This is a genomic window from Dactylosporangium sp. NPDC000244 (genome assembly GCF_040300725.1).
Taxonomy (GTDB): domain Bacteria; phylum Actinomycetota; class Actinomycetes; order Mycobacteriales; family Micromonosporaceae; genus Dactylosporangium.
This window is the reverse complement of sequence record NZ_JBEPEH010000058.1, coordinates 1-57,259: the sequence shown is the minus strand read 5'-3', so window position 1 is coordinate 57,259 and position 57,259 is coordinate 1. Positions and strand designations below refer to the sequence as shown.

The following is a 57,259-nucleotide window of genomic DNA, read 5'->3' as shown; positions in this document are numbered from 1 at the left end:
CCAGCGGCGGCGCCGGGGTTCGCCTGCCCCGCCCGGTTACGAGCCGGCGCCCTGGCCCGCTTCGAACGAGCGCCGCTTGCGCTTGCGCCGCTCGACGCCGCCGCCCGGCAGCGAGGACGACCGACGGCTCCACGTCGCGCGGGTTACGAGCCGGCGCCCTGGCCCTCTTCGAGGGAGCGCCGCTTGCGCTTGCGCCGCTCGACGCCCACGCCGCCCCACATCGCGAACCCGGTGACGGTGATCCGCGGGGCGCCGTGGCGCCCCGGGCCGGACGCGTCGTGCCCGAAGCCGCCCATGAACCCGCTGCCGGTCACGTGCACCTCGGCGTCCTGCGGCACGATGACGTTCACGCCGCCCATGAGGGCGAACGCGCGGATCTTCACCTCGCCGTGGAGCATGCGGGCCTCGCGTAGGTCGACCGTACCGCCGCCCCAGAACGCGAAGCACGTGAACACCTTCGGCACCACCCAGGCGCCGCGGCGGGTGAAGCCGCTCATGACCGCCACGGCCGAACCGGTCGCGGGCACCTCGCCGGGGCGGGGCGGCACGCCGTCCATCATCGGCAGCGGGGCGGACCCGGCGGTGGGCAGGTCGCGGACGACGGGCTCGAGATCGGCGTACGTGCGGGCCGCGTACACCGCATGCAACCGCTCATCGACCTCGTCCAGGTCGAGCCGCCCCTCGGCGGCCGCGGTGCGCAGCACCTCGGCGACACGCTCGCGGTCGGCGTCCGAGGCTCGCAGTTGCCGCGGGTCGATGCGCTCGGGCAGATCGGCCATGGCGAACAGCGTAGGCCGTACGCACACCATCGCGGGACCCGGATCGCGCCGCCTCGGCCACGCCACGCGCCCACGCCCCGACTCGATCGGCCCGAACCCGGCCACGACCCGCACTGCCGCACGACTCCGCTCCGCACGACTCCGCTCCGCGGTCGCGTGCGTCCGTGCGCGCGTGTCGTGAGGTCGTGTCGCGCACGTCCACTGCGCGTCTTTGCGCGCCGGGTGCTCGGTTGTGCGCGGGTCGTGGGTGGCGTGATCGGCCGGTCGGCCATCACGTGCGTCGGCCGAGTGGACGCGTGGTGGGTGCCGAACAGGCGAGCGGGTGCCGATGCCGCGTCGCCCAACGGCCATCACGCGTGTCCCCCGGTGGGCCCGGTCGCGGCGACGAGCGGGCGGCCGCGGGTCGACGTGCGGTCACGATTCGGGTGTCACGCGAGCCGGCCGTGCGGGTGTGAGTATCGGCCGTGCGGGTGTGAGTTGGGCGTCAGGCGGGCGAGTCCGGGTCGGCGGGAGCGACGTTCGGTGCCGTATGAGTGACCGATTGTCCACTGTGGTCGCGACACGTCCGGAAAATTCGGGATAAAACGGTCTCGACGCGTATCCTGCCCGAAACAACCTCTTCGCAAACCGAAGACTTGCGCAAGGGGCTCGGTAGCGTTTTGGATGTGCTGGCGGGCCGTGTGCCACCGTCCGTGAGCGGCGGCGTCAAGCTTCCCGATCGTATGGAGGATCGATTCATGACCCATGGCGGGGATCTGTTGACGCAGCGCGAGGGCGACGCGGCGCGGCCCAATTTCACGCAACAGGTCCGGGGCTACGACAAGCGCCAGGTCGACCAGTACCTCAACCAGCTCGACCGGCAGATCGCGAGCCTCACGAACGACCGCAAGCGCGCGGCCGGGCAGGCCCAGGATCTGAGCAACCAGGTGCAGGACCTGACCGCACAGCTCAAGCAGCTGCAGGCGGAGCTGGTCGAGGTGAAGCAGCGGCCGGCCCGGGTCGACCGCGCCTCCTTCCGCCACCTCGGCCCGATGGTCGACCAGATCCTCGCGCTGGCCGAGAAGCAGGCCGGCGTGATCATCGACAACACCGAGCAGAAGGCCGCCGAGCACCAGGCGAACGCCGAGAAGGCGCTCGCCGAGGCCAAGGAGCGCGCCGAGAAGCTCATCGCCGACGGTGAGGGCGCGCGCGAGCGCTCCGAGGCCGAGGCCAAGCGCATCCACGAGCAGAGCGTCGAGCACATGGAGAAGACGCGCTCCGAGGCCGACGCCCTGGCCGAGGCCGCGCGGCAGCAGGTGCTCGCCGAGGTCAAGGCCGGCCGGGCGCAGGCCCAGCAGGAGCTGGCGCAGTGGAAGGCCGCGGCGCAGCGCGAGATCGAGGAGCTCAAGGCCGCCTGCGACCGCGAGCTCACCGAGCAGCGCCAGAGCACCGAGCGTGACCTGACCCAGCAGCGCCAGGCCTCGGACCAGAAGAACGCGGCCCTGCACGCGGACGCGCAGAAGTTCGCCGCGGACCTGCGCAAGCGCTCCGAGGAGGAGAACGCTCGCCATCAGCAGCAGCTGGCGGCGGTACAGCAGGACATCCAGGCTCGCCAGAAGGCCCTCACGCAGCTGCAGACCGAGCTGGAGTCGACCCAGACCAAGCTGGCCGACGCCCGCCGTGAGTCGACGGAGCTCGGCCGCGAGGTGACGACGCTCCAGCAGCGCCTGGGCGAGACCAAGCAGAGCCTCACCAGCGAGCTGACCCGCCTCGAGCACGCCCGCCAGGCCGCGGACTCGGCCGAGCGGCACGCCAAGGAGGTCCGGGCGCGCGTCCAGCGCGAGGCGAAGCGCGTGGCCGACCTCGCCGCGGCGGCGGTCATGGCCGCGGCGGCCGGCGGTGGCGGCGACACCGGCGAATACCCGAAGGTGCCGGCCCGCCAGATCCCCGAGCAGCTCCCGACGCAGCCGGACAGCGCCTCGGCTCAGGACGCCCGCCGCGAGGAGACGGCCCCCGAGCAGGCCTGACAACGCTGTTCCGCACTTCCCGAACGGCCGCCGCGACACATCGCGGCGGCCGTTCGCCGCTCACGGCGGAGTCGCCGCGCGATCCCCCGGTCGGGTGCTGCGCACCCGAAATATCCGTATTTTTCGCCTGACGGAGCATCAGCTCAGTTCGTCCCGTGGCCGGGCACAGCGCGGCGAGCTGGGCCGGGAACGGCGCGGGCCGGGAACGGCGCGGGCCGGGAACGGCGCGGGCCGGGAACGGCGCGGGCCGGGAACGGCGCGGGCCGGGAACGGCGCGGCGCGGCGCGGCGCGGCAGGAGCCGGAATGCATCGGCTTCATGGCTCGCGCGGGGGCGTCGAACGGCCGCCGCGAACGCGTACGCGCGCCGGTGCCGATGGCGCGGCGATTCCTCTACCGTCCAGCGTGGTGTGGGACTCGCGGAGGTGGTGGGCGTGAGGATCGTGGCCGTCGTCAACAACAAGGGCGGCGTGGGCAAGACGACGATTACCGCCAATCTCGGCGCCGGACTCGCCGCGCGCGGTCTCAAGGTTCTCATGATCGACCTCGACCCGCAGGCGAGCCTCACCAAGTCGTTCTTCACCGTCGACGAGTCGCAGCTGTTCCTGTCGAAGCTGCAGACCGTCGGCGCGTGGTTCCGCGCGCCGGACAAGGGCCGCGCGCAGGTGCTCGCCGATCTCGTGTTCAGCCCGCCGCGGTGCAACGCGCTGATCGGCAAGCAGGGCGGCTGGCTCGAGCTCGTACCGTCGGATCCCCTCATCATCAACTCCGAGAGCCTCATTCCGGGCTCCGTGGACAACTCCGGTCAGATCAAGCCGTCGAAGTTTGTCGCCCTGCACCGGCGGCTCGCGGAGGATCTGAGCGATCCGGCGTTCTCGAAGTACGACGTCGTGCTCGTCGACTGCGCGCCCGCGTTCTCGCTCACCACGAAGATGGCGACGGTCGCCGCCGACATGCTGCTCATGCCCGCCCGGCCCGATTTCCTGTCCACCGAGGCGATCCAGGTCATGGGCCAGCGGCTCCTGGAGCTGACCAAGGCGTTCAACCAGCACCGCGAGGCCGCGCCGGCGGAGGCGCCGCCGATGCGCATGCCGCGCGTGGCCGTGCTGTTCACGATGGTGCAGTGGTACAACGGCAGCCCCATCGACGTGCAGGCCCAGTTCATCAACGAGGTGAAGGCGCTCGGCGTGCCGGTGTTCGACACGCTCATCCGGGACCGCAGCAACGCGTACGCGGCGTCGGGCCGGCACGGGGTGCCCACGATCATGGCGGGCGGCGTGGCACCCGAGGTGCGCACGAACCTGCACGACTGCGTCGACGAGCTGCTCAAGATGTTCGAGAGGTTGTGACGTGACCCAATCCCCCAAGCTGGCCGCCCTCGCGCTCAACGAGATCGGCCGGCTCCTCGGCGCCCTGACCGAGGAGCAGCTGGCGGCCCTGGCCGAGGGCCGCGCCCACGTCGAGTTCCGCGACACCGACGGCACCGTGGCCGCCCTGCGCACGGCACCCGTCCGTGCGAACGCGGAGGGTGAGCGGGCGGGCGGCGAAACGGCGGCGCCCGCGCGCGCGACGGCGAAGCCGGCCCGCTCCGCCGTCGACCTCGACGCGATCATCGCGGACATCAAGGCGCTCACCGAGGAGGACGCCGTCGAGCGGTACCTCATCGGCCGCGACAAGGAGCTCTCGCTCCCCCTGATGCGCGAGCTCGCCGACCGCATCGGCCCGCCGGTGACGTCGAAGGGCGCCAAGTCCAAGGCCCAGCTGCGCAAGAACATCGCCGCGGGCACGGCGGGCCTGCTCAACCGCCCCGCGTCGGTCTTCTCCGGCAGCTGGGACCGCTAAAGCTAGTCGGTGCTGCTGGCCGGCAGCGCGATCCGCTCGCCGGCCCACGGCTTCTCGTCGACCGCCGGCAGGTGCGCCACCGAGCGCATGGACGCCCGCTCCCGCTCGATGATGTCCGTCCACTCCTGCGCGGTACCGGAGACGACGAACGGCCCGATCGGCACCTCGATCGCGTCCTCGAGCACCTGCACCGGCACCGACTCGCCGTTGATCTCCACGTCGCCGTCCCGGCCCTCGGTGCAGGCCGCCTCGATCGCGGCCGCGAAGTCCTCCATCTCGGTCGTGCCCGACCACTGCACGCCGGCGCCGGAGGCGCGGAAGAGCAGCCGGCCGGGAATCCAGGCGCTGCCGTACAGCACCATGGTGAGCTTGTAGCCGTCGCTCGTCGTGGCCGGCCCGCTCGGCAGGGCCTGGTCGAGCCATTTCGGGCGGAACGACGCGAGCAGGTCGGTCATCGCCTCGGCCAGCAGCCGCCGCCGCTGCGCGAGGAACCGGGGGAACGCCGCCGCGGCGCGCAGGTCCTCGTCCAGCGGGATGTAGTGGGCCTGGAGCGTGTCCGCCTCGACGCTCGGGAAGTAGTCGACGGGCGAGCGGTCACTGATCTTCAGGTTGGCCTTGCGGGAGATGAAGGCGAGGTTGGCCAGGTCGTTGATCTCGCCCTTGTCGTAGCGGTCGAGCGTGGCCACGGGGTGGACGTGGTGGTACTGCAGCTGGAAGTCGTCGCTCTCCCCCGGCATGATCGAGGTCGCGTACCACCAGTCGCGGGCGCCGTTGCGCTGGGCGACGAGGAGGCTCAGGAAGAAGTACGGGCTCTCCTTCGACCGGCCGGCCAGGGACTCCGCGGTGATGCTGGGCACGGCCTGCAGCACGCCGAGGTTGCGCAGCAGCTCCCGGGCCGGCTCGGGCTTGCGGGCGGCCTGGATGTCGCGGGCCAGATTGGTGTCGGAGGACGTCGAGTAGCGGGCCCGGATCGTCGCGATGAGCAGCCAGTAGAGCAGCGCGTCGGCGGTCTGCCGCTCCATCGGCCCGTCGGGGCGCTCGCCGAGCAGGACGATGAGCGGGATCAGCGCCACGAGCGAGGGCAGCGGGCCGGACCGGGCGAGCCTGAGGTTCGCCTTCAGCAGCGGGACCAGGTGCCGCAGGCCGCGCTGCACCGTCTCCCACGCCTTGGCCAGGTCCGCCTCGCCGACCCGGCTGAGATCGTTCACCGACCAGGAGGACATGCCGCCGCCGAACAGTACGCCCGCGAAGGCCCGGGCCAGGAACTCCACGTCGAGGTCGCCGTAGCCCGCGCGCTGCCAGTGACCCGCCTCCTTCTGGAACTTGTCCAGCACGCCGGGCCACTTGGCCGAGAGCGTGGACATCGCCAGGTCGGCCCGGCTGAGGTGCCGGCCCGCGCTGTTGACCCGCACGAAGATCTCGGAGACCTCCTGGTACCCGCACTCGCGCAGCGTCTCGACGTGGAAGGTCCGGTCCCCGAGCGAGCGGACCGCGCCCACGCGCGTCTCGATCTCCAGTTCGTCGAGCTGGCAGCCCGCGGCCCGCAGACGTTTGATCAACGAGACGAGCGACTCGTCGCGCCGCAGCAGCGAGTACACCTTGATCCAGCTCGGATCCGCCTGCGTTGCGGCGCTCTGGTTCTGGAACCGCTCCTTCTCGACGTGGAAGACGATCTGGGCCTCGGGGTGGTCGTGGAAGACCCGGTGCAGGGAGGTCAGCCGCTGCTGGCCGTCGAGGAGGTAGAGCGGCGGCTGGACCGGCTGCTCCGCGACCCCGGTGACCGCGAGCTCCCGCGTGGCCGGGGCCTCGTCGGACTGCCAGAACAGCAGCGAGCCGAACGGGAAGCCGTGATACAGCGAGTCGACCAGCTTGGCGACCTGCGTCGGGCGCCAGACGTAGCTGCGCTGCAGCTCCGGCAGCCGGATCTCGGTGCGCGAGATCTGCCGCATCAGCTCACTGACATGCAGGGTCGCCCGGTCGATATGCATGGCAGCGATCCTTCCCGCGGGGCGGCGGGCACGGTAGCGCCCGGTCGCGCTTGTCGGGACGGATGGTCCGGCACGGATTTCGGGCCGAACGACGTTGCATTCCGCGTCCGTTGCCAGGATCACCAGATGCCGCCCGGCAGGCGAAAAATCCGACATGTCGGATCGCGGAGCGTCCGACATGTCGCCGCCCGGCCTCAGCGCGAGAAGAGCTCCCTCAGGTCGGGCAGCTCGGCGAGCTCGGCCGGGACTCGGGCCACCATCAGGTCGTACGCCCGCTCGGCCACGGTCAGCAGCTCCGGGTAGTGCGGGTACGGCCGCCGGCCCGCGGCGAAGGCGATGATGTCCGGGATCCCGGCGACGGCGTCGGGGTCGCGCAGCACGCCGGTGAAGGTCTCGCGGCCCTGGCCGATCAGCCAGAGGCGGAAGTGCAGCCAGGAGTCGTCGGAGAAGCCGCCGCTGTGCACCACGACGCAGGCGGCCAGCAGGTCGCTGGTGTTGCTGGAGCGCACGAGCGCGTGCAGGGACCGCTCGAAGTCGGCGATGCCCTCGGCCGGGCGCTGGGCCAGCCGCGCGGCCAGGGCGTCCGCGTCGCAGAAGGGGATGCCGTCGAACAGGTCCCAGAAGTGCGGGTCCGGCAGCGTCACCGGATGCGGGCCACGGCACCGTGGCAGGCGACCTCCTCGGCCGGCGGGCGCGGGCCGGGGACGTCGGCGGCGTGCCAGTAGGCGACCGACTCGATGCCCGGCTCGACCAGCTCGAAGGCCGACAGCAGCTCGGCGAAGCGCGCGCCGGTGCGGGCCTGGAAGCGGCCGTCGGCGTTGTTGGCGCTCAGCGTCGCGATGGCCTCGTCGGGCAGGAACTCCCAGGTGGCGTGGGACGCGACCAGGTAGCTGCCGGGGGCGAGGGCGGCGGTGAGCTTGTCGACGATCTCCTGCGGGTGCTCGTCCTCGCGGATGAAGTGCAGGACCGCGACGAGCAGCAGGCCGACCGGCTTGGACAGGTCCAGGGTGCCGGTCAGGTCGGGGTGCTTCAGGATCGCGTCGGGCTCGCGCAGGTCGCCGTCGATGTAGGCGTTCGTGCCGCCCGGCGCGCTGGTCAGCAGCGCCCGCGCGTGGGTGAGCACGATGGGGTCGTTGTCCACGTAGACCACGCGGCTGGACGGGTCGACGGCCTGCGCGATCTCGTGGGTGTTGTTCGGCGCCGGGATGCCGGTGCCGACGTCGAGGAACTGCCGGATGCCCTGCTCGGCGAGGTATCGCACGGCGCGGCCCATGAAGGCGCGGTTCTCCACCGCCATGAGCTTGACGCCGGGCATGGCGGCCGCGATCGCGTCGCCGGAGGCCCGATCGGCGGCGAAGTGGTCCTTGCCGCCCAACCAGTAGTTGTATCGCCTGGCCGGGTGCGCGACGGTGGTGTCGATGCGCGTCCGGGCGTCGTCCGTGGTGTCCATCAGGCCACCATCGTAGCCATCGGTGAGCACGATTGGTCAATGTCGCCGATGGGTACGTTCGCGGCGTGACGATCGTGGTGGTGGCACACCGGAAGAAGACGCTCGGGGGCGGGCTCGACGAGCTGCGGCGCGAGCTCGACCGGGCCGGGGCCGGCAAGGTCGGCTGGCATACGGTACCGAAGAGCAAGAAGGCCCCCAAAAAGGTCCGCAAGGCCGTCGACGCCGGTGCGGACCTGGTGTTCGTGTGGGGCGGCGACGGCATGGTGCAGCACTGCGTCGACGCGGTGGCGGGCACCGGCGTCACGGTCGCCATCATCCCGGCCGGCACCGCGAACCTGTTCGCCTCGGCTTTGCGCATCCCCCGCGACATCCGCGAGGCCGTGGAGATCGGGCTGCACGGCGAGCGCAGGCGGTACGACCTGGGCCGCATCGACGGCGAGCACTTCGCGGTGATGGCGGGGGCCGGCTTCGACGCCGCGATGATCGAGGACGCCGACCGCCGGCTCAAGCGCCAGGCCGGCCGCTTCGCCTATGTGCGCACCGCGCTGCGCCACGTGCGCGACGCCCCGGTGCACACGATCGTGCACCTCGACGACGAGCCGTGGTTCGAGGGCCCCTCGACGTGCCTGCTCATGGGCAACATCGGCACGATCTCGGGCGGGATCAAGGCGTTCGACGACGCGAGCCCGTTCGACGGCCGGCTGGAGGTCGGCGTGACCACCGCGCGCGGGGCGCTGCAGTGGGCGCGCACGGTCGGGGTCATGGCGACCGGGCGCACGGACCGGTCGAAGTTCGTGCGGATGGGCAGCGCGCGGAAGGTGTACGCCGAGTTCGCCGAGCCCGTCCTCCTGGAGCTCGACGGCGGGGCCCGCAAGCGGGTCAAGCGCGTGGAGGCCGAGGCGGTGCCCGGCGCCGTCACCCTCGCGGTGCCCGCGGAACAAAGGTGAACAGCCGCCGCGGGCCGGTGTGCGGGCGCGGCGGCACCGCCAGCTCGTGCACGCCGACCCCGATCTCGAGCTCGCCCGGCGAGTCGAAGGCGACCTCGCGGAACCCGGCCTCGGCGAACCATCGCCGGATGCCGGCGGTGACGTCGGGCGCGCGGCGGTGCCGGGTCCAGATCACCCGCGCGCCCGCCGCGCACAGCTCGGGCAGCGCCGCGATCGTGGCGCGGATGTCGTCGTCGGTGATGTTGCCGAACACCCCGCAGACGAGCACGACGTCGGCGGGCACGGCCCCCGCATAGGCCGCACTGTCCCCGGCGTCGCCCCGCACGACCTCGAGCGCCGTCCCGGCGAGCAGGTCCCGCGCGACGGCGGCGTTGTCGGCGTCGAGCTCGACGAGCCGCCCGGTGACGTCGGCGCGGCGCGGGTGCCCGTCGAGCGCCCCGGCAACGTCCCGCCCCTGGCCGGCGCACATGCTGACCAGCCGCACCGGCCCGGGGGCCCGCCCGTCGAGGGCCTCCGCCACGCGCCGGATGACGATCCCGAGCCGCACGGCGAGCGCCGAGCCGGGAACGTCGTACGCCTCGTGCCACCGCGTCCACTCGCTCATCCGACCACTCTCGCACAGCGCGGCCCCGGATCGGCGTCCACAGTGGACCGCACGAACGGCCCGCGGTGCGTTGCGGCGGATTTCCGCTCGGGCCCGCGTCAGCTGCGGACCGTCGCTCCCGCCAGAAATCCCGGCCTCCGTGGGGAGCAAGGACGACGCTAACGCGGAAGCTGCTGCAGCACGATCCGCGCCATCTCGGCGACCAGCGCCCCGTCCTCCGTGTGCGCGAACTCCATCGCCGAGTGCGAGCCCCGGCCACAGACGGCCGCGGTGTAGCGGGGCGCGACGACGATGAGCGCGCACTCCTCGACGGCGGCCCCCGGCCCCTGCGCGAACCGCACCCCGGGCCCGACGGCGGCCGGGTGCAGCGGCGCGACCAGCCCGACGAACGCGGCCCGCTCGGCGAGCCCGGTCAGCGACGGCAGCCACGACCGCGCGGTGTCCGCGTCGGTGCACGTGGCCAGGACGACGGCGCCGTTGCCGGCCCGCCGCAGCACGTGGTCGAGCCGCGCCGCGAACGCGTCGGGCGTGGCGGCGCGGGTCTTGCCCCGGGCCGCGGCCGCCTCGAACGGCGTCCCGGCGGGCAGGTGCACGTCCGGCCGCGACTTGCGCAGGCGGGGCGCCGGCACGAACCGCCCGGCGTGCTCGGGCAGCGGGGCCGGCTCGCCGAACAGCAGCCCCTGGCCCCAGTGCGCGCCGAGGGCCCGCGCGTTGGCGAGGTCCTGCGGCGTCTCGATCCCCTCGGCCACGATGAGCGCCCCGGTCTGCTCGGCGACCGCGTTCACCGCGGCCACCACCTCGACGGTGCGCGGCGCGTGCGGCGCGCGCAGCAGCTGCAGGTCGAGCTTGACGACCTCCGGCTCCAGCAGCGGCAGGAAGGCCAGGGACATCGGGTCGGCGCCGACGTCGTCGAGCGCGAGGCAGTGCCCGTGGGCCTGCACGGTCGCGGCGAGCTGGAGCAGCGCGGCGGGGTGGGCCGAGAGCGCGCGCTCGGTGTATTCGAGGACCATCCGGAACGGCGCGTCCGTCATGAGCTCCCGCACCCGCGCGGACAGCGGCTGGTTGATGACGGCGGGCTCGGCGTTGACGAAGACGAGCGGCGGGGGCGCGTCGGCGGCGCGGGCGGTCTCGAGGGCCCGCTCCGCGCACAGCGCGTCGAGCTCGGCCAGCCGCCCGGCCGCGACGGCCGCGGCGAAGAGGTCCCGGGCCCGCCAGAGCCCCGACCCGGCCGGGCCGCGCGAGAGCGCCTCGACCCCGATCGGCCGCAGCCCGGCCAGCTCCACGATGGGCTGGAACAGCGGCGTGACCGCCCGCTCGGCGAGGACCCGCTCGATCGTCCAGGCCCCGTCGCGCACGGCCCAGTCCACGACCCCGTCGGCCGCGCCGCCCCGCGAGGCCAGCCATGGCGCCCCGCCGACGGTCCCGCCGCGCGACCACCACCGGGCACCGGGCCCGCCCGCCGGATCGGCCGTGCGCTCGGCGTCGCCGGCCGCGTCCGCCGAAGGCGCGACGGTGTCGGTGTCGGTGTCGGTGTCGGTGTCGAGAACCTGCTGCAGGCCGGCCAGCTCCAGGACCGAGGTGCGGGTGACGACGGGCGTCTCCAGCATGCCCAGCGGGGTGACCTCCACGGTGTCGTCCTCGAGTCCGATCGTCGGGGCGGCCGTCGCCGCCGGGCCGAGCCGGGCGCGCAGCACGTTGCGGGACGCCAGCGTGCGGCTGACGCGGGAACGGAAGGACGAGGGCCGCAGCGGCGCGGGTGCCGGAACAGACACGGAGGGTGACGAGGCGGTGGGTGCGGGAGGAACACTCGGCCGGTCTTGGGCCTGCATGCCAACCTCCCGGCTCGACACCGCCATGTGCCCCGCTCCCCCGCACACCCTAGTCCCTCGCCCACCGTCAAAACCAGCGGTGCAGGTCAGCCCCGCGCGCCGAGATCAAGTCCCTGACCAGCCCGGAGCGCTCCGAGCCCATCGAACGAGATCAAGCTCACGCGACCGAACACGGCCCAACACAAACGGAACCGGAGACCAACGCAAGTCCAACCGGACAGTCCGCATCCGAGCGACTACCGTGACCGTACGACCGTCCACAGAGGAGCGACGCTCCGCAGTCGAGCCGGCACGCCCCGGCCGGCACCCGCGGGGGCGGGCACCGGCCGGAGCAGGACGGACGAGCGGGTCAGGCGGTCGCGGCGATCACCTCGACCGACTGGGTGTCGGCGTTGACGGCCGCGGTCGAGTACGAGCAGTCACGCAGGCGCTTCTGGGAGTACAGCTGCGTCTGGTCCGTGTAATGCGGCGACGAGCGGTCCCCGGACTCCCCGAACGTGAGGATGCACTTGGCCGACGGGCCGCTGCTGGTGTAGGCGAGGGTCAGCAGGAAGCTGGTCCCGTAGTTGACGACGTAGCCCTTGTCGGTCAGGTCGCTGCCCGGCACGAAGGTCCCCGGGTCCATGAACGGCTCCAGCGACGTGCCGGGCGCGGGCTCGTACTGCGCCATGCTCGCGCTGCCGATGTTCTCCGTCGACCCGGGCACCGGGATCTTCTGGCCGTTCTTGATCGTGTACTGCACCTGCGACATCGGCACGTTGAGCGCCAGCCCGACCGCCCGCATCCGCTGCATGCCCCGGGCCAGCCCGGCCAGCAGCCCGTCGGGCGAGGCGGGGGCGCCGCGCGGGGTGCGGCCCGGGTCCGAGGGGTTGAACGCGGTCCCGAAGAGCGGCCCGGCCTCGTCCAGCGCGCCCGGGTTCGCCGCGACCACGGCGCCCACGGTCTCGCGCCACAGCACGGCCCCGCGGCCGGCGAGCTCGAACTGCTTGTCCCAGGCGGCCAGCACCGAGCAGCCGGCGCTGACGTCGACCGGCGTGCCGTCCACGACCACCGGCGTGTGGCCGCGGGCCTGGCAGGCGCTCACGGTGTACGCGGCCAGCTGCGCCGCCGTGTACGTGTCACCGGACAGGATCGTGGTGCCGAGGCCGGCCAGGTCGAACTTGGCCTGGCTGGTGATGAGCTTGACGTTCTGCCGCGTGCGGACCGTCAGCGGCGCGCCCTCCGGCCCCTGCAGCGGCGTGAAGCCGGTCAGGAACTGCCCGGCGTTGGGCACCCAGTGGCTGTCGTTGGAGTTGAACACGTAGTCGCGGCGGGTCAGCTGCGGCTGCCGGGCGAAGGGCACCAGCCCCGGCGAGCGGGCGCCCGGCGCGGCGACCCAGGCGTTGGCCGAGTTGCTGCCGTCGAGCAGGCCCAGCGGGTTGCCCGACCACTCGGCGATCGAGGCCGGCGAGAGGTTCGGCGTCGGCGAGGAGTCGACGTAGAACGCGTTGCCGGAGGAGTCCGTCGCGATCGTGTTCACCCACGGGATGCCCTGGTTCGCGGCGATCGAGGCCTTCAGGCCGTTCACGTCGGTGGCCCGGGCCATGTTCAGCCACGTGCGGATGAGCTTGTCGTTGTCGATGTTGGCGTCGCGGTAGGTGATCGCGGAGTACTCGTTCCAGCCCAGCGACGGGTCGATGGCGGACAGGTCGAGCACCGGCCCGTAGCGCGTGGACCACATCGTGCGGGTCACGTTCTGCAGCGACCCGTTGGCCTGCTTCACCTTGACGGTGACGGACTTGCCGGTCATCGACTCGGTGGCGCCGTCCACGGTGTACTTCGTGGGCTGCCCCGGCACGAGGTTCACGGAGTAGAAGGTGTACCGCGAGCCGGCCGCGATCGTGTGCGTCCACGCGACCTTGTCGGTGAACCCGATCTGCACGCCCGGCAGGCCCCCGAGGCTCGCGCCGTACACGTTGACGTTGCCCGCCACCGTCAGCTGCGACTCCCAGAAGCGCAGCTCGCCCTCCCACGGGAAGTGCGGGTTGCCGACGAGCATGCCCTTGCCGGTCTGGGACTTGTCCGCGCCCAGCGCCCAGCCGTTGCTCGACAGCGACTTGCTCTGCCCGGTCAGCTCCGCGACGTCGTCCTGGACCTGCCGCTTGGACACGGCCAGCGCGGCGGTCGACGGCGGCGTGGCGGCCGCGATCGGCAGCAGCAGCGCGCCGCCGCTGGCGAGCAGGGCGATGTCGCGGTCGTAGGCGAGCAGGTCCACGGCGCTGATGGGCTTCACCCACGGCTGCCCCGCGCACCAGCCCGGCACCCGGGCGGCGGTCCGGCTCGCCAGGAAGGCGTTGTACCCGCGGACGTAGCCGTTGACCATGTCGCGCTCGTCGGCGTTCAGCGTGGCGAGCTGGGCCTGGGCGCGGTCGACGACCCCGAGCGAGGCGTAGGCGAAGTCGGTGGCCAGGTTGGCGTCGTCGGCGCCCGGGCCGAAGTAGCGGGAGCGCTCGCTGCGCACCTTGACGATCTGGTCGGCGAGGTCGCAGAAGCGGTCCTCGGCGTAGGCCCACGCCTGCCCGAAGGCGACGGAGCCGAGGTTCGCGGCGCTGATGTGCGGCACCCCGTAGGAGGTGCGCTTGATGACGGCGGAGTACCCGCCGGCGGCGACCGCGTCGGCGGCCGCCGCGGCCGGTCCCGCGGTGGCGACGACGGCGGCTGGGGCTAACAGCGCCGCGGCGGCGAGCGCGATGACGACCCGGCGGGTTGCGGACACATTTCCTCCGTCGTGAAGAACACCAATACGGGGAAGATCACAAAAACCGTGCGCGTCAACCACAGTACGCAGCGTCATCACTGGTTTCAATGGCCACACCAGTCACACAACGCACCGCAGGGGCATCGAATCCGTTAAATCTCGATGCATAGACGGTGGTGTACGCCCCCGTGCTGCCGAGGTACACCTGGTCGCCGGCCCGCAGCTCCGCGGACAGCTCGACGTCGAGCATGATCGTGTCCTGGCTGTCGCAGGTCGGCCCGGTGAGGTGGAACCGGTCGCGGGTCGCGCCCCCGCGCGAGTCGGAGACGGGAAAGCGCAGCTGGTTGCCGGTCTCCAGGCTCTCCATGAGCCCGTTGAACGCGCCCACGTCGAGGTGCGCCCAGCGCCGGCCGCCGCGGACCGCGATGCCGATCACGGTCGCGCGCAGCCGCCCGGCCTCGGCCACGAGCGCCCGGCCGGGCTCGCAGACGGCCTGCACCGGATACGGCAGCTCGGCCAGCCCGGCGCCGATGGTCGCGCCATAGTCGGCCAGGGGCGGAATCTTTCCGGCGTACCGCGCGGGAAATCCGCCGCCAAGATTCACCATGTGCAAAAAGACATTTTCGGCGGCCAATTCGTACATCACGTACCCGACGGCCCGCAGCGGAGCCCGCCACGCGTGCGGCAGCAGCATCTGCGAGCCGACGTGGAAGGCGACCCCGTACGGGCGCAGCCCGCGCTCGCGCGCGGCGAGCAGGAGGGCCACGGCGTGCCGGGCGTCGACGCCGAACTTGCCCTCGCTGGGCACGCCGCTGCGGATCTGGTGCGCGGCCAGGCGCACCACGACGGCGGCACCGGGCGCGGCGACGGCGAGCTTGTCCAGCTCGTCCTCGGAGTCGGCCGCGAAGCGCCACACGCCGGCCGCGGACTGCCGGGCGATGTGCGCGAGCGGCTTGACCGGATTGCTCGACAGCACCAGCGCCGGGTCCGCCCCGATGCCGGCGAGGGCGTCGAGCTCGGCGGCGGAGGCGATCTCGAAGCGGCCCCCGAGGGCGTGCAGCAGCGCGAGGATCTCCGGGTGCGGGTTGCACTTCATCGCGTAGTGCACGTCCACGCCGGGCAGCGCGGACGCGAACCCGCGGTAGGCGGCGGCCACCCGATCGAGGTCGATGACGAGCTCAGGGGACGGCGGGAAGGCGTCGAGGCGGTCCATGGACCCTCCCGAGATCGCAGATGGCGACGGATTGAGAGCACCATATTGCACAACGTGACTCTTGGACTACTCTCAATACACAATCGATCGAAAAAAGTTGATCGACTCCAGTTCACGGGACCAACGACGTGCCCAGCCGACGGCGATCGGAGTGCTCGACATGAACGTCAAGATTGTCGATCTGGTGCAGGGCGAGCTGCGAGAAGAGGCCTGGAGACTCTACTCGGAGGCATTCGCCGAGCTCAACGCGCTGGCGGTTCAGCGCCACCTCATGTTCCGCAACGAGTTCGACGCCGTGATGGACGACCCCCGGGTCGACAAGTACCTGTGCCTGGACGACGACGACACGGTCCGGGGCATGTCGATCTACACCAACCAGCTCGACGCGGTGCCACTGATCTCGCCACCGTACTTCGAGCGCCGCTGGCCGGAGCACTACCGCGAGGGGCGCATCTGGTACTGCGGCTTCGTGGCCACCCAGGCCGACGCCCGGGCGGCCACCGCCTTCGGCGAACTGGTCACGCAGATGTACCTGACCGCGGCCGCGCAGAACGGCCTCATCGCACTCGACTTCTGCTCCCGCACCGACGAGGCACGCCACATGTCCCGCGTCGTCCGGCTGATGCTGCACCGGCTCTCGGGCGACGTGAAGGCCCAGAAGATGGACGAACAGCAGTACTGGCTCTACGAGTTCCCGTCGGCGTGAGCTAGAGCATCGGCTCGCGCCACATCGGCCACACGGGCGGCCCGTCCGGCAACAGCACCGGCGGGCGGCTCTCGTAGCCGTGGCGAAGGTACAGCTCGCGGTTGCGCGGGTCGTTGGCCTCCAGGTATGCCGGGAGGCCCGCCCGATCGAGCCGGGCGTGGTGCCTCGCCAGCAGCGCGCTGCCGATGCCGAGGTTCTGCCGATCGGGCCGCACCGCCACGAACGCCAGATAGTGGTGCGGCCCGAGCGGGTGCTTGGCCTCCAGCGCCGCGTCGAGCTCGCAGACGCGGTCGAACGCGGGGCCGGTGACCTCCTTGAGCCGGCTGTCGTAGTCGACCGGCGACGGGATGGCCCGGGTCAGCGGGAACCACAGCGCGACCCCCGAGAGCTTGCCGTCGATGGGGTCGACGCTGGCGTACACCTCGCCGTGGCGCAGCGCGTGCTCGGCGAAGATCGCGAAGTACTCCGGGCTCGACTCGCGCCGCAGACCGTCATCCGGCATGAGCCAGCGCGCGACCGCGCCGTCGCTCATCGCCTTCACGAGCACCTCGGTGACCTCCTCGGGGCCCACCGGATCGATGTCGCGAACGACCACGTCCGCAATGGCGTGCGTCATGTGCATCCTCTCCCGAGACGAACGGCCGAGATATCCACAGTGGACGGTGCTAGGCCGCGTGGTGCGCGACGTCGGCGGTGACCCGGTGCGGCCTCGTGGGCCGGCCGAAGACGCTCTCCGCCGCCACGAAGCCCTCGGTGCCGCGGCCGATCCCGGCGTAGGCATCCGGCCGCGAGCCGCGCATGATCGCGGCCCACCCGATGCCGAAGAGGGCGCAGAGTGCGTAGATCGTGGGGAACAGCCAGTTGAACGGCGAGTCGGCGGGCACCTGCAGCAGCTGCCCGAGGCCGATCACGGTCGCCGCGAGCACGATGGACAGCAGCAGGAACGCCGTGATCGGGGCGATGCGGGCGCGCCAGACGTTCTCCCGGCGGCGGTTGCGCAGGAAGAAGCCGATCACCGCGGCCGACGTGGCCCACATGAGGATCAGCACGCCGAGGCCGCCGACGACGGTCATCCACGCGAACAGGTGCACGAGCGGGTCGGTGTGCGTCACGAAGTACAGAATCAGCACGACGAGCGCGATGACGCTCTGGGTCAGCGAGCCCGCGATCGGCGCGCCGGTGCGGGGGTGCGCGGAGCCGTAGATCCGCGGGAGCACGCGCTCGCGGCCGAGGGCGAACTGGTATCGGGTCACCGAGGTGTGGAAGGCCAGCATCGCGGCGAACACGCTGGTCAGGAACAGGATGTAGCCGATGTTGACCAGCGCCTCGGGGACGTACGGCGTGACCAGGTTGAACACCAGGTTCGTGGTGTCGGCCCGCGCGGCGCCCACGATGTCGCCGGCGTTGGTCGACATGGCGAACGCGGAGACCCCGCACAGCAGGCCGGGCAGGATCACGGCCCAGTGCGTCGCCCGCCCGATGGTCCGCTTCGGGTCCTTGGCCTCCTCGGAGAGCACGACGGTGGCCTCGAAGCCGACGAAGCCCGCGATCGCCAGCACCAGCATCGCGACCACCTCGGGGGTGGCCAGCTGCTGCGGGTTGAGCGGGGCGAAGTCGGTCCGGCCGCCGTGCGGGTGGGCCAGCATCACGAAGTCGTAGATCAGCACGATGGTGATCTCGACGGTGAGCAGCACCGCGAGGACCTTGCCGCTCAGGTCGACCCACAGCACGCCGAGGATCGCCACGAGGAACCAGCCCACGATCGCGCACACGAACCAGCTCGCCTGCACCCCGCTGGCCGCGAGGATGCTCGAGGCGACCACCCCGAAGAGGCCGAGCAGGCCGATCTGCATGGCGGCGTAGGCGGGCAGCGCGATGAACGCCGCCGCGACCCCGACCATGCGGCCCAGCCCGTGGCTGATGTAGCTGTAGAAGGCGCCGGAGTTGACGATGTGCCGGCTCATGGCCACGAAGCCGACGGTGAACAGGGACAGGATGGCGGCGGCCACGAAGTACACGAGGGGAACGGCGGTGTTGCCGACGACGGCGTAGATCGTCGAGATCGAGCCGAGGATCACCGTCAGCGGGGCGGCTCCGGCGACGCCGAAGAACACCACCGACGGCACGCCGAGCCGGTTGTTGGCCAGCCCGCGCGCGACGATGTCGGGCCCGGTCAGGGTCGTACGCGCCATAGTCTTCGTCTCTCCTTGAGCGGGACGTCGCCTGGGCTCACCGGCGACCGGCGGCGAGGGCTGAACCCACCGCGGCCTCGGTGTACTGCACGAGCTGGACGAGGTCGTCCGGGAGCGAGCTGAGGATCCCCGGCATCGCCTGCATGCAGTCGCGCTGCTGCTGGGGGCTGAAGAACACGTAGCGGGTCAGTCCGGTCGCCACGACCAGTGCCACGAGCACGCGGTCGGAGAGGTTCATCGACCGGCGCCGGCCGAGCGCCTCGGCGAGGCGGATGGACTCCCAGGCCGCGGCGTTGCGCTGGTCGGGGCTGACCGGCATGTAGAGGGTCTGGGCACTGAGCAGCTTCCGCTTGGTGACGGGCTCGACCACGCCCGCCCGCAGCAGCCGCTCACCGACCTGGTCGGCCGCGTCCTGCGAGAGATACGCCAGCCAGGTGCGGATCTCCTTGTGCTGCGGCTGGGCGACGAGCAGGTCGAGCAGCGTATGGGAGAGCGAGTCGCCCGGTGGTTCGTGGCTGACCACGTAGAGGTCGCCCGTCATGGCGCGCAGCCGGCCGAAGAGCATCAGCTCGCCGAGCAGCCCCGCCGCGAGGCCGAGCCCGGTCGCCCTTGGGTGCAGCCGGGAACGGCCGGTCCGATCGTCGTGGGCAATGAGGTAGTAGCTGTTGGCAAGCACGACAAATCACGCTCCCCGGCACTAGGCAAAAGGAGATCATGAATGAATGGAGGTTCATCCTCGATGTCCCCAGCATCATGTACCAAGCACTGCGCGTAGTGCAACGAGTACTAGACTCGGAGTATCGGCGAACGCCAAATTGTTTAGGATCACCAGCGTGCAGACGGACACCACCAGAACACCCGATGAGCTGCCGGCGGCGATCGATGAGGGGCCCACGCTGCGCCGCCGTCGGCTCGCCGCCGAGTTGAAGAAGTGCCGCGAGGACGCGGGGTTCACCCAGGAGGCGGTCTCCCGCCAGTTCGAGTGGCACTCGGCCAAGGTCACCCGTATCGAGAACGCGCGCGTTCCGGTCACCCCGCGGGACGTCAACGATCTGCTGACGCTGTACGGGGTGGCCGACAGCGAGTACCGCGACGCCCTCATGACCCTGGCCCGCCTGGCCCGCCAGCGCGGCTGGTGGACCGACTACAAGGACGTCATGCGCCCGGGCAACTTCGTCGGGATGGAGGCCGACGCCTCCTCCGCGAAGGTCTGGGAGCCCATCGTGCTGCCCGGGCTGCTGCAGAGCGAGCCCTACATGCGCGCGCTCTTCGGCAGCGGCCGCAGCCACGACCCGCAGGCCGCCAACGACCGCCGCGTCGAGCTGCGCAGGACCAGGCAGCGGCGCCTGACCGGGCCCTCGCCGCTGACCCTGTGGGCGATCGTGGACGAGTCCGTGGTGCGCCGGATGATCGGCGGCGCGGAGGTCATGGCCGGGCAGTGGCGCCGCCTCATCGAGGCCGCCGGGCAGCCCAACGTCACGCTGCAGGTGTTGCCGTACGGCGCCGGCGAGCACGCGTTCCTGGGCGGTTCGGTCGCACTGCTGGAGTTCCCTGACGTCGCCCACCTGGATGTCGTGTACCTCGAAGGGCTTGCAGGGGACTACTACGAGGAGCAGCCTGCAGAGGTCAAGCGTTATCGGGTCGAGTTCGAGCGCCTCAGCACCAGAGCACTCACGCCGGAGGAGTCGACCGGCATGATCCAGCGCCTGCTCGACGACCTCTGACGGCCGAGGAGTCCGTCAAGAAGGGAGGTGTGCGATGCATGGCTACGAATTTTCAGCATGCGGCCTGGCGTAAGAGCAGCCGCAGCAACGGCAACGGCGGCGCCAATTGCGTGGAGGTCGCGGTCGCCGGCACAAGAATCGGCGTCCGCGACAGCAAGAACACCGCCGGGCCCGTTCTGCAATTCACGCCCACGGATTGGAAATCGTTCGTGGACGGCACGAAGCACGGCAGCTTCGATTCCGCCCACTAACGACATGCCAGATCAGCGCCGGTGCTGCCAACACCGTCACTGAAGTATGCAAGGGCACTTTGCCGTGCCCTCATGTCGAGCCGAGACGCCTGACGGCGCGTTGCGGGGGGGCCGATGCGTTCAGCATCGGTCCTCAGCAATCGAACGCATCGATGCTATTGCGTATCTTGACGGAAGCCCAGCACGTCGTTTCGCAGCATCTGCGATTTCTACCCAACCACCAGAGACGGGTCGCTCAGGGGTAGAACTGTCCTCATCGTACCGCACGCAACGATCCGGATCACTCGACCGAAAAGCCCTGTTGACCTGCGCATCCACCGGCATACGCTCGCGGCTCACGAACGAGCGCGGAGGTATGCGTTGGTCGATCCCGGCATGGTGACGTGGGCCCGAGTGGTACTCCTGCAGGACCACCCCCGCCCGTACGAGCGTGTCCAGGCGTACCGAATCCTCACTCCCGTCAACCCCGCCGTCCACGCACCGCGGCTCGCCCGGGCCCTGGGCGACCTCGTGGACGGCTTCGCCCCCGGCGCCCCGCACGCGGCCCTGCTCGAGGAGGCCGCGACGACCCTGCGGCGCTGGGCCGAATCCACCGACGTCGCCGAGTTGCTCGAGGGCGGCCGCAACCGCCGGGCCGCCGACCACGACGGCCCCGACTGGGACCTGCTGGCCGCGTCCCTGGCCCTGTCCGCGGCCGGCCGGGGCGACGCGGCCCTGGCCGTGGCCGAGGAGCTCGTGGAGTGCGAGCGCCGCCGGCGCCGCCACGCCCCCGAGGCCGCCGGACGGCTGGCCGTGGCGCTGGATCATCTGGCCGTGCTCCTGGAGTCCCGCTCCCGCACGGCAACGCACCTGCGCGCGGAGGCCGCGGCCCTGACGAGGACCGCGGTGCCCGTGCGCAGCACCGGCATCGCCCACCTCCTGCGGGCCGCGACCCCGGTGCGGCCCGCCCGCGACAAACGCGCCCCGGCGCCGTCGCGCAATCCCATGCCCATGCGCTGACCGGCCCGGCGCCGGGTGCCCGTCCGAGGCACCCGGCGCCGGCCCCAGAGATGGCATGATCACCGATATGACGAGGGGGCAGCGCATCGCGTGGATCGTGGGTGCGCTCGCGGGGATGTTCCTGATCCTGGGCTCGGGCGCGGCCGTGATCCTGCTCAACCGGCCCGAGACGGGCCGGTGACCGTCGACGTCGGCGGCGGGCACATGACCGTCGTGGTGTGGCTGAAGAACCCCTCGGACGCGTACAGCAAAACTGTCGGCATCGCCGTCTTCCGGGCCCTGCGCTCGAAGATCAAGGAGTGACATGAGTCGACGACCGGTATATGGCGACGGGCCGGGCGTCGACAAGCCCCGCGCCGATCCGTGAGACTGCTCGGCGTGGAGCAGCAGATCGCCTTCGCCGGGGGACGATCCGGCACCGGCCCGGCCACCTGGGGACAGAGCGCGATCTGGGACGTGGTGCGCCGGCTCGGCGAGGACGCGGCGCGGTACAACGTGAGCGGCGGCCTGCCGCTGGACCCGCCGCTGCCGATGGACCGGCTCGCGGCGATCGTCCGGGAACTGCTGCTGCGGCACGACTCGCTGCGCACCACGCTGCGCTGGGACGGCGACCGGCTCGAGCAGGACGTGCACGCCGACGGCGCGGTGGCGCTGCAGGTGCGCGAGTGCGAGCCGGCCGACGTCACCGAGACCGCCTACGCCTTCTACCACGAGCTGCAGGCGATCCCGTTCGACGCCGAGCGGCAGCTGCCGGTGCGGGCCGGGGTCGTGACGGCGGGCGGGCGCGCGGGGTACCTCATCCTGTCGCTGTCCCACACCGCGTCGGACGGCTGGGGCCTGCGCAACCTGCTCGCCGACGCGGCCGCGCTCGCCGCCGGGCGCCCGTTCGCGGGCGAGGAGCCGGCCCAGCCGCTCGACGAGGCCGCGTTCCAGACCTCGGACAAGGGCCGCCGCCGCGACGCCGCCGCCCGCCGCTCGTGGCTGGACAAGCTCGCCAAGGGCCCGGCGAGCCAGTTCCCGGCGCGGGCCGGGCGCCCGGCCGCCGAGACGTTCCCGAACGCGGTGCTGAACTCCCCCGCCCTCGCCCTGTCGCTCGACCGGGTCGCGACCGGGCTCGAGGTGAACCCGGGCGCGGTGCTGCTCGCCGCCGCGGCGTCCGCGGCCGCCCGGCTCGGCGGGGCGCCCGACGCCGTGTTCCAGGTCGTGGTCAACAACCGCTTCCTGCCGGGCATGGCGGGCGCGGTGAACACCGTCGCGCAGGAGGGCCTGCTCCTGCTGCCCGGCACCGCCGAGGACTTCCCGAGCCTGGTCCGGCGCACGTTCGGGGCCGCGCTGTCGGCGCAGCGGCACGCCTACTACGACAAGCTCGCCCTGGCCCGCGACATCGCCGGGCTCGGGTCGCCCGGCGATCACTCCTGCTTCGTCAACGACGTGCGCGGCCTCATCCCGATCGCCGGCTACGGCCAGCCGCGCGACGAGCCGCTGGCCGCCGCCCGCGAGCGGACCACCCTGTCCTGGCCGGTCGAGCACGCGCCGCGGCACAACACCACGTTCGCCCTCGACGCCCAGGACGCGCCGGGGAGCCTGGAGCTGGCCATGACCGCCGACGCGGCGATCCTCCCGCGGGCCGACATGGAGCGGTTCCTGTTCGGCATCGAGGACCTGATCGTGAGCCAGGCGATGCGATTCGCCGCGGTGTGAGCTACTGCCGCTTGATGTCCATCAAGTGGTGCTCGCCCTCGTGGACGGTGTGGCGGCCGAGCCAGAGCAGCGTGCGCGGGACGGGTTCGGGCCACGGATACAGCCCGATCCGGTCGAGCTCGGCGGGCCCGAGCGCCGCGAACGCCGTGCCGAGCACGTCGGCGGCGGCCCCGAGGGCGGCGAGCACGGCGGCGGGGTCCTGGCGGTTGTACGCCGCCGTCACCGCGAGCTCGTCGCGCCCCATCGGCGCGAACTCGGGCGCGTCGGCGTGCAGCGCGAGGTCGAGCCGTTCGCGCTGCACGCGCAGGACGTCCCGGACATGGCACGTGTACTCCAGCGCCGACCACACGCCGGGCGCGGGCCGCCGCCGCACGTCCGCCACCCCGTCGAGCGCGTCGGCGTAGCGCCCGGCGAACTCCCCGAGCCGCCCCGCCACCTCGGCCGCCGCGACACCGTCATACGCGAACCCGCACTCCTCGCAGAGATCCACGCATCGACATTAGTACCGGAAGTTCGCCACCAGCGCGCTGAGCTCGGTCGACATGCGGGCCAGTTCGGCAGTCGCCTGCTGGGACTGCCCGACGCCCTCGCTCGTGAGGCGGGCCGATTCCGCCACGCCGGCGATGGTGCCCGAGATCTCGCCGGAGCTGCCGGCGGCCTCGGCGACGCTGCGGCTCATCTCGGCCGTGGTCGCGGTCTGCTGCTCGACCGCCGAGGCGATCGTGGTCTGGAAGTCGCTGATCCGCGCGATGACCTGCGACACCTGCTCGATCGCGGCGACCGCGCCGGCGCTGTCGGCCTGGATGGCCTGCACCCGGCGGGAGATGTCCTCGGTGGCCCGGGCCGTCTCCTGGGCCAGGTCCTTGACCTCGGAGGCGACGACGGCGAAGCCCTTGCCCGCCTCGCCGGCGCGGGCCGCCTCGATGGTGGCGTTGAGCGCGAGCAGGTTCGTCTGCTCCGCGATCGAGGTGATGACCTTGACGACGTTGCCGATCTCCGCGGAGGAGTCGCCGAGGCGGCCGATCGTGGCCGAGGTGCTGGCCGCGACCGCGACGGCGTCGCTGGCCACCCGGGCGGCCTCGGAGGCGTTCAGGGCGATCTCGTGGATCGAGGCGCCCATCTGCTCGCTGCCGGCGGATACCGTACCGACGCTGGCCGACACCTCCTCGGCCGCGCTCGCGACCGCCTTGGCCTGCACCGAGGTCTCCTCGGCGGAGGAGGCGATCGACGCCGACACCGAGTGCATCTCCTCCGACGCGCCCGCGAGCGCGGTCGCCGAGCGGTCGATCGTGGACACGGCGCTGCGCAGCCGCTCCATCGCCGAGTCCAGCGCCCGGCCCATCCGGCCCGGCTCGTCGCCCGAGGCGAGCCCGGCGACGCGGGTCAGGTCACCGGCCGCGAGCCCGTCGCAGACCTCCTGCACCCGGCCCAGCGAGCGCACGATGGCGCGGGCCACCAGCCAGCCGACGACGAGCGCGACGACGAGCCCGCCGATGAGCAGGGCGAGCGAAATGTCGCGGCTGCGCCCGTAGCTGGAGCGGGCGGACGCGGCGGCCTTCGCGGCGGCCGCGCTCTCGGCCGAGTACATGCCGTCCAGGGCGTCGCTGATCTTCGTGTAGATCGGGCGGATCTGCGTCTCGAGGGTCTTCTGCCACGCGGTGAAGTCGCGCGCCTTCGCGTTGGCCAGCTGGGTGTTCGTGGCGATCTGGACGTACGCGGTCCAGTTCGACTCGAGCTCGTCGCCGACCTGCTGACCGGCGGCCGGGTCGCTGGCGCGGTACTTGTCCAGCGCGGCCCCGAACGCCTTGACGTCGGCGGCGAAGGCATCCGCGTACTGCTGCTGCGCCGCCGCGTCCGACGAGATCATGTTGTTGGCCAGGTCGACCCGCGCCTGCTTCACGGCCAGGCGCAGGTCGCTGACGGTGCCGATGGTCTGCAGGTTGCTGCTGTAGATCGACTGAGCCGCGTCGCTGGCCTTGCGCAGCGCCAGCAGGCCGGTGACGCCGACGAGCAGGGCCACCGCCGCGGCCACGGCGATCGCCCCGAGAATCTTGACCCGAACACTCACATGATCCACCGTAAAACTTCCTCACCTTTCACCGTGGCCGATTGGCACTCACAGGCAACTCCCAGTCCCGCCCCAGCACACGGGCAACAAGCTCCGAGATGGTTGAGCGCATGACTACCGACGCCGTGCCGGTCCGGCGCGCCGAGACGCCGTGGTGGTGGGCCGACGCCGCCGGGATCGCCGCGGCCGCCAGCCTGCTCGTGGTCGCCGTGCTGTGGATCGGCGGCGGTGGCGCGAGCGAGCTGATCGGGGGCGGCTGGACGGCGGTCACGGCCGCGGCCCGCCTCTTCGGCCTGCTCGCCAGCGACCTCATGCTGCTGCAGGTGCTGCTGCTGGCCCGGATCCCGGCGGTGGAGCGGGCGTTCGGGCAGGACCGGCTCGCCCGCTGGCACCGCTGGGTCGGGTTCACCTCGTTCAACCTCATGGTGCTGCACGTGGTGCTGGTCGTGCCCGGCTACGCCGACGGCCGGGCGAACCCATTCGCGGAGCTGTGGGACCTCGTCACCGGCTACCCCGGCATGCTGCTCGCCGCGGCGGGCACGGCCGCGCTCGTGATGGTCACCGTGACGTCGCTGCGGGCCGCCCGGCGCCGGCTGCGCTACGAGTCGTGGCATCTGCTGCACCTGTACGCGTACCTCGGCGTCGGCCTGGCCCTGCCGCACCAGCTGTGGACGGGCGCGGACTTCATCGGCTCGGCCGCCGCGCGCGCCTACTGGTGGACGCTCTACGCCGCGGCCGCCGGGGCCGTGCTGCTCTACCGCGTCGGGATCCCGCTGTGGCGCAGCCGCCGGCACGCCCTGCGGGTCGGCGAGGTGCGCCCCGAGGGGCCGGGGCTGACCTCGGTGTACCTGCACGGCGAGCAACTCGACCGGCTGCCGGTGCGCGCCGGGCAGTTCTTCCTGTGGCGCTTCCTCGACGGCCCGGGCTGGTCGCGGGCGCACCCCTACTCGCTGTCCGGCCCGCCGCGCTCCGGCCTGCTGCGCATCACCGTCAAGGACCTCGGCGACGGCAGTGCCCGGGTCGCGGCGCTGCGGCCGGGCACCCGGGTGCTCATCGAGGGCCCCTACGGACGGCTCGCCGGGGGCGCCTCGCTGCCGGGGCTCGTGCCCGGAATCGCCGGGCATCAGGTGTACATCTGCGGCCCCGACGACTGGACGGAGACGGTCGTGCACGCGGCCCGCTCCGCCGGGGTGCCCGCCGACCGGCTGCACACCGAACGCTTCGCCTGGTGATGGGGGACTCGTCGATGCGCCGCATCGTGCTCTGGCTGGCATCCACCGCCGTCGCGCTCGTGCTGCTGTTCAGTTACCGTCCGTCATCGGGTGGCGCCCCGGCCGGCGTGGCAACTCCGGCCGGCTCCGGCAACCCGGCCGGCTCCGGCAAGACGTACGACGGCTCGACCACGCCGACGCGGTGGGGCCCGGTGCAGGTGCGCATCACCGTGGAGGGCGGCAAGGTCACCGACGTCGAGGCGGTCACCTATCCCACGGCCAACCGGCGGGACCAGCAGATCAACGCGTACGCCCTGCCCCAGCTGCGCACCGAGGCCCTGCAGGCGCAGAGCGCGGACATCGACTCCGTCTCGGGCGCGACGGTCACCAGCGAGGGGTACAAGACCTCGCTGCAGGCCGCCCTGGACGCCGCCGGCATCGGCTGAGCCGGGGAGAGGATATTCGGGGGAACCGACGCGCGGCCGTCACGCTATGCTCCACAATCGGCCAAGTCCGCCGACGTTTTCTCGGGAGCATGCCCAGCATGACGGCAACCGTCGACCACCGCGCCACCGCCCGACTCGGCGGCGTCCGGCGCCCGCTGCACGTCCGCCAGCGGTGCCGCCTGCTCTTCCTCAACATGCAGGAGCAGGCGCCGGTGCGGGAGATGGGGCTGACGCCGTACCGCGACTGGATCGCCGAGGTGACGCGCCTGTCCCCGGACCAGATCCACTGCGTGAACGTGGCCGACGGCGAAGCGCTCCCGGACACCATCGAGGCGCACGGCATCATCGGCGGCGGCTCGGGCCACTCCTCGTACGAGGAGCTGCCTTGGATCCGCCGGGTGAAGGGGTTCCTGGCCGCGGCCCAGCGCCAGGGCGTGCCGGAGCTGCAGGTCTGCTGGTCCCACCAGGCCAAGGCCGAGGTCGCCGGCGCCGTGTCCAAGGTCGGGCACCAGGGCCGCCGCTTCGGCATCGAGACGCTGACGCTGACCCCCGAGGGCCGCCGGGACCCGCTGTTCCGCGGCCTGCCGGACTCCTTCGACGTCTTCACCTCCCACGTGGACGCGGTCTACGACGTGCCGCCCGCCTGCGAGTTCGGCCCCATCACCGAGCTGGCCTACGGCGTGTACCGCAACGAGGCCCTGGCCATCGGCGCGACCGCCCGCACCCTGCAGATCCACCCGGAGCTGACCTCGGGCATCACGGCGGCCCTGGCCAAGGTTCGGCGGCGGCAGCTGATCGCGGAGGGCCACCTGGGCCCGTCGGACGCCGACTACGCCGCCTTCCTGGAGTCCCTGGACTGGGCGGACCGGGACATCCGCGCCCGGATGCGAACCCTGCTGGACAACTGGCTGCGCTACTACGTGGCCCCGGCCATGTCCCCACCGGCCGCGGCCGCCCTGCACGCCTAGCCCCTCACCCGGCGCCGATGCCGGCGAGCACGATGCGCAGCCCGAACTCGAAGTGCTCCTCCGGGTGCGGCGCCGCCACGTGGGGCAGCGCCGCGGTCAGGTTCGGGTGCCGCGCCGGGTCGACGGCGGCGGTCAGGCGCGAGGCCGCGGCGGCCGGGTCGGGCCGGGACGCGGCCATCTGCTCCTCGATGACGTGGCCGATCACGTGGTACGTCACCGTGTCCGCCGCCCACGCCGCCTCCCGCGCCCCGAGGCCCCCCGCGCGCAGGGCCGCGATCAGCGCCTCCCCGTAGGCGAGGGCGTTCGGCAGCGGGAAGAAGGGCCGCGCTCGCCGTCGTGCGGGGCGGGCTGGTCGCGCTCGGGGCGCTGCGCGCGTCCGGGTTCCGGGCGGGGGAATCGATGCTCGTGACGGCGGCGGCGCTAGACCTCGTCGCCCGCCGGCGCAACCTCGGCCAGGTCGTCGTCCGGACCGGGCGCTGAGACCCCGCTGACCCGGCGGTACGCGATGTGCCACAGCGCGGCGGCCAGCACCACGCCGAGCAGCGCCGCCGCCGGCAGCGGGCCGCCGAAGATCCCGGCCGCGAGGCACACGAGCACCGACGGCAGGCCCCAGCCCAGCACCCAGCGCCAGTTCGCCCCGCCGCGGGCGCCGATCAGCGTCGCGGTCAGGAAGTACAGGGTCGCGCCGGCGCACAGGACGAGCCGCGTCGCCGTCTCGACGTGCCCCTGCGGGTGGGCGGCGGCCGAGCCCAGGCCGGCCGCGATGACCACGATCGAGACCGTCGTCAGGTAGTGCGCGGGCATGGTGAGGCGCAGGGTGAACACCCGCATGCCGTAGGTCGGGGCGGCGCTCGGGCCGTAGCGCAGCGTGAGCCACCACAGCGCGACGAGCAGCCCGAAGCCGAGCACGACCACGAACCACAGGCCGCTGCGCCAGTCCTCGACCCCGGCGGCGGCGTTGACGAGCTGGGCGACCGCCTCGCCGAGCACGATGATCACGAAGAGGCCGAGGCGCTCGCCGAGGTGCGGCCGGTCGGGCCGCGCGGCCTCCAGCCGGTCCAGCCGCGCGATCTCGGCCTCGCGGTGGTGGCGGCGCAGCGAGCGCTCGCGCTCGCGGCGCTCCCCGGCCAGCAGGCCCTGCGGGTCGCGGGAGCGGGCGATGGAGAAGAAGAGGTCCAGCGCGATGCCCGCGAGCCAGAGCCAGTAGCGGGTCGGGGTCTCGAAGCCCAGCGACGCGATCCACGGGATGACGCCGACGGCCTGCTGCACGCCGGGCCACTCGGTCACGATCCGGTTCTCGCGCTTGAACGAGTTGATGCTCAGGAAGCGGCAGTACACGTACGCGAGCACGAACGCGGCCGGCTGGTCGTGCTCGACGAGCGGGATCGACGCGGCCATCACCGCGATGCCGAACATCGCCAGCAGCATGGCCCGCTGGCGGGTGCGGATGCCGGTGACGTTCGCGTAGAGGGTGAACGCGGTCCACACGCTCCACATCGCGTAGTACGCGACGCCGAAGAGCAGCACCTTCTCCCACGTGATGTCCTCGTGCAGCAGGTGCGCCAGCTGGGCGACGGCGGCGACGATGACCAGGTCGAAGAAGAGCTCCAGCCAGGTCGCGTGGCGCTCCTCGGCGCTTGCGGGGGTGGACATGATCGTCACATTAATCGACGGCGACCGGTTCCGCGGTCCGGGCGGGAGCGGCCTCGGGCAGCGCGTGCTCCCGCAGGCCGACGCGCGCGTGCAGGCGCCGCAGCGGGCCGGGCGCCCACCAGTTGTAGCGCCCGAGGAGCGTCATCGTCGCCGGTACGAGCAGGCAGCGCACCACCGTCGCATCGATCACGACCGCGGTGAGCAGCCCGAGCCCGACCTGCTCGATCTGGCCGAGGTCGGCCGCGGCGAAGCAGGCGAAGACCACGACCATGAGCAGCGCGGCGGAGGTGATGATCCGGCCGGTGTGCTGCAGGCCGCGGCGCACGGCGGTGTCGGTGTCGTCGCCGCGCTCGACGTACTCCTTGATCCGCCCCAGCAGGAAGACCTCGTAGTCCATCGAGAGCCCGAACGCGAACGCGAACACGATCACCACGACGAACGGGTCCAGCCCGCCGACGGTGAGCGTGTGCAGGACCCCGGATCCCCAGCCGTGCTGGAACACGGCGACCATCACGCCGAACGTGGCCCCGAGGGACACGACGTTGGCCAGCACGGCCTTCACGGGTACGACCAGTGACCCCGTCATCGCGAACAGCAGCACCACCATCGCCACGAGCGTCACCGCCACGGCGCCGGGCAGGTCGTCGACGATGAGCCCGACCAGGTCGATGAGGATCGCGGCGTCGCCGACCACCCACGACTGCACCCCGGCGGGCCGGTCGGCGCGCAGCCGGTGCACGAGCCCCTGGGCCGCGTCGTCCTCGTTTCCGCCGCGCAGGGCGAGATCGACCGTCGCGACCCCGGGGCCGGCGGCCTTGGCGGGCTGCACGCCGGCCACCGCCGGGTCGGACGCCCACCTGGCGGCATACGCGTCGAGCGATGCGGCATCGGTACGGGCCACGACGGTCACCACCGGCCGGTACGCGCGGCCGAAGCGCGACCCGAGCTCGTCGGCGACGCGGGCCGACTCGATGCTGCGCGGCACGCCCTCGAGCCGGGGCAGCTTGAGCGTGAGCCCGAGCAGCGGCGACCCGGCGGCGAGCAGCACCACGGCGGTGCCGAACGCGATGAGCACCGGGCGGCGCTGGACGAACCGCGACAGGCTCGCGAAGAATCCCCGCTCGTCGTCCTGGACGGTGACCTTCTTCGCGCGGGGCTTGATGCGCTTGTGGAACAGGCCGATGAGCGCCGCGGTGAACGTCAGTGCGGCCAGCATCGCGACGACGGCGATCGACACGCCCCCGGCGCCGAGCGCGCCGAGCTGGTGGATCGAGAACATCATGAGGCCGGACAGGGCCGCGGCGACGGTGAGCGCGCTGAAGAAGATGGTCCGCCCGGCGGTCGCCCAGGCCCGGCCGATCGCCTCCGGGGGCTCGAAGCCGGCCGCGACCTCCTCCCGGTAGCGGGCCACGAGCAGCAGCCCGTAGTCGATCGACAGGCCGAGGCCGAGCAGCGTGACCACGGTGACGACGTTCTGGTCGAGGTCGCTGACCCGGCTGAACACCCACAGCAGGGGCATGGCCGCGGCCACCGACACCACGGCGGCGAGCACCGGCAGACCGGCCGCGACCAGGCCGCCGAAGACGAACACGAGCACGATGAGGGTGAGCGGCAGCGAGATCAGCTCGGCCCGGCCGAGGTCCCGCTTCTGGGCCCCGCGCACGTCGGCGTTGAGCACCGGGTTGCCGCCGACCTCGACCGTCGCGTCCGGCACTCCCGCCGCGGCCAGGTCGGCGTCGAGCCGGTGCAGCCGGGTGCGCAGGGTGTTCAGCACGGAGTCACGCTCGCCGATGTCGAGCTTGGCGAGGGTCGCGACGACCAGCAGGCCGTGCCCGTCGGCGGCCAGGTAGACGGGGGCCTTCGCGGCCGGCACCGAGAACGGGGTGTCCACCGCGGTGACGCCGGTCGACCCGGCCAGGTCGGCGGCCGCGGCGCCGACGGCGGTGCGGACGGCCGGGGCCTGCGGGTCGACGTGGTCGATGAGGCCGATGACGGTGCCGCTGGAGTCGTTGCCGGTCGCGATGGCGTCCAGCCCGTCGATCGACTCGACGTGCCTGGGGTTGCTCGCGTCCGCGATCGCGCTGAAGACCGGCCCGAACGTGAGGGCGCCGAGCACGACCACCACCAGCCAGACCCCGATCACCGACCAGCGGTGACGGAAGCAGAACCGACCGATCCTCGCCATCACGCCGAGTGCCATGCCGCACAGCTTCGCATCAGCACTCGATCACGGTGACGGCCAGGCCTCCCCGGGCGGTCTCCTTGTACTTCACCGACATGTCCCGCCCGGTCTCCCGCATGGTGCGCACGACCTTGTCGAGGGTGACGTGGTGCGCGCCGTCGCCGTTGAGCGCGAGCCGGGCCGCGTTGACCGCCTTGACGCTCGCGATCGCGTTGCGCTCGATGCACGGGATCTGCACCAGGCCGCCGACCGGGTCGCAGGTCAGGCCGAGGTTGTGCTCGAGGCCGATCTCGGCCGCGTTCTCGACCTGGCCGGGCGCGCCCCCGAGGGCCTCGCAGAGCCCGGCGGCGGCCATCGCGCAGGCGGAGCCGACCTCACCCTGGCACCCGACCTCGGCCCCGGAGATGGACGCGTTGCCCTTGATGATGATCCCGACGGCCGCGGCGGCGAGCAGGAACCGGACCACGCCGTCGTCGTCGGCGCCCGGGACGAAGCGCCCGCTTTTCGGAAATACTGCGTAGTGCAGGACGGCCGGGATGATGCCGGCCGCGCCGTTGGTGGGGGCGGTGACGACCCGCCCGCCGGACGCGTTCTCCTCGTTGACGGCCAGCGCGTAGAGGTTGAGCCAGTCCATGACGTGCAGCGGATCGGACATATCCGATTTCTCGCATAGATCTCTGTACAGCCGTGGCGCTCGTCGACGCACCTTGAGTCCGCCCGGCAACACGCCGTCCGGACGCGTGCATCCGTTGCGCACACACTCCTGCATGACCGCCCAGATATGGAGCAGCCCGGCGCGGACCTCGGCCTCCGAGCGCCACGACAGCTCGTTGGCCAGTATCACGTCGGAGATCGAGCGGCCGTCGCAGTGCGCGAGCAGCTCGGCGCCGGTGGTGAACGGGAACTTGACCGGCACGTCGGCCTCGGCGACCGCGCCGTCCGGGCCGACCACGAAGCCGCCGCCGACGGAGAAGTAGGTGCGGGTGAGCAACTCCTCGCCGGCCTCGGTCCAGGCCGTGAAGCGCATGCCGTTCGGGTGCTCGGGGAGGCTGCGGCGGCGGTGCAGCACCAGGTCGGCGTCGGCGCTGAAGGGGATGTCGTGCTCGCCCAGCAGGGCGATCCGCCCGTCGAACGCCACCTCGGTTCCGGTGTCCACGGTCGCCGGGTCCTCGCCCCGCAGGCCCAGGACGACCGCCCGGGCCGAGCCGTGGCCGTGGCCGGTCGCGCCGAGGGAGCCGAAGAGCTCGGCCTTGACGCGACCGGTGCGCGGCAGGAGCCCGGCCTCGGCCAGGCGGACGGCGAAGCGGCGGGCGGCGCGCATCGGCCCGACCGTGTGCGAGGAGGACGGGCCGATGCCGATGGAGTACAGGTCGAACGCGCTGAGCGTCACGGGAGGCTCCCTTTGGTCGAGGGTCGAGCCTCCCCGCTCTGTCATCGAATGCCTGAGAGCTTCACCGGCACGGCCGCCCGTAGGGTGGCCGGCGGTTTGCACCGTGGGCGCGGGACGCGGCGTCCCGGCTTTCCAGAGTCGCCTTCCCGCGGCGGTACGTGGGCCTGAGAGATTCCGGGGAGGAGTTGCTCCTTCGGCGTCCCGTTTCCAGGGACTCTCCCGTCGCGGGTCGAGCAGCGCGTATGCGGTTGTCGGGCCGACCGTACTACGGGGCCCACGGCGCGGCAACGGCCCACGTGATGTCCGGAACCAGGCTGCCGGCGTTGTCCTGGGTCGCGGTGCCGCCGGGCGTTGCCAGCCACAGCTCCGAGTTGATGTGGCGCAGGTAGGAGCCGGGGAAGTTCCAGGACGCCAGCCGCACCCCGCCGGGGGCCGTCTTCGCGCACCAGGTCGCGTCCGCGCGGGTCAGGGCCGTGCCGTCGTCGGCGCTGATCTTCACGCGGCCGTTCTGGTGGCGCAGGTAGTAGCCCGGGTAGTTGCGCGACTGGAGGGAGTAGCACCCGCCCGCGAGGCCGGGCACCACGCGCCAGGTGGCGTCCTGCTTGAGCAGCTGGTCGCTGGAGGAGGACACGTTCTCGGTGAACCCGAGGCCGTTCATGTGGCGGACGTACCGCGTCGTGCAGCACGCCGTCGTGGCCCGCAGCGAGATAGAGGAGCCGGACGGCAGCGTGGTCGCGGCCCCGTCGTCGCCGGCCGAGCCGGGCACGGCGGCCAGGGCCGAGGCCCAGCGCGCGGCCATCTTGTCGTAGCCCGCGCGGGTCGGGTGCACCCCGTCGGCGAGGTCGCCGGTGCCCAGCGCGGCGTGCATGTCGACGAAGTGGACCTTGGTGCCCTTGCCGGCCACGATGCCGGGGACGGTGGCGTTGAACGCCTTCGCGGCTGCCTCCCTCCCGGCGTCGGCCAGCGGGATGATCGAGGCGACGAAGACGTCGGCGCCGGGCGCGGCCGCGCGCACGTGGTCGATGAGCGCGGAGAGGCGCGCGGGCGCGTTGCCGAGGTCGTAGTTCTGCACCACGTCGTTGGTGCCCAGGTGGATGAGCACGCTGCGGGGCGCGGTGGACGACACCCAGGCGCTCGCGTTCGCGTCCACCTGGTCGATGCGCCAGCCGGGGTGGCCCTCGTGGTCGTGGTCGGGCAGGTCGGCGGGGCCGTTGAACTGGGAGCCCACGAAGTCGACGGGGTGGCCGGCGCCGGCCAGGGCGCGCCACAGGTTGATGCGGTAGCCGCCGGGCACGTTGAAGCCGTCGGTGATCGAGTCGCCGAGGGGCAGGATGCGCACCCCGCCGTTGGACTCGGCGTGGGCGGCGGAGGGCGCGGCGAGGAGCGCGGCGACGGTGGCGGCCGTCGCGGCTAGGGCGGTAAGCAGTCGACGCATGAACCTGAAGGTATGTGTCGGTTTCATTGTTGTAAATGTTTGGATTTTGTGGGTCTGGTACAGTCCGCCTTGGAACTCCGCATTCCGCGCCCCAGAGATACGTCGCAGAACGGGCGCGGGACCCCGCAGCAGTCGCGGGGAGGAGGTGGCGACAGCACTGTCCGCTGCCCACCTTGCTTCTGGGAGTACCACATGGAAATCGGTCTCGGCCTGCCCGTCAGCGACCCCGCGCGCCTGCCCGAGTGGGCCCGCCGCGCCGAGGCGGCCGGCTTTGCCACCGTCGCCCTGCTGGACCGGCTCGCCTACGACAACCCCGAGCCGCTCGTCGCGCTGGCCGCCCTGGCCGGCGCCACCACCCGCATCCGGCTGCAGACCGAGGTGCTGCTCGCCCCGCTGCGCGGCACCGCGCTGCTGGCCAAGCAGGCCGCGACCCTGGACCGCATGTCGGGCGGGCGCCTCACGCTCGGCGTCGGCATCGGCGGCCGCGAGGACGACCACGCCGCCGCGGGCGTCCCCCTCGACCGCCGCGGCGCGATCATGGACCGGATGCTGACGGACCTGGCGGCCATCTGGTCCGGATCGCCGTACCCGCTCGCGCCGATCGGCCCCTCCCCCGTCACGCCGGGCGGCCCGCCGCTGCTCATCGGCGGGTTCGCGCCGCCCGCGCTGGCCCGGGTCGCCCGCTACGGCGCCGGGTTCCTGTGTGCCGCCCCGCTGCAGTGGGCCGGTGGCCTCGTGCGCACCGTGCACGACCAGTGGGCCGAGGCCGGCCGGCCCGGTCGCCCGCGGCTGGTCTGCCAGCTCAACGCCGCGGCCGGCTCGCCGGAGTCGATCGCCGGGGCCCGCTCGGCGGTCGCGGCGTACTACGCGTTCACCGGCCGCGAGGGCTGGGGCGACCCGATCTCGGACCCGAAGCAGCTCGCCGACACCGTTGCCGCCTACCGCGACTTCGGCGCCGACGAGCTGGTCCTCTACTGCTGGGGCGACGACCCTGCGCAGATCGAGATCCTGGCTTCTTTGCTTTAGCGCTGCACCCGCGCGCCGGCCCCGGCGACCAGGGCCTCGACCTCCTTGAGGCTCGCCATCGAGGTGTCGCCGGGCGTGGTCATGGCCAGGGCGCCATGGGCCGCGCCGTATTCGACGGCCGTCTTCAGGTCGCCGAAGGTCATCAGCCCGTAGATGAGTCCCGAGGCGAAGCTGTCGCCCCCGCCGACCCGGTCCAGGATCTCCAGGGCCGGGCGGTGGGTGGCCTCGGCGAACTCCCCATCCGACGCCGTTTTCCACCAGGCGATCGCGCCCCAGTCGTTCACGGTGGCGGTGTGCACCCCGCGCAGGGTGGTCGCGACGACCTGGAAGTTCGGGTAGGCCGCGACCGCCGCCGCGATCATCGTGCGGAAGTTCGCCGAGTCCAGCGCGCCCGCGTGGATGTCGGTGCCGGGCACCTCGAGGCCGAGGCAGGCGGTGAAGTCCTCCTCGTTGCCGATCATCACGTCGACGAGCCCGGCCAGCCGCCGGTTCACCTCGCGGGCCCGCTCCTGGCCGCCGATCGCCTTCCACAGGCTCGGCCGGTAGTTGAGGTCGTAGGAGATCACGGTGCCGTGCCGGCGGGCGGCGCTCAGGCAGGCCTCGATGGTGTCCGGGGTGGTCTCGGACAGGGCCGCGTAGATGCCGCCGGTGTGCAGCCAGCGCACGCCCAACTCGCCGAAGAGGTGCTCCCAGTCCACGTCCCCGGCCTTGAGCTGAGCGGCCGCGGTGTGCCCGCGGTCGGAGACGCCGACGGCGCCGCGGACCCCGAAGCCGCGCTCGGTGAAGTTGAGGCCGTTGCGGACCGTGCGGCCGATCCCGTCGTACTTCACCCATTGCACGAACGTCGTGTCCACGCCGCCCTGCAGGATCAGGTCCTCCAGGAGCCGGCCCACGTCGTTGTCCGCGAACGCGGAGACGAGCCCGGTGCGCAGCCCGAAGCAGCGGCGCAGCCCGCGAGCCACGTTGTACTCCCCGCCGCCCTCCCACGCGCGGAACTGCCGGGCGGTGCGGATGCGGCCCTCGCCCGGGTCGAGGCGGAGCATGACCTCGCCGAGGGAGACGAGGTCGTAGCGGCACTCGGCGGCCGGCCGAACGGTGATCATCGGGCCTGCTCCAATGCGTCTCGGGTGCGGCTGGTGACGGCGGCCCAGTCGCGGGCGGCCAGCAGCTCGGGCGCCACCATCCAGGTCCCGCCCACGGCCAGCACCGACTTGACCGCGAGGTAGTCGGCGAGGTTGGCGGTGTTGACGCCGCCGGTGGGGATGAACCGGACGGTGCGGAAGGGGGCCGACAGGGCCTTCACCATCGGTACGCCACCCAGCTGCTCGGCGGGGAAGAACTTCACGGTGTCCAGGCCGGCGTCCAGGGCCTGCATGATCTCGGACGGCGAGGCGACGCCGGGGAACACCGGCACGCCGTGCTCCTGGCAGCGCGCCACCACGGACGCGCTGAAGCCGGGGCTCACGACGAACTTCGCGCCCGCCTCGACGGCCCGGTCCACCTGGGCGGCGTTGAGCACGGTGCCCGCGCCCACGAGCATGCCGGGGCGCTCGGCCATGGCCCGGATGGCGTCGGCCGCGGCGGCGGTCCGGAACGTCACCTCGGCACAGCCCAGGCCGCCGGCGACGAGGGCGTCGGCCAGGTCGGCGGCGTCGGCGGCGTCCTCGAGCACGACGACGGGCACGATCCTCCCGGCCGCGATGGTTTCGACAACGGGGTGTTGTTCAGTATGCTGAACGTCGGTCACACATGTGACCATAGTGCACCGGAGGCCGCGTGACCACACCCGTCAAGTCCGCCGACCGAACCCTCGACATCCTGGAGGCCCTGGCGACCGGCGGCCCGTCGACGCTGTCGGAGCTCACGCGCGCCCTCGACATCCCGAAGAGCAGCCTGCACGGCATCCTGCGCACGATGGCGGCCCGCGGCTGGATCGAGACGACGCAGACCCGGTTCCGGCTCGGGCTGCGGGCCCTGCAGGTCGGCGCGGCCTACCTCGACGCCGACGACACCGTGGGCCTGCTCGCCGGCATCCTCGACGATCTCGCCGCCCGCTTCGGGGAGACGACCCACCTGGGGCGCCTGGACGGCGCGGACATCACCTACGTGGCGAAGCGGGAGTCGGTGCATCCCCTGCGCCTCTACTCCGCGATCGGCCGCCGCCTCCCGGCCCACGCGACGGCGCTGGGCAAGGCCCTGCTGGCCGCGCGCGCCCCGGAGGAGGTCGACGCCCTGCTGCCCGACCCGCTGCCGGCCCTGACCCCGCACACGATCACGGACCGGGCCGCGCTGCGGGCCGAGCTGGCGTCGATCCGGGCGCTCGGCTATGCGGTGGACCGCGAGGAGAACACCGAGGGCATCGTGTGCGTGGCGCGCGTGGTGCCGGTGCGCGACCCGGCGACGGACGCGATCAGCCTGTCGATTCCCCGCACCCGCGTGTCGTCGTCCACAGTGGAGGAGGTGGCGGCGGCGCTCGCCGAGGCCGTCGACAAGGCTTCCAGCGCGCGGCGCTTCCTCTAGCCGGCCAGCAGCGCGGAGACCTGGGGCGAGTACGTCGAGTGCAGCACCAGCGCCGCGCCGCCGATCACGGCCGCGTCGTCGCCCAGCGGGGACAGGGCCACGTCCACGGTGCGGATGCGCCGGGCGATGGCCCGCTCCCCCAGCGCCCGCACCACCGCGGTGCGGAACTGCGACTCCACGTGCCGGATGCCGTGCCCGCCGACGATGATGAGCTCGACATCGACGATGTTCACCACGTTCACGGCCACCGCGGCGAGGCGCTCGGCGGCCCGGCCGATCACCGCCTCGGCGAGCGCGTCCCCCGCGGCGGCCGCCCGGCACAGAGCCCCGTGGTCCACAGTGGACGGTGACCGCCGGAAGGCCTTCGTGAGAGCGCTCTCACCGCCGGCCGCGAGCTGCCGATGGGCGTCGGCGACGAGTGCGGCCGGGTTGATGAGGCTCTCGAGGCAGCCGCTGTTGCCGCAATAGCAGTCGGGGCCACTCTCCGTAACCGAGGTGTGCCCGAACTCGGCGGCGTTCATGGAGCCGCCCCGGTGGACCTGGTGACCGAGCACGAGACCGCCGCCGACGCCGGTGCCGAGGAAGAAGTACGCGAAGTTCGCGACCCCCCGCCCGGCCCCCGCCCAGCGCTCCCCGATCGCCGCGGCGGTCGCGTCGTTGTCCAGCGTGACCGCCAGCCCGGTGGCGTCGGCGACCATCTGCTTGAGCGGCACCCGGGTCCAGTCCGACAGCTGCGGCGGCGAGATGACCTCCCCCAGCGACTGGTCGATCGGGCCCGGGGCGGCCAGCCCGACGCCGAGCACCCGCTCGCGCTCGACCCCGGCCTCGTGCAGGACCTCGCCCACGAGCTCGGCCATCGCCGCCGTGACCTTGACCGGATCCATGTCGGCGGGGGTCGGGCGGCGGGCGGTGACCAGCGGCCGGCCCAGCAGGTCGACCACGACACAGGCCAGCTCGATCGGGTCGAAGTGCAGCCCCACGGCCCGCCCGGCATCGGCGTTGATGCGCAGCACGGTGCGCGGCTTGCCACCGCTGGACGAACGCGCGCCGTCCTCGCGCACGATCCCCTCGTCGATCAGCCGGCGCACGATGCCGGAGACCGTCTGCGGCGTCAGGCCGGTGTGCTCCGCGATCTCCACGCGGCTCGTACCGTCGGCCAGCTGGATCTGATCCAGCACGACCGCCCGGTTGTACTGGCCGACCTTGGGGAGATTTGTCCCGACTTGCCGCACCCAGCCTCCTGCCTACGTACCGTTACCTACATGATGCCCTGCGCCGTTGACTTAGTAAAGCAATTGGATTTAGAGTCCGACACGCGCAGCTAACGCCCCGGACACGTGAGAGCGCTTCCCCGGCCGCTGCGATGGCGGCCAGGGCACTAGATCATTGCCGGATTGTTACCAAGAAACGATCGGCGGGACTGGGCAGGATCGCCACACTGGAATAAGTTGGTCGTCACAACAAACCTGGCCTTGCGGCAGTGGTTCCAGTAGCCCCTCGGAGGCAACATGATGTCGGTGACAAGGGGGCTCGAGGTATGAGCACCGCACCGGTTCTGCTCGAGATGCGGTCCATCACCAAGGAGTTCCCGGGCGTCAAGGCGCTCAGCGACGTCAACCTGGTGGTTCGCGAAGGCGAGATCCACGCGATCTGCGGCGAGAACGGCGCCGGGAAGTCGACGCTGATGAAGGTGCTCAGCGGCGTCTACCCCTACGGCTCGTACAGCGGCCAGATCTTCTACCAGGGCTCGGAGAGCCGCTTCAACAACATCCGGTCGAGCGAGAAGGCCGGCATCGTGATCATCCACCAGGAGCTTGCCCTGGTGCCGCACATGTCGATCACGGAGAACCTGTTCCTGGGCAACGAGCCCCGGCGCAACGGGGCCTACGACTGGAAGGGCGCCAACCGCAGGGCGCACGAGCTGCTGGCCCAGGTGGGCCTGCGCGACGACCCCGACACCCTCATCAAGGACATCGGCGTCGGCAAGCAGCAGCTGGTGGAGATCGCGAAGGCGTTCGCGAAGGACGTCAAGCTGCTCATCCTCGACGAGCCGACCGCCGCGCTCAACGAGAACGACTCCAAGCACCTGCTCGACCTGCTGCGCGAGTTCAAGCGGCAGGGCATCACCTCGATCATGATCTCGCACAAGCTCAACGAGATCGAGGAGATCGCCGACTCCATCACGATCCTGCGCGACGGCAAGACGGTGGAGACCCTCGAGGTCGGCGCCGAGGGCGTCAACGAGGACCGGATCGTGCGCGGCATGGTCGGCCGCGACCTGGAGAGCCGCTTCCCCGACCACACCCCGAACATCGGCGAGGTCTTCTTCGAGGTCCGCAACTGGACCGTGCGCCACCCGATCTCGGCGGACCGGCTGGTCTGCAAGAACTCGAGCTTCAACGTCCGCCGCGGCGAGATCGTGGGCTTCGCCGGCCTCATGGGCGCCGGGCGCACCGAGCTGGCGATGAGCCTGTTCGGCCGCTCCTACGGCGTCTACCAGTCCGGGCAGATCTTCAAGGACGGCCAGGAGATCCAGCTCAAGTCGGTGGCCGAGGCGATCAGCCACGGCCTGGCGTATGTCAGCGAGGACCGCAAGTCCATCGGGCTCAACCTGCTCGACGACATCAAGACCTCGATGGTCGCCGCCAAGCTGTCGAAGATCACCCGCCACGGCGTCATCGACGAGGTCGCCGAGCACAAGGCGGCCGAGGAGTACCGCAAGGCCCTGCGGGTCAAGGCCCCCACGGTCGACGAGGGCGTCACCAAGCTCTCCGGCGGCAACCAGCAGAAGGTCGTCCTGGCGAAGTGGATGTTCACCGACCCCGACCTGCTGATCCTCGACGAGCCGACGCGCGGCATCGACGTGGGCGCCAAATACGAGATCTACGGCATCATCCAGCGGCTCGCCGACCAGGGGAAGGGCGTCATCGTCATCTCCTCGGAGCTGCCGGAGCTGCTCGGTCTGTGCGACCGCATCTACACGGTGTTCGAAGGCAACATCACCGGTGAGGTCCCCCGCAGTGAGGCCAACCCGGAACTCCTCATGAAGCAGATGACCTCTACGAAGAAGATGCCGACGCGATGAGCCGATTCAAGGACCTCCAGAAGAACCTGTTCGGGGGCACCACCTCGAACGCCCGTCAGTTCACGATGATCTTCACCCTCGTGGCGATCATCCTGCTGTTCCAGTGGCTGACCGACGGGCTGACCCTCAACTCCGGCAACCTGATCTCGCTGACCCAGCAGTACGCGTACATCTCCGTGCTGTCCATCGGCATGCTCATGGTGATCGTCGCCGGCCACATCGACCTCTCGGTCGGCTCGATCGCCGCGTTCGTCGGCATCATCGTGGCCAAGTCGATCCGCGACGGCGGCGTGCCGTGGTGGGTCGGCATCCTGATCGGCCTCGGGGTCGGCGCCGTGATCGGTGCGTGGCAGGGCTTCTGGGTCGCCTACATCGGCGTGCCCGCGTTCATCGTCACGCTCGCCGGCATGCTCATATTCCGGGGCGGCAACCAGTACATCGGCAACGCCGAGACGGTGGCGGTGCCCAAGGCGTTCACCCAGATCGGCGCCGGATACCTGCCGGAGTGGGGCCCCAACACGGGGTACAACAACAGCACGCTGATCCTGGGCCTGGTCGCGTGCCTGGCCGTGGTGTGGCGCGAGTTCCAGTCGCGCAAGACCCGCCGCCAGATGGAGGCCGAGCAGAGCCCGATGTGGGTGTCGGTCCTGCGCATGGCCATCATGGTCGCCGTCATCGTGTTCGCGACCCTGCGCTTCGCCGGCGGCCGCGTCGGCACCAGCTTCCCGATCTCGGGCTGCATCCTGGCCGTGCTGGTCATCGCGTACTCGTTCTACACCCGCAACACCGCGGGCGGCCGGCACATCTACGCGGTCGGCGGCAACGCCCGCGCCGCCGAGCTTTCCGGCGTGAAGCTGCGCCGCGTCAACTTCTTCGTCATCATGAACATGTCGATCCTGGCCGCGCTGGCCGGCATGATCTTCGTGGCCCGCTCCGGCGCCTCCGGCCCGCAGGACGGCCTCAGCTGGGAGCTCGACGCGATCGCCGCCGTCTTCATCGGTGGCGCCGCGGTCGCCGGCGGTATCGGTACCGTCAGCGGCTCCATCGTCGGTGGTCTGGTCATGGCCGTGCTCAAGAACGGCCTGCAGCTGCTGGGCATCGGCACCGACCGCGAGCAGATCATCCGCGGCCTGTTCCTGCTGCTCGCCGTCGCGCTGGACGTCTACAACAAGAGCCAGGGGCGGTTCTCGATCATCGGATCGATCATGCGCCCCTTCCGTCGGCAGGAGAACACCGATCCGGCCGCGCCCAACCAAGCCGGTCAGGAGTCCATCAAGGCTCCGGTCGGCGGCTGACCCACCCGCCGCAACCGCGGCAGACGCCCCTATCCCCAGTAACATCCCGAAAGAAAGGGCTTTACAAGCCATGCGCAAGTTCCTCACCAGGAGCCTCGCGGTCAGCGCCGTCGCGCTGGTTGCGCTGAGCACCGCCGCGTGCGGCAGCAGCGACCGCGACGACTCGTCCACCGGCGCCTCCGGCGGCGCGGCCAAGGGTTTCGCCAAGGACGCGCTGATCGGCGTGGCCCTGCCGTCGAAGACCTCGGAGAACTGGGTCCTCGCGGGTGACCTGTTCACCAACGGCCTCAAGGACGCGGGCTTCAAGTCCGACGTGCAGTACGCCGGTGCGTCGACCACGGTCGCCGACCAGCAGTCGCAGATCTCCTCGATGGTCACCAAGGGCGCGAAGGTCATCGTCATCGGCGCGACCGACGCCGCGCAGCTGGGCACCCAGGTCAAGCAGGCCAAGGACTCCGGCGCGATCGTCATCGCCTACGACCGGCTCATCACCGGCACCGCCGACCTCGACTACTACGTCGCGTTCGACAACTTCAAGGTCGGCCAGCTGCAGGGCCAGGCCCTGCTGGACGGCATGAAGGCCAAGAAGCCGACCGGCCCGTGGACCATCGAGCTGTTCTCCGGTTCGCCGGACGACAACAACGCCGGTGTCTTCTTCAACGGCGCCATGGACGTGCTCAAGCCGCTCATCGACAAGGGCGACCTGATCGTCGGCTCCGGCCAGAAGGACGTCAAGCAGACCGCCATCCAGGGCTGGAAGGCCGAGGGTGCGCAGTCGCGCATGGACACCATCATGACCTCGACCTACGCCAAGGGCGACAAGACGCTGGACGGCGTCCTCTCCCCGAACGACACCCTGGCCCGCGCGATCATCACCTCGGTGAAGGCCGCCGGCAAGCCGGTCCCGGTCGTCACCGGCCAGGACTCCGAGGTTGAGTCGGTCAAGAGCATCATGGCCGGCGAGCAGTACTCCACGATCAACAAGGACACCCGCAAGCTGGTGGCCGAGACCATCAACATGGTGAAGGCGCTCCAGGGCGGCGGCGAGCCGACCATCAACGACACCAAGTCCTACAACAACGGTGTCAAGGTCGTCCCGTCCTACCTGCTCCCGCCGGTCATCGTGACCAAGGCGAACGCGGCCGAGGCCTACGCCAACGACCCGAAGCTGTCCCCGCTCACCAAGTAAGACACACCGGCAACAGCGTCGTGGGTCCCCGGAGCGCCTTTCCGGGGACCCACGCGCGTTCCAGCCAAGACACAGGCCCCGTCGGCCCGGACCCAGTCGGCCGGCGGCGGCGCCAGGAGGCGTGAAGCGTGTCCTCCTCGACCAGCCCGCAGGAGTCGGTGCGCCGGCAGAACCTGGGGGCCCTGCTCCGCTACATCCACGTCCGCGGCGCCACGTCGCGGGCCGAGCTGACGAGCCGGCTCGGCCTGAATCGCAGCACCATCGGCGCGCTCACGGCCGATCTCGCCACCGCCGGTCTGGTCGACGAGGGTGTACCGCACGAGACCGGTCGCGCCGGCCGCCCCTCGATCGTGGTGCGTCCGCGGTCGTCGCGCGTGTACGGGTACGCGCTGAGCCTGGAGCTCGACCGTCTGCGGGCCGCCCGCGTCGGGCTCGGCGGGAAGGTCCTCGACGGCCGCACCGCCGAGCGCCCGCCCGGCCCCGACCCCGCCCCGACCATCGCCGCGCTGGCCGGCTTCGTCGCCGACATGCAGCGCACCGCGCCCACCGACGCCGTGCTCGTCGGCTCCGGCCTCGCCGTGTCCACATCGGTGCGCCACCACCTCGGCTGGGCGGATGAAACGATCGAATCCGAGCTCGCACACGGCCTGGCCGCCCTCCGGCCCCGGCTCGGCCCCTCGGCCGGCCCGTTCCTGGGCGGCATCGCCGACCTCGCCGCCCTGGCCGAGCACACCCGCGGCGCCGCGACGGGCGCCGACAACGTCATCTACCTGCACGGCGACGCGGGCATCAGCGCGGGCATCATCGCCGGCGGCCGGCGCATCACCGGCTACGGCGGCCACGGCGGCGAGGTCGGCCACATGGTCGTGAACCCGTCCGGCCGGCTGTGCGGCTGCGGGTCGCGCGGCTGCTGGGAGACGGAGATCGGCGAGCGCGCCCTGCTGCACCTCGCGGGCCGCCCGGTCCCGACCCCGGGCGCGGCGGTGACGGCCGCGGTGCACGCCGCCCGGTCCGGCGACCCGGACGCGAGCGCGGCCGTGGCCCACGCGGCGGACTGGCTCGGCTTCGGCGTGGCCAACCTCGTGAACATCTTCAACCCGACGGTGGTCGTCTTCGGCGGCACACTGCGGGAGTTGTACCTGACCGGCGCCGACCACGTGCACAACCGCCTCTTCACGATGGCCCTGCCGGCGTGCCGCGCCCACGTGGCGCTGCACACCCCCCAGCTCGGCGACGACGCTCCCCTGGTCGGCGCGGCGGAGCTCGCGTTCGAGTCCCTGCTGTCGGACCCCCTTTTCGCCGGCCGCCCGTAGCCCGCTCAACCTTTCCAGCCGCTCCCGCGTGCATGCTGTGACGGCGTCCGACGGGAGGCGGCAGGCGTGCCGGGTGATGGCTTCGAGCAGTTCGTGCGGGTCCGGTACACGGAGCTGCTGCACACCGCGTACCTGCTCACGGGCTCGCCGCCCGCGGCCGAGGACCTCGTGCAGACCTGCCTGCTCAAGATCATGCCGAGGTTCGAGCGGATCGCGGAGCCGATGCCGTACCTGCGCCGGGCCATGGTCAACCAGCGCACGAGCTGGTGGCGGGCGCTGCGCCGGGAGCTGCTGAGCCCCGAGCCGCCCGACGATGCGCGGCCCGACCCCACCGGCGCGTTCGCCGAGCGCTCGGCGCTGGTCGCGGAGCTGGCCCGGCTGCCGGAGCGGATGCGGGCGGTGCTGGTGCTGCGGTACTGGGAGGACCTGTCCGAGGCCGAGACCGCCGAGGCGCTCGGCTGCTCGGTCGGGACGGTGAAGAGCCAGGCGTCGCGCGGGCTCGCGCGGCTGCGGGTGCTGCTGGAGTCGGGCGACGCGCAGAGGAGCGAGCGATGAGCACCCTGGAGGAGCGGCTCCGCGAGGAGATGGCGCGCTCGGTCGCGGGTGTTCGCCCGGCGCCGGACCCATACGGCCGCCTCCTGCGCCGCCGCCGTCGCGGTCACTGGCGCTGGGGCGGCGCGGGCATCGGGGCCGTGGTCGTCGCCGCCCTGCTCGGCACCCAGGCCCTCACGGCGAGCAGCCCGAACCCGGCGCCGAGCCCGACGCCGACCCACGCCACGTCCGGCTTCCGGCCCACGCGGCCGCTGAGCGTGTGGACCCGCCAGATGATCGCCGCGCCGACCCGCGGCGACCTCGCCGGCGACACGGACCTCGTCGAACAGCTGGGCACCGCGCTGGACGACGCGCGCACACGGCTGCGCATCCCCGCCGGGTTCGACCGGGTCAAGGTGTTGTACCTCGCCCGGGCCGGGGACGAATGGGCGTGGGGCGCGGCGTTCTACAACAGCGACGAGGCCCTGTTCCACGCGGCGTCCGGCCCGGCCGGCGAGCCTGTGCGCGAGCTCGTCACGCGCAGCCGGGTCATCTCGGGCGGCGACCTGTCGGAGTTCATGGCGGTCGGCCTGCCCGGCGACTACTCGGTCGCGTTCGCGCCGCCCGGCTGCGACCTGGAGGTCGCCGAATCGAGCACCGTGCGGCCCGGCGGCACCGTCGAGCACACCTGGGCGAGTCACGGCGGCTTCACGGTGCTGCCGGCGTCCGGCCATCTGTGGCGGGTCACCTGCGCCGGCACGGTGCGCGCGTTCGCCTACCGCACCTTCGCCGACCCGCGGCATCCGGTCACGCCACCGCCGCCGGTCGAGCGCGGCACCGCCGACGCGGAGACGACCGCCGCGGCGCTGACGAGCTGCCCGCGCGTGCCCGGCCTGGAGGTGCGCTCGTGGCGGGTGCTGTGGGGCGGTACCCCGCCGGGCGAGCGCCGGCCTACCGTCGTCATGCTGGGGATGCTCGGGGGCCTCAACGAGGGCGCTGCCGAGGTGTGCGCGGTCACCGGCACCGGCGATCCGATCCTGGTCGGCTATGTGCACGGCGAGCCGCCGCCGGCGAAGATCAAGGACTTCCCCACGGCCCGGATGACCACGGCGCTCGCCGCGTCCGACGCGCTCGTCGTGGTGCGGCTGCCGCACGACGAGGACGTGGCGCTGTCGGACCGGCTGCTCGTGGTCGCCCCGCCGGGCGCGACCCGGCTCCAGGTCGGCGGCCGCGACCGGCTGACCCTCACCGGCGGCGTGGGCGTCGTCGAGGCCCCGGTGCCGGCGAGCCTGAGCATCGAGGCGCAGGACGCGTCCGGCGCCGTCGTCGCCCGGGCCACGGTCGCGGAGCCGGTCGGCGCGCAGTGGTTCACCGTGGGCGAGCCGACGTTCTGGAACTGGGACTGACCGGTGCCTCAGCTCACGTAGTCCTCCAGCAGCGCGGGCGTGAGGCCGGCGCCGGCGATGGCGTTGAGCACGGCCAGGAAGTCGTCGACGAACGCGGGCCGGAAGTGCATGAGCACGATGTCGCCCGCCTTGACCTTCTGGCCGGCCTGGTAGCGCACGATGCCCTTGTCCGTCGTCTCCTTCCAGTAGAACGCGGCCTTCATCCCGCAGTCGTGCACCACCCGCAGGGTCGTCGCGTCCTTGTCGCCGAAGGGCGGCCGGAACAGCAGCGGCCGCCGACCGTAGAGGCGGCCCAGCTCGTCGGCGGAGCCGCAGATCTCGTGCTTCTGCACCTCGTAGGACTTGCCCTTGAGGTCGGGGTGGGAGATCGTGTGCGCCTCGATGACCGCGCCGGCCTGCTGCAGCTGGGTGAAGTAGCCGGGGTCGGACTTGATCGCGTTGATCTCCAGGAACAGCGTGACGGGCACGTGCGCGGCCTCGAGCAGCGCGAGCGCGTGCGGGTCCTTCGTCCAGCCGTCGTCCATCGTGATGAACGCGACGGGCTGGTCGGTCGGGATCGCGCTGTACCACCCCGCGGACGGGCCGGCCGGGACCGTGACCGGCTTGGGCGCGGGCGCCGGGCCGAAGTGCGGGATCCGGGCCAGCTGCGCCGAGCTGAGCCCGGATCCACCGGGCACCTCCGGCCTCGAGGCCGTCACCGAAGGACCGGGCCGCCCCTGGGCGGGTTCGCCGCCATGGGCTGCACACCCGGACGCGAGCAGTGACACGGCGACGAGGGCCAGGAGACGTGACCGCACCGCCCAAGTCTCGGGGGCGGCGCCCGGGCCGGCCTCGGTGCCGTCCCGCACCCCGGTTGCGGGTTTCCCGCAGTCAGTGGTGATGCGTGTAGTCGGGCTGGGCCGGATCGCCCGGGTGCTCGAAGCCGGGCATGAGCCGGACCCGGGCCGCGCAGCGCTCGTCCAGCCAGCGCGTGAAGTGCCGGTCGCGCGCCTCGCGCAGCAGCAGGGCGGCGATGGCGTCGCGGCACTGCGCGTAGGGCTCGTGGTGCCGGTCCCGGTTGCGGTCCCAGTAGTCGCGCACCCGCTCCTCGCCGACCGTCACGTCCGCGGTCACCGCCGCGTAGACGTCCGGGCGGGCGGCGAGAACGGCGGCCACGACCCCGCCGAGCCGCAGCGCCCTGGGCAGCGTCGGCGGCAAGGTCGGCGGCTCGGCGGGCGGGGCCGCGGGCAGGCCGAGGTCGCGCGCCTCCTGCTCCACGACGGCGGTGGCGGCCAGCAGCTGCACGAGCCACCGGCGCAGGTTGCGGCCCTCGGCCGAGCCCGGGTGGGGCAGCCGCGCCGCCAGCGGGCCGGCCCGCATGCCGGCCAGGCGCGCGTCGACGTCGGCGACCGTGATGGGCACGTCACCGACCAGGGCGGCGATCACGGCTCGACCGTCACGGTGACGGGCTCGGTGTAGAACAGCGCCCCGGCGTCGGCGATCCGGGCCAGCAACCACCAGGTGCCCGGCGGATGCCCCTCGGGCACGCGCACCGCGAACTCCACCGTGGACCCGCCCGCGTGCACGGCCGGGGTGCGGACGAGCTCCCACGTGTGCCACGGGCCGATCAGATGCACCTCGGCGTCCGGCGCGGACGTGTCGAGCCGCAGCACCGCGGTGTCGCCGCGGCGCAGGCGCAGCGCGGGCGGGGACAGGGTGCCGGACACCGCCTCGTCGACGCCGCCCGGCAGCCGGGCCACGTCGTAGACCCCGGACGGCAGCGCGGCCCGGAGGCGATGCGGGCCCGGCGCGGGATCGGCCGGCGGGGTGACCGCGATCGGGAACTCGGCGTGGCCGCCGGGCGGAAGGTCGAAGTCCAGCGACGGCGGCGAAACCGTCCAGCCGTCCGGCGGGGTCAGCTCGACGGTGCCCGTAGCCCCGGCGTCCACCAGGCTCGAGGACACCGTGACGCGATCGGGGTCCACGAAGACCGACAGCGGCATGTTCCCGATCGGCGCCGGGCCGGTGTTGTGCAGCCAATAGCGCGAGTAGGCGGCCTGCGGCGCGGCGACGGCGGCGGGCAGCGACCGGCCGACGCCGAGGAGCATCTGGCCGATCCCGGCACCATCCAATGTGGACGAGTCCAGGCGGTCGCGCTCCAGCAGGTCCACCGCGCGGGCCGACAGCACCGGGGTCGGCAGTCCGATGTGGACGTCGGCCGGGGAGCCGGCGGACTCGTAGTACCGCGCCAGGATCGACGACACCGGCCCGGGCACGCGCCCGGACGCGAGCGGGTCGCCCGCCGGCTTCAGCGCCGTGAGCACCACTGTGGACGGTGAGACGGTGACCAGCCGCTCCTCGGCGGGCGGTCCGGGCGGGGCGAGCCGGGCGTGCAGCGGGTGGTTGACGGCGTGCCCCGCGGCGACCAGCCCCGCGGCCCGCCAGTCCCCCGCGCCCGCCACGATCGCGTAGTCGAACTCGTGCGTCCAGTGCTGCTGCTGGAAGGTGGACCCGTCGGGCGCGGTGCGGCGGGGCGGGTCGATCCACACGCCGGACGGCCAGCCGGTGCAGGAGCGGATCAGCGACAGGTGCAGGGCGCCGCCGGGGTCGACGGCGAAGCCGGGCATCCCCCGGTTCACGATGCCGACGGTGTAGTCCTCCAGCTGCGGGTCCGGGTCCCCGTCCGCCGCCGGGGCCGTGATCGCGCCGGTCTGCGCCAGCTCGGCACAGACCGCGGCGACCTCGGCCGCGGCGAGGACGAGCACCGGCAGGTCGCGGGGGCCGGTCAGGTCGGCGTTCGGCGTCCACACCTCGGTCAGCGGGCGCTCGGCCGGGAGCCAGCGGCGCGGTACATCCGGGGCGTCCTCGATGCGGAAACGCACGTCGGGGAGGTTGGAGTCGACGGCGAGGGAGCCGTAGCGCGGGCCCTCGGCGCTCGAGCAGGTGGCCGTGACCCCGCGCCGGACGAGCGCCAGGGCCAGGTCGCGCGCGGCCGGCCCGCCGCCGATGATCTCGGCGACCCCGATCGCGCGGGTGTGCCCGCCGGCGCGGACCCGCGCAGTCGAGGACAGCGCGAACCAGTGCTGCGCCGGGTTGTCGAGGGTCCAGGGCGCCGGGCCGGCGTCGGTGTCGATGAGGCCGAAGCCGCGGCCGACCACCGCGTTGCCGACCTCGCTGACCGGGAGCGCGCCCGGGATCGCCGCGGGCCAGCGGACGCGGACGAGGTGGTCGGCGCCGGCGAACTCGTCGAGCCGGGTGCGCACGTCCAGGCGGGGCACGCCGCGCCACAGGGTCAGGATCTGGGTGTACCGCGCCGGCCCGACCGCCCCCGTGACCGTGACGCGCTCCCCCACCGGCCCCGCCTCGACGGTCACCGACAGCGCCGGGGCGTCCGCCGAGCCCACCGCCGGCGGCCCCTTGGGCAGCAGGTGCCACGGCCCCTCGTGCACCTCCGGGTGGGCCGGGTACTCGTCGTACACGAGCAGTTCGTTGCCGACCCGCCCCGCCGCGAGCAGCTCCCGCCCGGCGGCCAGGTCCACCATGGACGAGACGGTCCCGCCGCGCGCGGGATCGACGGTGAGGCGGAAGGCCTCGTTCTCGATGGTCAGACCTTCCCGGGCCGTCCAACCGTCCACTGTGGGCAGCTCAAAGGTCTTGTAGCCGACGCCCGGCACGTCCGTCGCGAGGAACTGCACGCCTTCGGCCCGCACGATGTCCGTGCGGGTCCACGAGGACGGGTTGAAGACCACCACCCGGCGCGGGCCGTCCCCCGAGGGCAGCCCGGCGACGAGCGCGTCCAGGGACTCGTCCAGCACCCCGGAGGCGAGGTCGTGGGCCTGGCGCCAGCCGGTGAGCAGGTCGAGGTACACCTGATCGGACTCCGAGCCCGTGATCCCGTCATGGTGCGCGCCGAAGACGAGCTGCCGCCACGCCATGTCGATCCGCTCGTGCGGGAACGCTTTTTGCAAAACGCCGAGTGCCGCCAGGGTCGCGAACATCTCGGCGTCGGTCAGCAGCGCCTCGGTGTGCCGCTGCGCCTGCTTGGTGTCGATGAACGACACGTCCTTGCCGGTGTAGATCGGGTTCATGTCCCGGGTCTGCGGCGAGAACCCGCTCGCCTGCGCACGCACGGCCGCGAAGAACTCGCGCGGCAGCCCGCACACGAACCGCGGCCAGGTGTAGCGGGCGTTCCAGTCGCGGTGGATGTCGACGACCCACTTCGCCGGCGGGCTGTAGTCGGTGCCGACCGGCAGCAGGATGTTGCGGGTGCGGGCGACCTTCTTCAGCAGCAGGAAGAGCCGGTAGATGTTGTCCTCGGCGGCCTGCAGCGTCGGCTGCCCGTCGATGTGCCAGCCGGCCGAGTAGTGGGCGGGCATGTAGTGGGTGAGCACGCCGAGCCCGTTCGGCGACAGCCACTCGAACTCGGCGTCGAACTGCATGGTCGACGGGTCGCCCCAGCCGCGCTCGCCCGGCGTGTACGTGGTCAGCATCGGGCCCCACTGGTGGAACGGCCCGCGCGCCCACGACGAGGAGTCCAGGCCCGCGGCGGCGGCCAGGCCCGGGAAGTTCGGGTCGTGGCCGAACGCGTCGAGCTGCCAGGCGGTGCGCGGGTCGCCGCCGACGACGTCGCGCTGGAAGCCGATGCCGTAGCGGAAGTTGCGGATCGTGGTCTCGGCCAGGGTCAGGTTGGTGTTCGGCTCGTTGTAGGTGCCGCCGACCAGCTCCAGCCGGCCCTCGGCGAGCAGGCGCCGGATGTAGGCGCGGTCCTGCGGGAACGCGTCCCAGTAGGGCTTGAGGTAGTCCAGCTCGGCCAGGACGAACTTGTATTCGGGGTGCAGGCGCGCGGTTTCCAGATGCAACCGAACGAGTTCGAAGCCGGTGCGCTGGAAGTCGCCGCGGAACTCCCCACCCAGCAGACCCGGCTGATCCCAGGTGGCCGTGTATGCGGCCTGGGTGTTCCACCACACCGGGTCGTAATGGAAGTGCGAGACCATCCAGACGGTCCAGCCGGGCTCGGCCACCACCAGATCGGCGTGGCCGGTCGCACCGCCCGCCTCGACCGTGATGGGGATGACCGTCCCCGGTGGGGCGTCGACGCTGACCGGCACCTCCCCCGTGCCCTCCCCGAAGACGCCGTCGCCGCGGACGGTCGCCGGGCCGTCGGCGTCGGACACCCGCACGACCTGGCGGTCGCCGATGAACAGCTCGGTGGACTCGATGCGCATGCTGTGCCTATCCCTTCACCGCACCGGTGAGGCTGAACGCCCCGCCGAACACCCTCGACAACACCGAGTACATCAGCACGACCGATGCCGAACGGCATCGAGGACGTGGCGAACCCGTTCTGGTCCGGCATCACCCGCGGCGCCGAGGACGTGGCCCGGCGACACCGGCACATGCTCGTGGTGGGCAGCACCCGGCAGAGCTTCGACACCGAGCGGGAGCTGCTGCACGACCTGGTGCCGCGGCGGCGGGTCGACGGGCTGCTCGTGGTGCCGACCTCCCATTCGCAGCGCGCGCCGCACGACGAGCTCGCCGGCTGGGCGCCGATCGTGTTCATCGACCGCGTGCCCGGGCGGGTCGCGGCCGACTCCGTCGTGCTGGACAACCGCGGCGGCGCCCGGATGGCCGTGGGACGGCTGCTGCGGCTGGGGTACCGCCGCATCGCCTACATCGGCGGCGACCCCTCGGTCGGCACGGGCGCGCGGCGGCTGGCCGGCCAACTCTGGTTAATCTTCTATATGTCTATGTATCATTGCCGAGCCCTCAACTAGCCGCGCCACAGTGTGGTGGCGGGGTGTGCCGTGCCCGCACGCCGAGAGGACATCGTGGCAATGACCGAAGTACCCGCGCAAACGCTGCCGTGCGCCCACCGCCGGGCCCTGCTCGCCGGTCTCGGCGGCCTGAGCGCCGCCGCCCTGCTGGCCGCCTGCGGCGACAGTGACGCCACCGCGAAGGCGCCGGCCGCGGCACCGCCGGCCCCGGCCGAGTCGTCCGCCCCTGCGAAGACCACGGTCGGGGACACCGCCCAGGTGCCCGTCGGCGGTGGCATCGTCGCCAACGGCGTGCTGATCACGCAGCCGGTGAGTGGAACTTTCAAGGTGTTCGACGCCGCCTGCCCCCACAAGGGAATCCTGGTGACCGCGCCGCAGAACGGCATCGCGGTCTGCCCCGCGCACCAGTCGAAGTTCAGCATCACCGACGGCTCGAAGATCGACGGCCCGACCCCGACGGGCCTGAAGCTGCTCAAGAGCGAGGTCGACGGGACCTCGATCGTGCGTCTGCCCGACTGACCGGGCGACGGCGGCGGCCCCCGCCCGGGCCGCCGCCGTCAGTCCGCCGCTGTCAGTGCGCCGCGACCCGCCCGGCGGGGGCCTGGCCCAGCGTCGTGAGCTCCTCGGCCGGGACCGGGCGGCCGTAAAGATAGCCCTGCGCGTACTGGTAGCCGAGCCGGCGCAGCGCCTGCGCCTGGGCCTCGGTCTCGACGCCCTCGGCGACCGCGCGCAGCCGCAGCCCGTCCGCGATGCCGATGAGCGCCTCGGCGATGACCGAGCGGGCGCCGGCCTCGGTCACGTTGTCCACGAAGGACTTGTCCACCTTGAGCACGTCGACCGGGCAGGTGCGCAGCAGGCCCAGCGAGGAGTGCCCGGTGCCGAAGTCGTCGAGGGCGACCTGCACCCCCAGCCGCTTCACCTCGTGCAGCTCGTCCAGCGCGGAGCCGCCGTCGAACACCGCCGTCTCGGTGACCTCGACCATGAGGCACGCCGGCGGCAGGCCCGCGGCGCGCAGCTCGTCGCGCAGGCGCCCGGCGAACCCGGACTCGCGCAGCTGGCGGGGGGAGACGTTGACGGAGACGTACCGCAGCGCCTCCGGCCCGAGCTCGCGCCGCCAGCGGGCCGCCTGCCGGCACGCCTCGGCCAGCACCCACTGCCCGACGGGCACGATCATGCCGGTGCGCTCGGCGGCCGGGATGAACAGGTCCGGCCGGATCAGGCCGCGCTCGGGGTGCACCCACCGCACCAGCGCCTCCACGCCGACCGGGCAGCCGTCGTCGAGACGCACGATGGGCTGGTAGAACACGCGCAGCTGGCCGGTGTCCAGGGCGGTGCGCAGCTCGGCCGCGATCCGGGCCTGCTCGGCGCCGCGCTGGTCCATCGCCGGGTCGTAGGCGACCTGCCGGCCCTTGCCCTGCACCTTGGCCGCGTACATGGCCACGTCCGCGCGCCGCAGCAGCTCCCCCGCCGTGGTGCCCGGGCCGCCGACCGCGACCCCGATGCTGGCCTCGACCACGAGGGCGTGCCCGGACGCGTCGAGCGGGCGGCGCAACCCGGTGGCGAGGTTGCCGAGGAACCGCAGCGCCGCGGGCTCGTCGGCGGCCGGGAACACCAGCGCGTACTCGTCGCCGCCGAGCCGGGCCACGAGCGACCCGGGGTCGACCAGCTCATCGAGCCGCCCGGCCACCGCGCGCAGCAGGGCGTCGCCGGCCCCGTGCCCGAGGTCGTCGTTGATCGCCTTGAAGTCGTCGATGTCCACGAGCGCGACCGCGATCCGCGCCTGCTCGGTCAGCGCGCCGGCCACGTGCTGGCTGAGCAGGCGCCGGTTGGCCAGCCCGGTGAGCGAGTCGTGGGTGGCCTGCCAGGCGAGCGTCTGCACGAGCCCGGTGTTGTCGCGCAGCACGGTCAGCTGCCGCGAGGCCACGAGCACCAGCAGCACGACGGTGCCGGCGGCGACGCCGAGGATGTCCCCGCCGCGCATCCAGGCGTCGGCGAGCAGGAGCACGCAGGTGGCGGAGACGGCCGTGTAGGACACGAATCCCGGCCGCTCCCGCCGCGCCGGCGTCGGCGGGGTCGCCCGGGCGGCGCGCCGCTGCCGGTCCGCGGCCAGCCCCAGCACGAGGCACGTGACGGGCAGGATGATGGGCGTGCCGTTGAGGTAGGGCCGCGACTGCAGCAGCGGCGCCAGGGACCCGCCGAGCGCCCCGACCCCGCCGGCCGAGGCGAGCAGGTACAGCGCCCGCCGGTCCAGCGGCCCGGTCCCGGTGAACGCGATCTTCACGAACGCGAAGACGCACACGGCCGCGCAGGCCAGCAGCGACATCACGGCCCGCGCCCCCGTCGCGTTGCCGCCGGACCACGCCTGCCAGTCGCTGAGCAGGAAGTGCCACGCGAAGGTCATGACGGCGACCAGGACGGTGGCCGAGTCGAGCCCGAAGCGCAGCCACTCCCCGCGGGTCCGCCGCGCCCCGGGGATGCGCAGCATCGCCCACAGCAGCACCGCCAGCCCCGCGACGTAGATCCCCGCGGTCAGCGGCCCGACGTGCTGCGGCTGCACGATCCCGCGCAGCATGTCGACGCCGTTGCTGATCCCGCCGAGCCCGATGAAGGTCATCGCGATCGCGACGTGCCGCCAGAACCGGGCCGCCCCGGGCGCGATCCCGTCCGCGGCGGCGGCCCCCAGGCAGCCCGCCACGGCGAGCCCGACCGCGAGCGGCACCGCCACCCAGCTGACCAGCTCCGGCGTCGGGTGCAGCAGCCCGACCCCGAACCAGATCTCGGCCACGACCGCGAGCGCCCCGGCCGCGATGAGCAGCCGCGTCGGTCGCCAGGTCGCCACCCTCTCCACGCCGCCGAGATCGGCACCGCGCCGCCGTTCATGAACATTCCCGCCCTATGGCCCCCGAATCCGCGTAGCGTTGACAATGCGGGAGTCGGTTCGGCCGGGCCCGAACGGTCGCGCCGCTAGTTTTCCCGGCATGGAACTCGTGAACGTCATCGACGCCGCCGTCGACGAGGTGCTGCGCACGGCCGCGGCGTGGCTCGGGTGGGACGGGCGCCCCGTGCGCTTCGACGGCAACGCGTGGACGCCGCACAAGTCGCTGCGGCGGGTCACCGACCACCTCATCGACCACCTCGCCGAGATCGAGTGCCGCCTCGCCGGGCTGGATCCGCTCCCCGACCACTGGCACGGCCGCGCCGTCACCACGCACGCGGACTTCGCGCGGTTCACCGAGACCGACCTCGAGGAGGCCACCAGCCGGCTGACGAGGCTCGCCGTCTCGTACCGGGCCCGCCTGCACGGCCTGCCGGAGGCGACGCTGGACGAGCGGCCCGGCCCGGACACGTGGACCCTGCGCGAGGTCGTCCACCACGTCGCCGGGGTGACCTACTATGCGCGAGCGATGGCGGGCGATGCATGATGGTCGCCTAGGATCGGACGCATGGTGACGGCCAAGCCGGCGGCCGGCGGCGGTCGCTGGGTGGAGATCTCCCCGGAGCGCCTTCGGGGCTGGCTGGACGGCTTCTACGGCCGGCATCAGGGCGCCGACGAGGATGGTCTGACCCTGACCGGCACGAGCAACGGCGACAAGGCGACCCTGCACCCGCCCCCCGGCCTGGACGCGGCCGAGGACATCGACGCGCTGCTGCGAGGGGTCGCCTCCCCGCCCCGCATCGGGCTCCTCCTGGCCCGCAAGGGCGCGATGGCGGCCGGGATCGCCGACGGTACGGCCATCACGTCCTCGAAGGTCGAGCGGTTCCACGTCCACGGGCGCACCGCCGCCGGCGGCTGGTCCCAGCAGCGCTACGCGCGCCGGCGCGACAACCAGTCCGACGCGGTCGCCGGCAAGTTCGCGGACATCGCCGAGCGGGTGCTGCTGCCCGAGGTCGCGAGCCTCGCCGCGCTCGTCTGCGGCGGCGACCGCGGGATGGTCGACGCGATCCTGGCCGACCGGCGCCTCGCCGCCCTGGCCGCGCTGCGCCACCCGCACCTGCTCGAGGTCGCCGAGCCGCGCCTGACCGTCCTGGAGGAGGCCGCGGTCACGGCCCGCAAGGTGCGCATCCACCTGGTGCCGTAGACGAACGGGCCGCCCGGCGGGATGCCGGGCGGCCCGTTTGCGGTGCGGTCCTACGGGAAGTTGATCACGTTGTGCGGGACGACCGCGCTCGGCAGGGCGGCATCACCGGTGTCGTTGATGACGTGGGTGATGGAGCCCTTGCCCAGGGAGACGGTCAGGATGTTGTGGAACTTGACGTTGGCGTTGACCGGCGTCTCGTAGGAGTGGTACGCGGCGATGGATTCGTCGCTGGTGAAGACGCAGTAGCTGCCCATGCCCCACGCCTCGTGCGAGGTGACATTGTTGGCGACCTTGTAGGCGGCGTAGCCGGTGATCCCGTCGTGGGACCAGGCGGCGGCCGACGGCGGGTCGTAGGGCAGCTCGTTCTGGAAGAAGATGGTCTTGCCGCCGTTGCCGTTCCAGATGACGTTGTACTTCTCGAAGTGCTCGACGAACAGGCCGTAGGCGGTCACGTTCTGGCCGTTGACGATGAGCCCGGTGTCGGAGGGGTTGGAGGTCCAGCCCGCTCCGGCGCCGTGGTCGGCGCGCCAGGCCCAGATGTGGTCGATGATCGTGTTGTTGTTGTTCACGATCAGCGCGTTGGTGACCTTGGCCGCGCCCGCGCCGCCGACGCGCAGGAACACGTCGGAGATCAGGTTCGGGGCACCGGCGTGGTTGCCCGTCGCGCCGTTCGGGCCGACCTGCAGCAGCGCCGGGGAGTTCGTCGGGCCGGCGTCGAAGAGCAGGCTGGCGATCTTGACGCC

51 protein-coding genes and 2 riboswitches are annotated in these 57,259 nt (G+C 72.4%); of the genes, 25 read left to right on the top strand and 26 right to left on the bottom strand.

From position 1 onward, the window contains the following. Nucleotides 1-143: 143 nt before the first annotated feature. Nucleotides 144-779: a DUF1707 domain-containing protein gene (locus ABT369_RS51800; protein ID WP_350625002.1), complete on the bottom strand. Its 636-nt coding sequence runs from the start codon at nt 777-779 to the stop codon at nt 144-146. Between the two features lie 737 nt (nt 780-1,516). On the opposite strand from ABT369_RS51800, the gene ABT369_RS51795 reads away from it, so the two are divergent. The 3 genes from ABT369_RS51795 (at nt 1,517) to ABT369_RS51785 (ending at nt 4,625) form a co-directional block, all read left to right on the top strand. Beyond that, the gene (locus tag ABT369_RS51795; protein ID WP_350625000.1) at nt 1,517-2,785 is read left to right on the top strand and encodes a coiled-coil domain-containing protein; all 1,269 of its coding nucleotides are present in this window, start codon (nt 1,517-1,519) and stop codon (nt 2,783-2,785) included. A gap of 432 nt (nt 2,786-3,217) precedes the next feature. Beyond that, nucleotides 3,218-4,132 carry a ParA family protein gene (locus ABT369_RS51790; RefSeq protein ID WP_350624998.1) on the top strand — a complete coding sequence of 305 codons (915 nt, stop codon included), beginning with the start codon at nt 3,218-3,220 and terminating at the stop codon, nt 4,130-4,132. Nucleotide 4,133: 1 nt separating this feature from the next. Continuing rightward, a complete protein-coding gene (locus ABT369_RS51785; protein ID WP_350624996.1) occupies nt 4,134-4,625 on the top strand; it encodes a hypothetical protein in 492 nt (163 codons plus the stop codon). A gap of 2 nt (nt 4,626-4,627) precedes the next feature. On the opposite strand, the gene ABT369_RS51780 is transcribed toward ABT369_RS51785, so the two are convergent. From ABT369_RS51780 to ABT369_RS51770, 3 genes are all read right to left on the bottom strand, one after another. After that, entirely contained in the window at nt 4,628-6,613 is a 1,986-nt protein-coding gene (locus tag ABT369_RS51780) for a GmrSD restriction endonuclease domain-containing protein (RefSeq protein ID WP_350624994.1), read from the bottom strand. A 194-nt stretch (nt 6,614-6,807) separates the two neighbouring features. Then, nucleotides 6,808-7,257, bottom strand: a complete 450-nt coding sequence (locus ABT369_RS51775; protein WP_350624992.1) for a DUF4240 domain-containing protein — start codon at nt 7,255-7,257, stop codon at nt 6,808-6,810. Further along, complete coding sequence (locus ABT369_RS51770) at nt 7,254-8,063, bottom strand: SAM-dependent methyltransferase (protein ID WP_350624990.1); 810 nt, start codon at nt 8,061-8,063, stop codon at nt 7,254-7,256. The genes ABT369_RS51775 and ABT369_RS51770 overlap by 4 nt, the downstream gene beginning before the upstream one ends. A 65-nt stretch (nt 8,064-8,128) precedes the next feature. On the opposite strand from ABT369_RS51770, the gene ABT369_RS51765 reads away from it, so the two are divergent. Beyond that, nucleotides 8,129-9,010: a diacylglycerol/lipid kinase family protein gene (locus ABT369_RS51765; protein WP_350624988.1), complete on the top strand. Its 882-nt coding sequence runs from the start codon at nt 8,129-8,131 to the stop codon at nt 9,008-9,010. Here the strand turns inward: ABT369_RS51765 and ABT369_RS51760 are convergent. From ABT369_RS51760 to ABT369_RS51745, 4 genes are all read right to left on the bottom strand, one after another. Beyond that, entirely contained in the window at nt 8,979-9,614 is a 636-nt protein-coding gene (locus ABT369_RS51760; protein WP_350624986.1) for a class I SAM-dependent methyltransferase, read from the bottom strand. The genes ABT369_RS51765 and ABT369_RS51760 overlap by 32 nt on opposite strands. Nucleotides 9,615-9,772: 158 nt before the next feature. Next, entirely contained in the window at nt 9,773-11,386 is a 1,614-nt protein-coding gene (locus ABT369_RS51755; RefSeq protein ID WP_350624984.1) for an EAL domain-containing protein, read from the bottom strand. Nucleotides 11,387-11,792: 406 nt separating this feature from the next. Further along, nucleotides 11,793-14,198: a penicillin acylase family protein gene (locus tag ABT369_RS51750; protein WP_350624982.1), complete on the bottom strand. Its 2,406-nt coding sequence runs from the start codon at nt 14,196-14,198 to the stop codon at nt 11,793-11,795. Between the two features lie 55 nt (nt 14,199-14,253). Then, nucleotides 14,254-15,393, bottom strand: a complete 1,140-nt coding sequence (locus ABT369_RS51745; protein ID WP_350624980.1) for a type III PLP-dependent enzyme domain-containing protein — start codon at nt 15,391-15,393, stop codon at nt 14,254-14,256. Nucleotides 15,394-15,553: 160 nt separating this feature from the next. Between ABT369_RS51745 and ABT369_RS51740 the strand changes: the two genes are divergently transcribed. Further along, on the top strand, nt 15,554-16,099 hold the full coding sequence (locus ABT369_RS51740; RefSeq protein ID WP_350624979.1) for a hypothetical protein: 546 nt from the start codon (nt 15,554-15,556) through the stop codon (nt 16,097-16,099). 1 nt (nt 16,100) lies between these two features. Here the strand turns inward: ABT369_RS51740 and ABT369_RS51735 are convergent, their stop codons facing one another. The 3 genes from ABT369_RS51735 to ABT369_RS51725 are packed head-to-tail and all read right to left on the bottom strand — an operon-like array spanning nt 16,101 to nt 18,967. Next, the gene (locus tag ABT369_RS51735) at nt 16,101-16,715 is read right to left on the bottom strand and encodes a GNAT family N-acetyltransferase (RefSeq protein WP_350624977.1); all 615 of its coding nucleotides are present in this window, start codon (nt 16,713-16,715) and stop codon (nt 16,101-16,103) included. Between the two features lie 49 nt (nt 16,716-16,764). Further along, complete coding sequence (locus tag ABT369_RS51730; protein ID WP_350624975.1) at nt 16,765-18,291, bottom strand: APC family permease; 1,527 nt, start codon at nt 18,289-18,291, stop codon at nt 16,765-16,767. A gap of 37 nt (nt 18,292-18,328) precedes the next feature. Next, the gene (locus tag ABT369_RS51725) at nt 18,329-18,967 is read right to left on the bottom strand and encodes a GOLPH3/VPS74 family protein (protein WP_350624973.1); all 639 of its coding nucleotides are present in this window, start codon (nt 18,965-18,967) and stop codon (nt 18,329-18,331) included. A gap of 157 nt (nt 18,968-19,124) precedes the next feature. On the opposite strand from ABT369_RS51725, the gene ABT369_RS51720 reads away from it, so the two are divergent. The 5 genes from ABT369_RS51720 to ABT369_RS51700 all read left to right on the top strand — a co-directional run bounded on the left by ABT369_RS51720 (nt 19,125) and on the right by ABT369_RS51700 (nt 22,966). Next, the gene (locus ABT369_RS51720; RefSeq protein WP_350624971.1) at nt 19,125-20,015 is read left to right on the top strand and encodes a helix-turn-helix domain-containing protein; all 891 of its coding nucleotides are present in this window, start codon (nt 19,125-19,127) and stop codon (nt 20,013-20,015) included. Nucleotides 20,016-20,053: 38 nt separating this feature from the next. Further along, entirely contained in the window at nt 20,054-20,266 is a 213-nt protein-coding gene (locus ABT369_RS51715; RefSeq protein WP_350624969.1) for a DUF397 domain-containing protein, read from the top strand. Nucleotides 20,267-20,641: 375 nt separating this feature from the next. Continuing rightward, nucleotides 20,642-21,265: a hypothetical protein gene (locus tag ABT369_RS51710; RefSeq protein WP_350624967.1), complete on the top strand. Its 624-nt coding sequence runs from the start codon at nt 20,642-20,644 to the stop codon at nt 21,263-21,265. 177 nt (nt 21,266-21,442) lie between these two features. After that, nucleotides 21,443-21,568, top strand: a complete 126-nt coding sequence (locus ABT369_RS51705; RefSeq protein ID WP_350624965.1) for a hypothetical protein — start codon at nt 21,443-21,445, stop codon at nt 21,566-21,568. Nucleotides 21,569-21,643: 75 nt separating this feature from the next. Then, nucleotides 21,644-22,966 carry a condensation domain-containing protein gene (locus ABT369_RS51700; RefSeq protein WP_350624963.1) on the top strand — a complete coding sequence of 441 codons (1,323 nt, stop codon included), beginning with the start codon at nt 21,644-21,646 and terminating at the stop codon, nt 22,964-22,966. Between the two features lies 1 nt (nt 22,967). Here ABT369_RS51700 and ABT369_RS51695 read toward each other — a convergent pair whose 3' ends face one another. Further along, nucleotides 22,968-23,456 carry a DinB family protein gene (locus ABT369_RS51695; RefSeq protein ID WP_350624961.1) on the bottom strand — a complete coding sequence of 163 codons (489 nt, stop codon included), beginning with the start codon at nt 23,454-23,456 and terminating at the stop codon, nt 22,968-22,970. A gap of 9 nt (nt 23,457-23,465) precedes the next feature. After that, nucleotides 23,466-25,034, bottom strand: coding sequence for a methyl-accepting chemotaxis protein (locus ABT369_RS51690; RefSeq protein ID WP_350624959.1), 1,569 nt, complete (start codon nt 25,032-25,034; stop codon nt 23,466-23,468). Nucleotides 25,035-25,144: 110 nt separating this feature from the next. Between ABT369_RS51690 and ABT369_RS51685 the strand changes: the two genes are divergently transcribed. The 3 genes from ABT369_RS51685 (at nt 25,145) to ABT369_RS51675 (ending at nt 27,659) form a co-directional block, all read left to right on the top strand. Continuing rightward, entirely contained in the window at nt 25,145-26,266 is a 1,122-nt protein-coding gene (locus tag ABT369_RS51685; RefSeq protein ID WP_350624957.1) for a ferric reductase-like transmembrane domain-containing protein, read from the top strand. After that, nucleotides 26,266-26,691, top strand: coding sequence for an FMN-binding protein (locus tag ABT369_RS51680; protein WP_350625040.1), 426 nt, complete (start codon nt 26,266-26,268; stop codon nt 26,689-26,691). Before ABT369_RS51685 ends, ABT369_RS51680 begins: the two co-directional genes overlap by 1 nt. Before the next feature lie 98 nt (nt 26,692-26,789). Next, a complete protein-coding gene (locus ABT369_RS51675; RefSeq protein WP_350624955.1) occupies nt 26,790-27,659 on the top strand; it encodes a type 1 glutamine amidotransferase in 870 nt (289 codons plus the stop codon). Between the two features lie 4 nt (nt 27,660-27,663). Here the strand turns inward: ABT369_RS51675 and ABT369_RS51670 are convergent, their stop codons facing one another. The 5 genes from ABT369_RS51670 to ABT369_RS51650 form a co-directional block, all read right to left on the bottom strand. Continuing rightward, a complete protein-coding gene (locus tag ABT369_RS51670) occupies nt 27,664-28,173 on the bottom strand; it encodes a TetR/AcrR family transcriptional regulator C-terminal domain-containing protein (RefSeq protein WP_350624953.1) in 510 nt (169 codons plus the stop codon). Continuing rightward, a complete protein-coding gene (locus ABT369_RS51665) occupies nt 28,080-29,312 on the bottom strand; it encodes a low temperature requirement protein A (RefSeq protein WP_350624950.1) in 1,233 nt (410 codons plus the stop codon). The genes ABT369_RS51670 and ABT369_RS51665 overlap by 94 nt, the downstream gene beginning before the upstream one ends. 10 nt (nt 29,313-29,322) lie before the next feature. Beyond that, nucleotides 29,323-31,512: an MMPL family transporter gene (locus ABT369_RS51660; RefSeq protein WP_350624947.1), complete on the bottom strand. Its 2,190-nt coding sequence runs from the start codon at nt 31,510-31,512 to the stop codon at nt 29,323-29,325. A 16-nt stretch (nt 31,513-31,528) separates the two neighbouring features. Continuing rightward, entirely contained in the window at nt 31,529-32,929 is a 1,401-nt protein-coding gene (locus tag ABT369_RS51655; RefSeq protein WP_350624945.1) for an L-serine ammonia-lyase, read from the bottom strand. Then, nucleotides 32,921-33,022: riboswitch (glycine riboswitch) on the bottom strand. Its footprint overlaps the gene before it by 9 nt. Before the next feature lie 4 nt (nt 33,023-33,026). Continuing rightward, a riboswitch (glycine riboswitch) is annotated at nt 33,027-33,116 on the bottom strand. 33 nt (nt 33,117-33,149) lie between these two features. Continuing rightward, nucleotides 33,150-34,319, bottom strand: coding sequence for an AbfB domain-containing protein (locus tag ABT369_RS51650; protein ID WP_350624943.1), 1,170 nt, complete (start codon nt 34,317-34,319; stop codon nt 33,150-33,152). A 192-nt stretch (nt 34,320-34,511) separates the two neighbouring features. On the opposite strand from ABT369_RS51650, the gene ABT369_RS51645 reads away from it, so the two are divergent. Continuing rightward, nucleotides 34,512-35,345 carry an LLM class flavin-dependent oxidoreductase gene (locus tag ABT369_RS51645; RefSeq protein ID WP_350624940.1) on the top strand — a complete coding sequence of 278 codons (834 nt, stop codon included), beginning with the start codon at nt 34,512-34,514 and terminating at the stop codon, nt 35,343-35,345. Here the strand turns inward: ABT369_RS51645 and ABT369_RS51640 are convergent. Continuing rightward, the gene (locus ABT369_RS51640) at nt 35,342-36,448 is read right to left on the bottom strand and encodes a sugar kinase (RefSeq protein WP_350624937.1); all 1,107 of its coding nucleotides are present in this window, start codon (nt 36,446-36,448) and stop codon (nt 35,342-35,344) included. The genes ABT369_RS51645 and ABT369_RS51640 overlap by 4 nt on opposite strands. Further along, nucleotides 36,445-37,092 (bottom strand): bifunctional 4-hydroxy-2-oxoglutarate aldolase/2-dehydro-3-deoxy-phosphogluconate aldolase, encoded by a 648-nt coding sequence (gene eda, locus ABT369_RS51635; RefSeq protein ID WP_350624934.1) that lies wholly within the window; start codon nt 37,090-37,092, stop codon nt 36,445-36,447. Before eda ends, ABT369_RS51640 begins: the two co-directional genes overlap by 4 nt. A 29-nt stretch (nt 37,093-37,121) precedes the next feature. On the opposite strand from eda, the gene ABT369_RS51630 reads away from it, so the two are divergent. Further along, nucleotides 37,122-37,865: an IclR family transcriptional regulator gene (locus tag ABT369_RS51630; RefSeq protein ID WP_350624932.1), complete on the top strand. Its 744-nt coding sequence runs from the start codon at nt 37,122-37,124 to the stop codon at nt 37,863-37,865. Here the strand turns inward: ABT369_RS51630 and ABT369_RS51625 are convergent. Continuing rightward, nucleotides 37,862-39,097 (bottom strand): ROK family transcriptional regulator, encoded by a 1,236-nt coding sequence (locus ABT369_RS51625; RefSeq protein WP_350624930.1) that lies wholly within the window; start codon nt 39,095-39,097, stop codon nt 37,862-37,864. The two genes, ABT369_RS51630 and ABT369_RS51625, sit on opposite strands and share 4 nt — an antisense overlap. Before the next feature lie 305 nt (nt 39,098-39,402). On the opposite strand from ABT369_RS51625, the gene mmsA reads away from it, so the two are divergent. The 6 genes from mmsA (at nt 39,403) to ABT369_RS51595 (ending at nt 46,684) form a co-directional block, all read left to right on the top strand. Next, on the top strand, nt 39,403-40,950 hold the full coding sequence (mmsA, locus tag ABT369_RS51620; protein ID WP_350624928.1) for a multiple monosaccharide ABC transporter ATP-binding protein: 1,548 nt from the start codon (nt 39,403-39,405) through the stop codon (nt 40,948-40,950). Then, nucleotides 40,947-42,245: a multiple monosaccharide ABC transporter permease gene (gene mmsB, locus ABT369_RS51615; protein ID WP_350624926.1), complete on the top strand. Its 1,299-nt coding sequence runs from the start codon at nt 40,947-40,949 to the stop codon at nt 42,243-42,245. The genes mmsA and mmsB overlap by 4 nt, the downstream gene beginning before the upstream one ends. A gap of 70 nt (nt 42,246-42,315) precedes the next feature. After that, nucleotides 42,316-43,434 (top strand): substrate-binding domain-containing protein, encoded by a 1,119-nt coding sequence (locus tag ABT369_RS51610; protein ID WP_350624924.1) that lies wholly within the window; start codon nt 42,316-42,318, stop codon nt 43,432-43,434. Nucleotides 43,435-43,562: 128 nt separating this feature from the next. After that, the gene (locus ABT369_RS51605) at nt 43,563-44,747 is read left to right on the top strand and encodes an ROK family protein (protein WP_350624922.1); all 1,185 of its coding nucleotides are present in this window, start codon (nt 43,563-43,565) and stop codon (nt 44,745-44,747) included. Between the two features lie 66 nt (nt 44,748-44,813). Then, a complete protein-coding gene (locus ABT369_RS51600) occupies nt 44,814-45,302 on the top strand; it encodes a SigE family RNA polymerase sigma factor (RefSeq protein ID WP_350624920.1) in 489 nt (162 codons plus the stop codon). Next, on the top strand, nt 45,299-46,684 hold the full coding sequence (locus ABT369_RS51595) for a hypothetical protein (protein WP_350624918.1): 1,386 nt from the start codon (nt 45,299-45,301) through the stop codon (nt 46,682-46,684). The genes ABT369_RS51600 and ABT369_RS51595 overlap by 4 nt, the downstream gene beginning before the upstream one ends. Nucleotides 46,685-46,692: 8 nt before the next feature. Here the strand turns inward: ABT369_RS51595 and ABT369_RS51590 are convergent, their stop codons facing one another. The 3 genes from ABT369_RS51590 to ABT369_RS51580 form a co-directional block, all read right to left on the bottom strand. Next, nucleotides 46,693-47,382 carry a polysaccharide deacetylase family protein gene (locus ABT369_RS51590; RefSeq protein WP_350624916.1) on the bottom strand — a complete coding sequence of 230 codons (690 nt, stop codon included), beginning with the start codon at nt 47,380-47,382 and terminating at the stop codon, nt 46,693-46,695. 172 nt (nt 47,383-47,554) lie between these two features. Continuing rightward, nucleotides 47,555-48,109: a DUF7158 domain-containing protein gene (locus tag ABT369_RS51585; protein ID WP_350624914.1), complete on the bottom strand. Its 555-nt coding sequence runs from the start codon at nt 48,107-48,109 to the stop codon at nt 47,555-47,557. Next, entirely contained in the window at nt 48,106-51,888 is a 3,783-nt protein-coding gene (locus ABT369_RS51580) for a glycoside hydrolase family 38 N-terminal domain-containing protein (protein WP_350624912.1), read from the bottom strand. The genes ABT369_RS51585 and ABT369_RS51580 overlap by 4 nt, the downstream gene beginning before the upstream one ends. An 84-nt stretch (nt 51,889-51,972) precedes the next feature. On the opposite strand from ABT369_RS51580, the gene ABT369_RS51575 reads away from it, so the two are divergent. After that, nucleotides 51,973-52,437 carry a substrate-binding domain-containing protein gene (locus ABT369_RS51575; protein WP_350624910.1) on the top strand — a complete coding sequence of 155 codons (465 nt, stop codon included), beginning with the start codon at nt 51,973-51,975 and terminating at the stop codon, nt 52,435-52,437. 60 nt (nt 52,438-52,497) lie between these two features. Then, nucleotides 52,498-52,956 (top strand): Rieske (2Fe-2S) protein, encoded by a 459-nt coding sequence (locus ABT369_RS51570; protein ID WP_350624908.1) that lies wholly within the window; start codon nt 52,498-52,500, stop codon nt 52,954-52,956. A 52-nt stretch (nt 52,957-53,008) separates the two neighbouring features. Here the strand turns inward: ABT369_RS51570 and ABT369_RS51565 are convergent, their stop codons facing one another. Beyond that, the gene (locus tag ABT369_RS51565) at nt 53,009-55,276 is read right to left on the bottom strand and encodes a putative bifunctional diguanylate cyclase/phosphodiesterase (protein ID WP_350624906.1); all 2,268 of its coding nucleotides are present in this window, start codon (nt 55,274-55,276) and stop codon (nt 53,009-53,011) included. A 139-nt stretch (nt 55,277-55,415) separates the two neighbouring features. Between ABT369_RS51565 and ABT369_RS51560 the strand changes: the two genes are divergently transcribed. Further along, a complete protein-coding gene (locus ABT369_RS51560; RefSeq protein ID WP_350624904.1) occupies nt 55,416-55,859 on the top strand; it encodes a DinB family protein in 444 nt (147 codons plus the stop codon). A 21-nt stretch (nt 55,860-55,880) separates the two neighbouring features. After that, on the top strand, nt 55,881-56,516 hold the full coding sequence (locus ABT369_RS51555; RefSeq protein ID WP_350624902.1) for an acVLRF1 family peptidyl-tRNA hydrolase: 636 nt from the start codon (nt 55,881-55,883) through the stop codon (nt 56,514-56,516). A gap of 50 nt (nt 56,517-56,566) precedes the next feature. On the opposite strand, the gene ABT369_RS51550 is transcribed toward ABT369_RS51555, so the two are convergent. Continuing rightward, the coding region (locus ABT369_RS51550; RefSeq protein WP_502891936.1) for a pectate lyase-like domain-containing protein at nt 56,567-57,259 on the bottom strand (693 nt) is incomplete at its 5' end.

Coding starts and splice junctions, on each gene's coding strand:
- ABT369_RS51800 (WP_350625002.1), bottom strand. CDS start 779: ATGGCCGATCTGCCCGAGCGCATCGACCCGCGGCAACTGCGAGCCTCG.
- ABT369_RS51795 (WP_350625000.1), top strand. CDS start 1,517: ATGACCCATGGCGGGGATCTGTTGACGCAGCGCGAGGGCGACGCGGCG.
- ABT369_RS51780 (WP_350624994.1), bottom strand. CDS start 6,613: ATGCATATCGACCGGGCGACCCTGCATGTCAGTGAGCTGATGCGGCAG.
- ABT369_RS51770 (WP_350624990.1), bottom strand. CDS start 8,063: ATGGACACCACGGACGACGCCCGGACGCGCATCGACACCACCGTCGCG.
- ABT369_RS51760 (WP_350624986.1), bottom strand. CDS start 9,614: ATGAGCGAGTGGACGCGGTGGCACGAGGCGTACGACGTTCCCGGCTCG.
- ABT369_RS51745 (WP_350624980.1), bottom strand. CDS start 15,393: ATGGACCGCCTCGACGCCTTCCCGCCGTCCCCTGAGCTCGTCATCGAC.
- ABT369_RS51740 (WP_350624979.1), top strand. CDS start 15,554: ATGAACGTCAAGATTGTCGATCTGGTGCAGGGCGAGCTGCGAGAAGAG.
- ABT369_RS51735 (WP_350624977.1), bottom strand. CDS start 16,715: ATGACGCACGCCATTGCGGACGTGGTCGTTCGCGACATCGATCCGGTG.
- ABT369_RS51730 (WP_350624975.1), bottom strand. CDS start 18,291: ATGGCGCGTACGACCCTGACCGGGCCCGACATCGTCGCGCGCGGGCTG.
- ABT369_RS51715 (WP_350624969.1), top strand. CDS start 20,054: ATGGCTACGAATTTTCAGCATGCGGCCTGGCGTAAGAGCAGCCGCAGC.
- ABT369_RS51710 (WP_350624967.1), top strand. CDS start 20,642: ATGGTGACGTGGGCCCGAGTGGTACTCCTGCAGGACCACCCCCGCCCG.
- ABT369_RS51685 (WP_350624957.1), top strand. CDS start 25,145: ATGACTACCGACGCCGTGCCGGTCCGGCGCGCCGAGACGCCGTGGTGG.
- ABT369_RS51680 (WP_350625040.1), top strand. CDS start 26,266: ATGGGGGACTCGTCGATGCGCCGCATCGTGCTCTGGCTGGCATCCACC.
- ABT369_RS51675 (WP_350624955.1), top strand. CDS start 26,790: ATGACGGCAACCGTCGACCACCGCGCCACCGCCCGACTCGGCGGCGTC.
- ABT369_RS51665 (WP_350624950.1), bottom strand. CDS start 29,312: ATGTCCACCCCCGCAAGCGCCGAGGAGCGCCACGCGACCTGGCTGGAG.
- ABT369_RS51660 (WP_350624947.1), bottom strand. CDS start 31,512: ATGGCACTCGGCGTGATGGCGAGGATCGGTCGGTTCTGCTTCCGTCAC.
- ABT369_RS51655 (WP_350624945.1), bottom strand. CDS start 32,929: ATGACAGAGCGGGGAGGCTCGACCCTCGACCAAAGGGAGCCTCCCGTG.
- ABT369_RS51650 (WP_350624943.1), bottom strand. CDS start 34,319: ATGCGTCGACTGCTTACCGCCCTAGCCGCGACGGCCGCCACCGTCGCC.
- ABT369_RS51645 (WP_350624940.1), top strand. CDS start 34,512: ATGGAAATCGGTCTCGGCCTGCCCGTCAGCGACCCCGCGCGCCTGCCC.
- ABT369_RS51640 (WP_350624937.1), bottom strand. CDS start 36,448: ATGATCACCGTTCGGCCGGCCGCCGAGTGCCGCTACGACCTCGTCTCC.
- mmsA (WP_350624928.1), top strand. CDS start 39,403: ATGAGCACCGCACCGGTTCTGCTCGAGATGCGGTCCATCACCAAGGAG.
- mmsB (WP_350624926.1), top strand. CDS start 40,947: ATGAGCCGATTCAAGGACCTCCAGAAGAACCTGTTCGGGGGCACCACC.
- ABT369_RS51610 (WP_350624924.1), top strand. CDS start 42,316: ATGCGCAAGTTCCTCACCAGGAGCCTCGCGGTCAGCGCCGTCGCGCTG.
- ABT369_RS51595 (WP_350624918.1), top strand. CDS start 45,299: ATGAGCACCCTGGAGGAGCGGCTCCGCGAGGAGATGGCGCGCTCGGTC.
- ABT369_RS51580 (WP_350624912.1), bottom strand. CDS start 51,888: ATGCGCATCGAGTCCACCGAGCTGTTCATCGGCGACCGCCAGGTCGTG.
- ABT369_RS51575 (WP_350624910.1), top strand. CDS start 51,973: ATGCCGAACGGCATCGAGGACGTGGCGAACCCGTTCTGGTCCGGCATC.
- ABT369_RS51570 (WP_350624908.1), top strand. CDS start 52,498: ATGACCGAAGTACCCGCGCAAACGCTGCCGTGCGCCCACCGCCGGGCC.
- ABT369_RS51560 (WP_350624904.1), top strand. CDS start 55,416: ATGGAACTCGTGAACGTCATCGACGCCGCCGTCGACGAGGTGCTGCGC.
- ABT369_RS51555 (WP_350624902.1), top strand. CDS start 55,881: ATGGTGACGGCCAAGCCGGCGGCCGGCGGCGGTCGCTGGGTGGAGATC.